This window comes from Aeromonas molluscorum (assembly GCF_051376105.1).
Taxonomy (GTDB): Bacteria; Pseudomonadota; Gammaproteobacteria; order Enterobacterales; family Aeromonadaceae; genus Aeromonas; species Aeromonas molluscorum.
The window spans coordinates 1,592,501-1,647,857 of sequence record NZ_JBPQCY010000001.1 but is presented as its reverse complement, the minus strand read 5'-3'; the positions used below and the strand labels follow the sequence as shown (position 1 = coordinate 1,647,857).

The following is a 55,357-nucleotide window of genomic DNA, read 5'->3' as shown; positions in this document are numbered from 1 at the left end:
AATTTTTAGTCGGACCGGAGAAGAATAGCGGGCCGTTTTTAGGCGGTCGGTGCGGCCGGAGCCCGCCGGAGTCAGTCATCATTACAGGACAATTATGAACAGCCTTCGCTTTACCCTGACCAGCCTGCTGCTTGGCCTGGCCGTGACCAGCCTGCCGGCCTTGGCCCTCGAGTATCCGCTGCCAGCGGCCAACAGCCGTCTTGTCGGTGAGAATGAGCAATATGTGGTGCCAGAAGGCAAGGGAACCCTGGAAGACATAGCGGCTAACTATCAGCTTGGCCTGACCAACTTGCTGGAAGCCAACCCCGGCGTGGATCCTTTCCTGCCGCTGCCGGGCAGCAGTCTGGTTATTCCCCACCAGCTGATCCTGCCCGATGCGCCTCGCGAGGGCATCGTCATCAACGTGGCCGAGATGCGCCTGTACTACTACCCCAAGGGCCAGAAAGTGGTGGAAGTGCTGCCGATCGGCATCGGCCAGCTCGGTACCGATACCCCGGAGAACTGGGTGACCAGCATACAGCGCAAGCGGGCCAATCCGACCTGGACTCCCACCGCCAAGGTGCACAAGGAGTATGCGGCGCGGGGTGAGACCCTGCCTGCGGTCTGGCCAGCTGGCCCGGACAACCCCATGGGGCTCTACGCCCTCTATATTGGCAACCTCTATGCCATTCATGGCACCAATGCCAACTTCGGCATCGGTCTGCGGGTCAGCCACGGCTGCGTGCGACTGCGCAACGACGATATAGAGTATCTGTTCAAGAAGATCCCGGTCGGCACGCGGGTCCAGTTTGTCAACCAGCCGGTCAAGGCCAGCGTCGAGCCCGATGGCACCCGCTACCTGGAAGTGCATCAGCCCCTGTCACGCACCGAGGAAGAGATGGCATCCAAGGCACCGGCACCGCTGCCGATGACCCCGGCTATCACCCGCTTCCTGGCCAATGCCGAGAGTGATTCCCAGCGCGTCAAGCAGGCTCTGGAACAGCGTACCGGCATGCCGCAGGCCATCAGCCTCTAAGGTAGTGGCAAGCAGGATCCCTGGTTGATCGCTCTGCCATCGATTCGTATCATCTCAGCCCCTGCCTATGCAGGGGCTTTTTGTTGTGACTGGCAGCACAATATCTGGCTTTCAGCGGGCTGATTAGCCAGTTAATTAGATGAAAAACGTTTTACAACTGTTTTTTATTTGTTAAAAACAGTTGAGAAGAGAGGATCGGCTGATTAAGCTAAGGCGTTTTTTAAAGGAGGGTTCGTCCATAGAACGCACCCCGGAGTCACACAAGGGAGTATTGCATGACAGCTAGCACACCTATGTTAATCACCTTTTTGGTGTACATATTGGGGATGGTGCTGATAGGTTTTATCGCCTATCGGGCCACCAAAAACTTCGATGATTACATCCTGGGTGGCCGTCGTATGGGGAGCTGGGTAACCGCCCTCTCCGCTGGCGCCTCCGACATGAGTGGCTGGCTTTTGATGGGACTGCCGGGTGCCGTCTACCTCGGCGGCATCTCCGAGGGCTGGATCGCCATCGGCCTTATCATAGGGGCTTACTTCAACTGGCGTCTGGTGGCGGGCCGTTTGCGAGTCCACACCGAGAAGAACAACAACGCCCTGACCCTGCCTGACTATTTCACCTACCGCTTCGAAGACAAGAGCCGGGTGCTGCGCATCCTCTCTGCCGTGGTGATCCTGCTGTTCTTCACCATCTACTGCGCCTCCGGTGTGGTCGCCGGTGCCCGCCTGTTCGAGAGCACCTTCGGCATCGATTACGATACCGCGCTCTGGATTGGTGCCGCTGCCACCATCACCTACACCTTCTTCGGTGGTTTCCTTGCCGTCAGCTGGACCGATACCGTCCAGGCGACGCTGATGATCTTCGCCCTGATCCTGACCCCGGTATTTGTCATTATCGCCGTCGGCGGTGTCGATAGCGCCATGGTGGAGATAGCAGCCAACAATGCCAGCCATCTCGACATGTTCAAGAACCTGGATGTGATCGCCATCGTCTCCCTGATGGCCTGGGGCCTGGGCTACTTCGGCCAGCCCCACATTCTGGCCCGCTTCATGGCAGCCGGTTCCCACCAGACCATGGTCAATGCCCGCCGCATCAGCATGACCTGGATGGTGCTCTGCCTCGGCGGCGCCGTCGGTGTCGGCTTCTTCGGTCTCTCCTACTTCGCCAGCTTCCCCGAGCAGGCGGCCGGAGTGAGTGCCAACCCGGAGCGGGTCTTCATCGAGCTCTCCAAGATACTGTTCAACCCCTGGATTGCCGGTATCCTGCTCTCCGCCATACTGGCGGCGGTCATGAGTACCTTGAGCTGTCAGCTGCTGGTCTGCTCCAGCGCCATCACCGAAGATCTCTACAAGCCCTTCCTGCGCAAGAATGCCACTCAGACCGAGCTGGTCTGGGTCGGTCGTTGCATGGTGCTGCTCATCGCCGTCATTGCCATCATGGTGGCCCGCAACCCGGACAACCGGGTGCTGGGTCTGGTCAGCTACGCCTGGGCAGGCTTTGGTGCCGCCTTCGGTCCGCTGGTGCTCTTCTCCGTGCTCTGGGCGCGCATGACCCGCAATGGCGCCCTGGCGGGCATGCTGGTGGGGGCCATCACCGTCATCGTCTGGAAACAGTTCGGTTGGCTGGGTCTGTACGAAATCATCCCGGGCTTCGTCTTTGCCAGCATCGCCATCGTGGTGTTCAGTCTGCTGGACAAGGCACCTTCCCGTGCCATCAGCCAGCGCTTCGATGAGGCCGAGCGGGAGTTTCAGGCTCCGGCCCAGGCCAGCTAAGAGATCATCTGCCATGAGAAAGCCCCGCGATGCGGGGCTTTTTTTATGCAGGCGACTGCTTCAGCCTGCGCACATCGGCATGTGCCGCCGCGCCGGCCTTGCTCAACCAGCGGGCCCGGATCTGGTCGTTGGCCGTGTAAACCGGGCCAAGGTGCTGGCTGTGACTGAGCCGAATGCCACAGAGCCCCAGCACGGGTTTGCCAAGGGCGCGGCCGATGGGATCCCCCAACCACCAGCGGTAGTACCAGGGCGGACTGTCCATGGTGAGCAGCAGCCGTGCAGTCTTGCCCGCCAGCAGGCGCTCCGGGTGCACCTTGCCTTTCTGGTAGCGGAAGGCAAACCCGGGGAGCAGGGTCCTGTCCAGCACTCCCTTGAGCCGGGCGGGCATGCTGCCCCACCAGACGGGGGAGATGATCACCAGATGCTGGGCCGCCGTCAGGCTCTGTTGCAACCTTTGCAGATCGGGTTCGAGGGGCGGCAGCCGGTCATAGCCATGGCGCAGGTCCGGCTCGAAGGCCAGCTCGCCGATATGGAGCAGGGTGACTTTTGCGCCGCAGGCCTCGGCGCTGCGGGCATACTCGCGGGCCAGGGCATGGCAGAGACTGTCGGGTTTGGGGTTGCCGTTGATGATGAGCAGGTGAGGGGGCATGGCTGATCTCCAGGTTGATGAGCCAGTATTAGACCCCTTGTCCCATGGGACAGAGTCAAGGGGGGTAGTTGCCCTCTTTCATGAGATCGCTGGTCAGTGCAACCGGCCTGCTATTGAAGGGCGTTTGCCAGGGCTTAGTCTTGCTGGGGGAGTGGCGTGCGGCAGGGATGCCGTTGCAGCAGCTCGGCGAACTGTTCCAGCTGCTGGTGCTGGTGTTGCAGGCGAGCCGTCTCGGCGGCGAGCTGGGCCAGCTTGCAGGCAATCAGACGTTCGGCTTCCTGCCAGGGAAACTGCGCCATGTCGGTCAGGCCGGCCAGCAGAGAGGTGAGTTCGCTGAGTTTGCAGCCAAACTGCTGGGCCTGACGAATGATCTGGACCCATTCCAGATCTTCCGCCCGGTAGACGCGATACTGGCCGCGCCGCCTGGGTTCGGGCAGCAGCCCGAGCTGTTCGTAGAGGCGGACAGCCTTTGGGGTGGTGCCCGCCAGCCGGGCAAATTCGCCGATATACATCTCGCTGCTCGCAAAGGTTGTTCGTGTAGGGGCTCACTATAGGCCAGTGGCAGGCGGGATTGAATACCCACGGGGGAGGACAGAGCTGGATTGGCAGGCGATGACTGACAGAGGACACCCACCTTGTCAGGCAAGTCTGCTATCTAGATGGTGGGTGTCCTAGTATTTTTATTATTTTTATTGCTCAAGCATTGGCAATTTGAGGTATAACGCCGCATTCAGCGGCTTGTCCGCTGCAATGCCTTGTTATAAGCCGCTTTGCAATTCATTTTTTAATGCCTTAAGCAACCCTGGAGCAGATTCTCTGACGAAAGCTATCTGAGCTTTTGAAAGGGGTTCCCCATGAACTGCATAGTTACAAACAGATATAACCTCCATTACGCCATGAAGAACATTCTTGGATATTGCCTCATAGTTTCGTAGGTCATTTAAGAGCTTACCTACTGAGTACCTACGGCGATATTTATCATCAATATCTGAATATTCGCGCAAAAGGTTTTCAAAAGACAACCGCACCTTAAACATTTCAACATGGATTGGGTCAACTCCGTAATCATAAGCGTCGTCTTGCGCTGCTGTTATACCCATCTTATCCAGCGTGCGTTGTATCTGCTCTGATAGATCTGGTATATCAGAATCTTTTGGAGGCACTGCACCAGATTGAAAATATATCTGGTTGCTGTTTGCATTTGATACTTCAATCGATGACTTGATTTCTGTTTTAAGTATGGAAAGTTGATGACTTACATCTTTCTTTAAATCATCGATTTGCTGTTTTAGTTTTACTCCAAACAAATCCATCTCTTGGAATATTGGCGCAAGACAGACGCCAATCCAGATTACAAACACAACAACGTCGAAATAAGAAGGGTTTCCCTCGATGAGCTTTGGATACCTTCCATACAAATAGAACCCTATTACAATAACGAGGATTCCCCACCAAACGGTTTTAAAGTTCTCAGAATTCTTCATATATACCTTGCCTTCCTTGAGGCTTATAACGATTAAGCTAAGGGGCGGGCTTTAGTCCGTCCCAGTGAGCGAAGCGAACGATTTGAGCGCATTGTTAGAAGCCTTTGTGAAGTTTTTTTAGTTCAAAAGAGTCCCATATACTGTTTGGGTCTTTAGTATCTTCGCGATGGTTGTGTGGGAGACGATAGCCATTTCCTTTGGCGGAGAATACGCCGAACTCAACTTCTGTTATGGATTCATCTTCTGTTTCTGCTTCTTTGTAAAATATATCAACCAGCGCAACGTCTCCTGGCTTGAGAATTACAGGGATTCCTGTGGCTTCTGAGTTTAAAATTCTACCGTCTATGAGCAATTCAACCTGTTTAATAGCAAGTTGAACGTCACCAGTGTTGCTTAATACATACTCCATTTTTCTATCAAAAACAGAGTCGTTTATTCCTGTTGAGAACATTGCGCCGGTAAGGTGCTCTCTCCGGCGGAACTGTTGAATGTATAAGTTGTAGAACGATACAGAAATGGCGATCAGTGAAAGCGCTAGTGTTATGTAGTCTTTTGTTTGCAAGACGGACTCCGTATGGCTTCTAACGATTAAGCTAAGGGGCGAGCTTTAGCCCGTCCCAGCGAACGAAGTGAGCGATTTGAGCGCATTGTTATACGCCAACTCTGAGATTAGGACTGCCTATGGGGTGTGTTTCAGAGTTAAAGAAATAAAGCTCTTTATCGGTGAGTTCTTGGTGTAGTCGGGACTTGAATGACAGAATGCTGGCTTGATTTTGATGTGGCCATACGCTGATTGCTATACGCTTAAGCGGACTTTGATTTATGGCATCGATAATATGTTGGTCATAGTCTTTGTGAAGTGAGTGCCCAACTACAACTAGATTATCGGTTGATTTGCATAGTTTTTCGTATGAGAAACGTAAGTAATCGTTCCTCTTGATTCTAGATAGCTTCCATTCTGAACTGCCTTCTGAGATAAAAAGTGGAAACTGTTCGGGATGTGCAAGATCGAAAAGATCGGCCAGTCGTGCAATGCCGTTGGTGGTTAATTTTTTTGTTTTACCATTTGATTTCTCTACTAAATGTACTGCGCCATGCAGATAGTGGATAGTGCACCTGTCCGCAACGACTGCCGTATCAGTGATATCAAAAGTGCTACCTTCACCCCAAAACATGTCTTTGAAGCGCCAGGTTTCTTCGCGCATTATTGACCAATACGGAATTAGATCATAATTGGTTGTAAATACATTCTTGAAGCTTCTTAAGGACTGATTTATAGCAGGTATACTGGCGAAGTCAGGTGGGGCGTGCGCGTAGTTTACAGCTGCTGCAAGGGAGTTTTTTGTATTTGTATAAAGCTGGTCGATTTGATCGTGTTGCGGATTTCCGAGCTGTTGGTCTACAAGCTTAGCGTGATAAAGGATTCTCAGAACATCCTCGAAGTTTGAACTACCTATATGGTCGAATAGCGCAATACTTTCTTGGCTTAAGGTTGTTTCGATATCGTTACTCTGAGCAACTTCGTAAAGGCTGTTGTAACCAAAACGCTCCCAAATATTTATACTGAAACCATTGCCAAGAAGTAAAGATTCCCAGCCATCACCTTCGATTTCTTGCCAATCTAATAAGTGATGATCAATTTGTGATTCCGGCACAGGTTCTCCTTGGGGTATAACAGTGATTAGATGGAAGGCGGTACTAACACATTAATACCGCCTTCTATCTAACTACGCTTCACCCTGATTCAGGGCTTTATAAATAACATTCTAAATAAATGAGTTATCTGCCTGCCTCTGAAGCTGATTGTATTCGCTTGACCTCTTCTTTTTGCGCAATCATTACGACTGTATAGAAAAGCAGTGTGACCTTGGCCATGGCAAATGTCGGCATAGCTACCGCCCCTGAATTTCAGCCTCCAGTGTGCAGCTCTTTACCTGAGAGAGGGCTGGCGTGGCTCATGGGTGACTCCGATGAGGCATGTGTTGCCAATCGGGAATGTTAGCGGGCGTGGTGAAGAGGGGAAGGACGAGATGGAAGATTTCTGGGCAGGATCAACAAATTAATGAGTAAGGCGGTGTGATCGATAGAGGGCGGGGAGCGGTGCAAGGCTTTTTCGAAAGGTAGCGATAGCGAGTGCGTGTCGGTGGGGTGGATTGCTGAGACCACTCTCTGGCATAGCGGGGTGCCATTGTGGTCGGCAAGGGGGGCCGCTTGTAGGTTGCAGGCGGCCCCCGTACTGCGGTCAGTTGCCCTTGGCCTCGGTACAGGCAAGTGTCGGCTGGCCGTAACGCTCCAGGCTGGCCTCGTCTCCCTTGGTGAAGAGGGCGAGGTTCTGGCCTTCATAACGGGCGCCGCTGGCGCTTGGGGTCTCATAGGCGAGCACCTGCTGCTGGTTGTCCCCTTCGCTCAGGTTGATCACGGCGGCGGGCAGCTTGGCGTCGTTATAGAAGTAGGTCGAGAGGCTGACGTCTTTGCCGCACTGGTAATCGACCGGCGTCGGCACCATCAACTGACCCCCCTTTATCTGCAACTCGGTGATCCGCTGCTGGTAGTTCTCCTCCACGCATTGGCGCAGATCCTTGGCCTTCCAGCAGTCGTTGCGACCCTTGATCCAGCCGCGCTGCATGGCCTTCTCCGTTTTGAGCTGTTCGGGGGAGAGGTTGGCGAGTGCCTTGGGATAGAGGGTGGCCAGCTCGTTATCCAGTGCCGCCAGCGCGGCGTCCTTACAGATCAGGGTTTCGGCGGCGCCCTTCGCCTTGGTGCAATCGAAGGAAGGGGTGGCAGCACTGGCCAGCAGAGGGGCAAAGAGAAGGGGGCCAAGCAGCAGCTTGTTCATCGGAAAGACTCCAGTAAAAAGAGTGGGATACCCGGCTACTACAGCACACTCTACAGCATAATGCAGCGGGGCCGCCGGGCGCTTTTTGCGCCGGGCGGCCCCGCTTGGCAGAACTTGCGCTCTTCTCTTATGCCAGCGCCAGTTGCTGGCGGGCACGCCACAGCCGCTCGTGGAAGAAGAAGACAACGGTGTTGATGGCAGGTTCGATCAAGGCCATCACGCCGCCGGTGAGCAGCTCGCCGCTCAGCAGGTAGGCGACGCCAAACGCCACCGAGAAGTGCACCAGGGCGAAGCTGCTGGTCTTGGCATTCAGGCTGTGACCCGGTTTGAATCTGTTCCAGGCCTGATCGTGGAAGTAGAAAGCGACGGTGTTGACGGCAGGCTCTATCAGGGCGATCAGACTGGCAGTCAGCAGCTCACCGGTCAGCAGGTAAGCCACGGTGAAGGCGACACTGAAGTGCAGAATGGCGAAGCTGATGGTCTTTTTCATGGTGGTGACTCCCTCTGGTGATGACAGCAGTATCCACCACAATCACTATGAATGAAAACTATTCTCATCTATCAACTAGATAGAAAAAGCCTATCGACCGAGGTCGAGACCACCAGATTGGGGACTTGCCTGGGGCCACTGCGGCGCTAGAGTGTGCCTTTTGCCATGAAAAAGGAGCTTTCATGACCATCAACTCCAACCTGTTTGTGCTGTTCATCCTGCTGCTGATGATCGTCGTCGGCGTCGTGGCCTGGCGACTGGCGCGGCGCAAGAACCGCCATCCTGTGCTTATCACCTTTCTGTGCGTGCTGCTCTGCTTGGCCCCGCCCTTGGCCCTGCTGGCGCTGCTCATTTTGGCGCTCTGGCGAGATATGCCCGTCCGGGCCTGAGTCGTCATCCCGGCAACGGCAGACAGAGAAAAGCCCCTTTCGGGGCTTTGTCATTCGGTCGATGAGGGCTCAGTCGGCTGCCTTGTTGAGCCACTCGACCCTGTACTGGGCGCCGGCGCCCTGGGCCAGTTTGGCGCAGAGGGGCTTGAGGAAGGCTTCGATCTGCTCATCCAGCAGCCAGGGGGGGCTGACGATCAGCATGCCGGAGCCGTTCATGCCCCAGTCGACGGTCTGACCGGCCACTTCCAGCTCCGCCACCAGGACGTTGCCGAAGTTTTCCCGCTTGATGGCCCTGAGCATGTCGCGGGACTTGTCCGCCTCCTGCCCGAGGATGGGATACCAGAGCGCATAGATGCCGGTCGCCCAGCGCTTTTGCGCCTTTTTCAGGGTATCGACCACGGCGAAGTAGTCTTCCTTCAGCTCGTACGGTGGGTCGATCAGCACCAGCCCCCGGCGCGGGGTCGGCGGCAGCAGGGCCGCGAGCCCCTCGAAGCCATCGCGATGGTGCACGGCGACACGGGGGTCATAACCCATGTTGGCGCGAAGGTCCTCGACCTCGTTGTTGTGCAGCTCCATCAGCGTCAGCTTGTCCTGCTCGCGGGCGAGGCGGCGGGACAGCTCCGGGGAGCCTGGATAGTAGTGCAGCTCCCCACCGTTTCCTTCTTGACCGGGGTTCATCTCTTCGATGACGCCGAGGTAGGGGGCCATGGTGGCCCAGTCGGCCCGCTCATCCCACAAGCGCCCAATGCCGTCGGCGTACTCCGCCTTCTTCTGGGACCAGTCGCCGCGCAGATCATACAGGCCGCCACCGGCATGGGTATCGAGCACGATGAAAGGCTTGTCCTTCTTCTTGAGGGACTCGATGATCAGGGCCTGGACGGTGTGTTTCAGCACGTCGGCGTGGTTACCGGCGTGGAAGGCGTGGCGATAGCTCAGCATATTAGATCTCTCAATGGCCCCTGTTCGGCGCCCAATAACGTCAGGTAGTTCATTAGATTGTGGCCCGGTTCCCGGCGTGGGGGAGAGGCGCGCAGGCACTGCAGCAGCACTCCCTGCTGCAGCTGTTCCAGCTCCAGTTCATGGGCCAGCATGGCTTGATACTCTTCTTCGTTGAGCCTGGGCTTGGCGCCTTTGCGCAGGGCACGCCAGGGGGCGAGCACGGCCTCGGTCTGCACCAGGGCCGGTTGCAGCTCGGTGAGATCCACGCTGAATCCGGCGAGATCCAGCCAGTGCAGCAGCAGGGCGAGGTTGACGTTGCCCCCTTGTTCCTGCACATCGAGCCAGTCCTGGCTACGGCTGCCATAGAGCTTGCCGCTCCAGTGCCAGAAGCGCAGCGGACTGGGCAGGCCGCTGCCGTCGCTCATCAGATCATTGCTCAAGGAAGGCTGACTCCATGGTTTCCAGCTCTTCACTGAGCGCCATCCATGCCATCTCCACCTCTTCCAGCTCCTCCTTGATGGGGCCCTGGGATTTGAGCAGCTCGGAGAGCCGTGCCTTGGCACTCTCTTCGTAGATGGCGGGATCGGCGAGTTGCTCCTCCACTGCGGCCAGCTTGTTCTGCAGTTTCTCCATGCTCGCCTCGAGCTTTTCCAGCTTCTGGCGCAGGGGGCGGGTCGCTTGCCGGAACTCCGCCTCACGCCGTTTCTGATCCTTGCGACCCAGGGCCGAGTTGGCGGTCACCACCCCATCGCCGGGCTTGGCATTGGCCTCTTTTTCCTGTTCGCCGAGCCACTTGTGGTAGTCGTCCAGATCGCCGTCGAACGCTTCGACCCGGCCGCCGTGCACCAGATAGAAGTCATCGGTGGTGGTACGCAGCAGGTGACGGTCGTGGGAGACCACCACCATGGCGCCTTCGAAGCCTTGCAGCGCCATGGTCAGGGCGTGGCGCATCTCCAAGTCCAGGTGGTTGGTCGGTTCATCGAGCAGCAGCAGGTTCGGCTTTTGCCAGGTGACCAGGGCCAGCACCAGTCGGGCCTTCTCGCCACCGGAGAAGGGGGCCACCTTGTCCAGGGCCTTGTCGCCATGGAAGCCGAAGCTGCCCAGATAGTTGCGCAGCTCCTGCTCTGTCTTGTCCGGGGCGAGGCGAACCAGGTGATCGAGGGGGGTGTCGTCCAGACGCAGGGTCTCGAGCTGATGCTGGGCGAAGTAGCCGATGCTGACCCCGGCGCTCACTTCGAGCTTGCCGGACAGCGGCGGATTGGAGCCCGACAGCATCTTGATGAAGGTCGATTTACCGGCGCCGTTGCGCCCCAGCAGGCCGATGCGCGAGCCGGGTACCAGGTTGAGTTTGATTTTCTCGAGGATCACCTTGTCGCCATAACCGGCGCTGAGGTTCTCCATGACGATGAGCGGAGTCGGCAGGGCCGAGGGCTCGCGAAATTCGAAGCTGAATTCGGAATCGGCGTGGGCAGGCAGGATCTTCTCCATCCGCTCCATGGCCTTGAGGCGACTCTGGGCCTGGCGGGCCTTGGAGGCCTTGTAGCGGAATCTGTCCACATACTCCTGCATGTGGGACATCTCCCGCTGCTGCTTCTCATACATGGACTGCTGCTGGGCCAGCTGCTCGGCGCGCTGCAACTCGAAGTCGGAGTAGCCGCCGGTGTATTCGTTCAGGCGACCATTCTCGATGTGGATGATGCGATTGATGACCGAATCGAGAAAATCCCGGTCGTGGGAAATGAGGACGAGTGTGCCCTGATAGCCCTTGAGCCACCTCTCCAGCCAGATGACGGCATCCAAGTCCAGGTGGTTGGTCGGTTCATCGAGCAAGAGCAGATCCGAGCGACAGAGCAGCGCCTGGGCCAGATTCAGGCGCATGCGCCAGCCACCGGAGAAGCTGCGCACCGGCGAACCTAGCTGCTCATCGCTAAAGCCAAGGCCGTGGAGCAACTCGGCCGCGCGGGCGCGGATGCTGTAGGCACCTATGGTGTCGAGCTTGCCGTGCAGCTCGGCTACCAGCAGGCCATTGTCATCCTGCTCGGCCCGGGCGAGCTGGGCTTCGAGGGCGCGAAACTCCTTGTCGCCGTCGATCACGTAGTCGAGGGCTGAGCAGTCCAAGGCCGGGGTCTCCTGGGCCACGCCGGCTATCTGCCAGCCGACGGGCAGGGAGAAGCTGCCGCTGTCTATGGAAAGCTCGCCACGGACCAGGGCGAAGAAGGTGGACTTGCCACAACCGTTCTTGCCGACCAGGCCCACCTTGTGGCCCGGATGTATGGTGGCGGAGGCGTTGTCCAGCAGCTTGCGGCCGCCGCGGATCAGTTCGATTTGACTGGCAACTATCATGGGTGGGATCTGCTTGCTCGAAAATGAAGAATAAAACCGGTGCAGATATTACCATGACAGGGATCTGCGCGTTCGGGAACCGGGGATGAAACTGACGGGATGTTACGTGAAATGACGCCGTTTTGCACTTGAGCCGACTGGTGCGGCGCCGATAAAGATGTCATAAAAGGGAAGTCTGGACGGTGTTGTCCCAGGCCCCGCCGCCGGGATAGGTATCCCGGCCCCTGGATAAGGAGTCTGCCATGCAGGTTGAAACCATCATGACTAGCCGCGTGGTGACCGTTGAGATGGACGATCGCCTGAGTGTCATCAAGGATATTTTCGAGCAGGCCAAGTTTCGCCATTTGCTGGTCATCGAAGAGGGGAAGCTGATTGGCATCATCTCCGATCGGGATCTGCTCCAGGCGCTGAGTCCCTATCTGGATTCTGCCGCCGAGCAGAGCCGCGATACCGAAACCCTCAATCGCCGCGCTCACCAGATCATGACTCGGGATCCTGTCACCATCTCCTCTCACCAGACCCTGGCCTATGCTGCCCGGCTGATGCTGGACAAGAAGGTATCTTGCCTGCCGGTGCTCGAGCAGGGGCAGCTGGTCGGGATATTGAGCTGGAAGGATCTGCTCAAGGCCGCGCTCGATGGCGGCAGTCTCTAGCGCTATCGCGAATCGCCGAGTGGATGCCAGCCAGCTGGCATCATGACAAAGGGCTCCGTGGAGCCCTTTTTATTGGCTTGTCATTTATCCCGGCGGTAAGGGCAGGGGATCGACCAGCAAGATGTGGGAGTCTGTGCCCACCACCTTGACCCGGCTACCGGCGGCCAGGTTGCTGGCACAGCGCACCGTCCAGACAGTGTCATCCAGATGAACCCGGCTCATCCCCTGGCTGACATCATCAAGCAGCGTCAGCTCCCGGCCCAGATAGCTGTGCATCCGTTCGTTGATGGGGGCCGCCGCATCACGGCTAGATCGGTCGCGAGCGTGTTGCCAACGCCACCAGGCCCAGGTGGTGATCAGGGATTGCAGGGCGAACAGCAGCAATTGCAACTGCCAGCCGAAGGGCCAGATCAGCAGCAGCAGACCCACCTCCAGCGCCGCAATGCCGGTCCAGAGCAGGAAGCCCACCGACCCCAGTACCTCGATGGCGAGCAGCACGAAGCCCAGTCCCAGCCAGTGCCAGTGGGTCAGGCTCACCAGCAGCGCTGTCATTTTTTATCGCCCTTGTTGAACAGCTCGGCCATGCCGGCCACGGAGCCAATCAGGCTGCCCGCTTCCAGCGGCATCATGATGATCTTGCTGTTGGGGCCTTCGCCGATCCGGGCCAGTGCTTCGGTGTATTTCTGGGCCACGAAGTAGTTGATGGCCTGCATGTCCCCCTCGGCGATGGCTTTGGAGACCATGTGAGTCGCCTTGGCTTCGGCCTCGGCGGCCCGCTCCCGTGCCTCTGCGGCGAGGAAGGCGGCCTGACGCTCACCCTCGGCCTTGAGGATCTGGGACTGTTTCTCCCCCTCGGCTTTGAGGATCTTGGATTGACGTACCCCTTCAGCCTCCAGCACCTCGGCCCGTTTCTGGCGCTCGGCCTTCATCTGGGCATTCATGGCTTCGACCAGTGCCAGGGGGGGGCGGACATCCTTGATCTCGATCCGGGTCACCTTGATGCCCCAGGGGGCGGTGGCGGCATCCATGGTGCGCAGCAGCTTCTCGTTGATGGTGTCGCGCTGGGAGAGCATCTCGTCGAGCTCCATGGCACCGAGCACGGTCCGCATGTTGGTCATGGTCAGATTGCGGATGGCGCTGATGAGGTCGTTGACCTCATAGGCTGCCTTGCGGGCGTCGACCACTTGCACGAAGCTGATGGCGTCTATGGTGACGTTGGCGTTATCCCGGGAGATGACCTCCTGGGCGGCGATGTCGAGTACCTGCTCCATCATGATGATCTTGTGCCCCACGCGGTCGACATAGGGGATCAGCAGGTTCAGACCGGGTGACAGGGTGCGGGTATAGCGTCCGAAGCGTTCAACTGTCCAGTTGTAGCCTTGAGGCACTATCTTGATGCCGGCTCCCAGGGTCGCTATCACCAAGAAGACGAAAATCCCTAGGACTATCAGTGACTCATTCATTATCAGCTCCTTATGAAACACAGGCACTAGCCTATGCCTTAGCCTGAAACACCACAAGCTTGGGTTTATTCTGGCTCGCTTAGCGGCAGTTTTTAATTACTAAAACGTCTTAAAAAGCATTTTTTATTATTTTGAGGGATAAGTAAGCCTGCCTATAGTCCCCTGAGTTAAGCAGTTTCAAGGGATGCGTCGAGATGGATTACTTACCTATGTTTGCCCGGTTGGAAGGCCGTCCCGTATTGCTGGTCGGCGGCGGTGAGGTGGCCCTGCGCAAGGCTCGCCTGCTGCTGGCGGCGGGTGCCAGACTGACGCTGGTTTCCCCTGTCCTGGCCTCTGAATTTGATGAACTGGCTGGCCGTTTCAACCATCTGCCAGTGCGGTTTGAGCCAGCCCATCTTGCGGGTCAACTGCTGGTGGTGGCCGCCACCGACGATAACGACGTCAATGCCCTTGTCTATGAGAGCGCGACCGAACTGGGTCTGTTCGTCAACCTGGTCGATGACCCTGCGCGCTCCAGCTTTATCTTCCCCTCCATCATAGACCGCTCCCCCATCATGGTGGCTGTCTCCAGCGGTGGCAAGGCTCCTGTACTGGTGCGCCTCTTGCGCGAGCGGCTCGAAAGCCTGCTGCCTAGGCATCTGGGCGGATTGGCCGAGCTTTCGGGGCGAGTGCGTCATCGCGCCAAAGAGTTGCTGAGTTCGATCTCCGACCGCCGCCGCTTCTGGGAGCGGGCCTTTGCCTCCAATGCCCTGGCTGGCCTCATCGAGAAGCAGGATTGGCAGCGTGCCGAAGCGTGGCTCAATGAGGGGCTGGACAAGGCGCAGCGCGAGCTGGGCGAGGTGGTGCTGGTGGGGGCGGGCCCCGGCGATCCTGGCTTGCTGACCCTCAAGGGGTTGCAGCAGATCCAGCAGGCCGAAGTGGTGCTTTATGACCAGCTGGTCTCCCCCGAAATCCTGGATCTGGTGCGCCGGGATGCCACCCTGATCTCGGTGGGCAAGAAGGCGGGCGATCACAGCGTGCCCCAGGACGAAACCAACCGCCTCTTGGTGCAATACGCCAAGGCGGGCAACCGGGTGGTGCGTCTCAAGGGGGGCGATCCCTTCATGTTTGGTCGCGGCGGTGAGGAGCTGGAGGTGCTGGCAGACGAGGGGATCCCCTTCTCGGTGGTGCCCGGCATCACGGCCGCCGCTGGCGCCACTGCCTATGCGGGCATACCGCTCACCCACCGCGACCATGCCCAGAGCGCCGTCTTCATTACTGGCCACTGCCAGAAAGCGGGCAAGGAGCCTGACTGGCAGCAGCTCGCGGCCACCAACCAGACCCTGGTTATCTACATGGGGCTGATGCGATCCGAACATATCCAGCAGCAGCTGATTGACCATGGCCGCCAGCCGCAGACGCCGATTGCCATCATAGAGCGCGGTACCCAGACCCGGCAGAAGGTATTGACCGGTACCCTGGGGGAGCTGGCCAGCTTGGCCCGGCATGCGGCAAGCCCCTCGCTCATCGTCATTGGCGAGGTGGTGTCACTGCGTGACCGACTCGCCTGGTTTGGCGAGAAAAGTGGCGAGAAAAGCGCAGAGATAAACGATGAGCAAAACGGCGAGCCACGTGGCTGCGACCTGAAGCTGGTCAGCCTGGCCTGACCCACCCGACTTGATTTGCCGGTGAGGCCTGAGCCTTATCGAACTGAACCCGAACCGCGCTCTGACCACGCGCGTTAGCCAGACCAGAGGACCCGACATGGACCGTGAAAGATTGACCCATTTGCAGCAGCTGGAAGCCGAGAGCATCCACATCATCCGCGAGGTGGCTGCCGAATTCGAGAACCCGGTGATGATGTACTCCATCGGCAAGGACTCCTCCGTCATGTTGCACCTGGCCCGCAAGGCCTTCTACCCGGGCAAGATCCCCTTCCCCCTGCTCCATGTGGACACCAACTGGAAGTTCAAGGAGATGATCAAGTTCCGGGACGAAACCGCCGAGAAATACGGGCTGGATCTCATTGTCCACAAGAACCCGGACGGTCTGGCCATGGACATCAACCCCTTCGTGCATGGCAGCGGCAAGCACACCGACATCATGAAGACCGAGGGGCTCAAGCAGGCGCTCAACAAATACGGCTTCGATGCCGCCTTCGGCGGGGCGCGCCGCGACGAGGAGAAGTCCCGGGCCAAGGAGCGGGTCTACTCCTTCCGTGACAAGTCTCACCGCTGGGACCCCAAGAACCAGCGGCCCGAGCTGTGGCGCGTCTACAACAGCCAGGTCAACAAGGGGGAGAGCATCCGGGTGTTCCCGCTCTCCAACTGGACCGAGCTCGACATCTGGCAATACATCTATCTGGAAAACATCGACATAGTGCCGCTCTACTTTGCCGCCATGCGTCCGGTGGTGGAGCGCAGTGGCATCAAGATCATGGTGGATGACGAGCGCATGCCAATCGGCCCGGATGACGAGGTGAAGCAGGAGCTGGTGCGTTTTCGCACCCTGGGTTGCTACCCGCTGACCGGCGCCATCGAATCCAATGCCACCACACTGCCGGAGATCATCGAGGAGATGCTGATCACCACCTCGAGCGAGCGGCAGGGACGGCTGATTGACCACGATCAGGCTGGCTCCATGGAGCAGAAGAAGCGTCAGGGCTATTTCTAAAAAAATGTTCTAAGGAATCGCATCATGAACAACCATATTCAGACCGCCATCAGCGAACAGGGCATTGAAGCCTACCTGCATGCCCAGCAGCACAAGAGCCTGCTGCGTTTTCTCACCTGCGGCAGCGTGGATGACGGCAAGAGCACCCTCATCGGTCGCCTGCTGCACGACTCCCAGCAGATCTATGAAGATCAGCTCAAAGCCTTGGAATCCGACAGCCAGAAGCTGGGCACCACCGGCGAGAAGCTGGATCTGGCGCTGCTGGTGGACGGCCTGCAGGCCGAGCGCGAGCAGGGCATCACTATAGACGTGGCCTACCGCTATTTCTCCACCGCCAAGCGCAAGTTCATCATCTCGGATACCCCGGGTCACGAGCAGTACACCCGCAACATGGCGACCGGTGCCTCCACCTGCGATCTGGCCATCATTCTGATCGATGCCCGCAAGGGTGTGCTGGATCAGACCCGTCGCCACAGCTTTATCGCCAGCCTGCTCGGCATCAAGCAGTTCGTGGTAGCGGTCAACAAGATGGATCTGGTGGAGTTCAGCCAGGAGGTGTTCGATCGCATCTCTGCTGAATACCGCGAATTTGCCAAGAAACTCGCTGTGGATTCTATTCAGCTAGTGCCTGTCTCCGCCCTGGACGGTGACAACGTGGTCAATGCGAGCGACAAGCTGGCCTGGTATCAGGGCGAGACCCTGCTCTCCTTGTTGGAAAATGTGGAGGTCGAGCGCGAGCTGGAGCGTCATCCGGTGCGTCTGCCGGTGCAGTACGTTAACCGCCCCAACCTCGATTTTCGCGGTTTCGCGGGCACCCTGGCCTCCGGCATTCTGCGGGTCGGCGACCGGCTTGCGGTGCTGCCGTCCGGCAAGGAGAGCACTGTGACCCGCATCGTCACCTTCGATGGGGACCTGGAATATGCCCTGCCGGGTCAGGCCATCACTGTGACTTTTGCCGATGAAATCGACATCAGCCGTGGCGACCTGCTGGTGGACGCCGCCCAGCGGCCGCAAGTGACCCAGAACGTGCTGGCGCACATCGTCTGGATGGGGGAGGAGTCCCTGCAACCGGGCCGGGTCTATGACATCAAGCTGGCCACCAAGAAGACCCGTGGTCAGGTGGAGGTCATCCGTCATCGCATCGAGATCAACAAGCTGGACGAGCTGGAGGCGAGCGAACTGCATCTCAACGAGATAGGTCTGTGCGAGCTGAGCCTGACCGACCCGGTGGCGTTCGATCCCTACACGGATATTCGCGACACTGGCAGCTTCATCCTCATTGACCGGCTGACCAACGTCACCGTCGGGGCTGGCATGATAGTGGAAGGGCTGGCCGGCAAGGCGGTCCAGGGCCAGTACAGCGAGTTTGAAGTTGAATTCAATGCACTGGTACGCAAGCACTTCCCGCATTGGCAGGCGCTGACCATCACCAACGGCAAGGAGTAAGTCCATGACCTGGCAACAATCCCTGGTGCTGGGTCTGCTGGCTGCCCTTATCATCCTGTTGATCCAGGGTAAACTCCGTCCGGCGCTGCTCTTCTCGGGCGCCGTGCTCATCACCTATCTGAGCGGGCTGGCGGACATCAACGCCGTGGTGGCGGGTTACACCAACAGCGCCCTGCTGACCCTGGTGCTGCTGCTGCTGGTGTCGCTGGCGGTGGAGAAGACCCGGGTCATGAGCTGGTTCGCCAATCTGGTGGGCACGGGGTCGTTCAACAAGGTGCTGGTAAAGCTGTGGTTTTCTACTGCCTTCCTGTCGGCCTTCGTCAACAACACCGCCGTGGTGGCCTCGATGCTGGGGGCGGTCAAACGCAATCCCAATCATGCCCCCTCCCGGCTGCTGCTGCCCATGTGCTTCGCCGCCACCTTCGGTGGCGTACTGACCCTGATCGGCACCTCCACCAACCTCATCGTCAACAGCTTCCTCATCAAGATGGGGGCCGAGCCCCTTGGCATGTTCGACTTCTTCATGGTGGGGGCGGGGACCCTGCTGACCGGTCTGGCGGCCGTGCTGCTGTTTGCCCGTTATCTGCCGGAGCAGGATACCGAGATGAGCCGGGAATCCGGCTATTTTCTCGAAGCCAAGGTGGGCGCAGGCTCGCCGCTGGCGGGGCGCAGCGTCAAGGAGAACGGGCTGCGCAGTCTCAAAAGCCTCTATCTGGCGGAGATCATTCGCGGCAGTCAGGTGATCTGCCCGGTGCAGCCGGAGCACGAGCTGCACGAGGGGGACATGCTGCTGTTTTGCGGCGACGTGGAGAGCGTCGGCGTGCTGCAAGAGCTCAAGGGACTGGAACTCTATGGCCAGCACCGGCTCAACGGTCAGCATCTGGTGGAGGTGATCGTCAGTCACAGCTCGCGACTGGTGGGGCAATCCATCAAGGATGCCGAGTTTCGCACCCACTTCGATGCGGTGGTGCTGGCGGTACGCCGGGGCGAGACCCAGCTCACCGGCGGCCTCGGCCAGATTGAGCTGCACGCCGGCGATACCCTGCTGCTGGCGCCGGGCCCCAAGTTTGCCAGCAACAAGTCACTCTCCCGGGAGTTTGTGGTGGTGAGCGGACTGGAAGCCTCGACCCGGCTTGATGGCAAGCGCAGCGCCGCCGTGGTGCTGGGCTTTCTCGGGGTGCTGGCGCTGTCGGTGCTGGATCTGGTGCCGCTGTTCAAGGGGCTGCTCATTATGCTGGTAACGCTATTGTTCACTCGCATCCTGACCCTGGACGAGATCCGCCGCCGCTTTCCCCTCGACATCTGGCTGGTGGTGGGCGGCGCACTCGCCATCGCCGATCAGCTGGAGAGCAGTGGTCTGGCCAAGTTGATTGCCGACGCCTTGATGGGGGAGTTCAATGGTGCCAGCCCCATCATCGCCTTTATCGGCATCTACTTCTTCACCCTGGTGCTGACCGAGTTGATGAGCAACAACGCCGCGGCCGCCCTGGCCTTCCCCATGGGTTACCAGCTGGCGCTCAGCATGGATGTCTCGACCATGCCGTTCATCCTGGCGGTGCTGTTTGGTGCCAGCTCCAGCTTTATATTGCCTTATGGCTATCAGACCAATCTGATGGTCTATGCGGCGGGCAACTACAAGATGCCGGACTACCTCAAGCTGGCCCTGCCTGTGTCTCTGGCCTACAGCATTGGGGTGATCATCATGGTGCCCCTGCTGTTTCCGTTTTGATGTGAGATGGCGGGTGATAAAGGCGGGAGCGATGCAAGAGGTTGAGATGCGCAGCAGTGGGCAGCGGCAAGCCCCGTCTATTGATGGGCAGAAGCTTGGTTGCGGAAGTCAGAAGAGTTTCAGCGTGGCAGCGTCAATGCCAAACAAGGAGTTTTAGATGAGCAATATCGTGTGGCACGACCATGCCGTCAGCAAACAGAGCCGTTCTGAATTGAAGGGGCAAAAGCCGCAGGTGATCTGGTTTACCGGGCTCTCCGGGGCGGGTAAGTCCACCCTGGCGGGGGCCCTGGAGCAGGCGCTGGCTGCGGAAGGCAAGCATACCTATCTGCTCGATGGCGACAATGTGCGCCACGGCCTCTGTGGCGATCTTGGCTTCGATGATGCCGCCAGACAGGAGAATATCCGCCGGGTCGGCGAGGTGGCAAAACTCATGGTGGATGCGGGCCTTATCGTGCTCACCGCCTTTATCTCGCCGTTCCGTGCCGAACGGGATCTGGTGCGTAGCCTCCTGGGGGCGGACGAGTTTGTCGAGGTGTTTGTGGATGCCCCCCTTAGCGTGTGCGAAGAGCGCGACCCCAAGGGGCTCTACAAAAAGGCGCGGGCAGGGGAGATCCGCAACTTCACCGGCATAGACTTTACCCGGCAAGCCGGTGGAAGCGCTGGTGGATGAGTTGCTTACTGCTCTAAGGCTACAACGTAGGCCGACAGTTATAACCGATATCTGCAGCAATTCCCGGGCTGCTTTCAAATCCATGTGGCTGTTTAAATCTTTGCGTGGCCTGAAGTTCAGCCGGCAAGCCGCTGTCACCACACTCAAATCACTGCCTTTGAAGCGCTGGTGGATGACTGTATGGATGCGCAAAGTACACCTGCGCTTCCAGCTCTGCTGCAACACGTTCATGTTCGAGGTCAGCTGTGATGGTATGGACATGTGCCTGGTAGGGTTTCAGCATGCTGATAATGGTGTCCGCCACCGCGCTGGCTGTTTTGCTGGGAACGTATTGAACCAGGTAGAGCCGGCTCTTACGCTCCAACAGACTCACTATTGCACCGCTGCCTTGCTTACCCAACACGGTATCGACTTCCCAATCTCCCACACGGCTCCGCTCATTGACTATCGCAGGGCGTTCATCAATCGATACCGGATTGGGAATGACACTGCGTTTGCTGTTCTTACCCTTGCGATAGCGTTTGTGACCCTGACGCAGATGCCGGTATAGCGTGCCACCGTTGGCCTTGTCGCGTGCCACATAGCGGTATATCCACTCGTGGCTAACCGGGCAGTTAATCATGTCTCCAACGCCACTGATTTGCTCGGGACTCCAGTCCGCGACCAGCGCCATGCAAACAAAGTCGATGGTATCAGACGGGACAGTACGCTTCTGACTCGTCAGCCGTCGTGCCGTGGCAAGTTGGTGAGCCTGCTGCGGCTGATAGGCCTGCCCAGCACAATTACGACGAAGCTCACGACTGATAGTCGATGGATGAACCCCGAGCTGTTTGGCAATGCGGGCCTGTGACAGGCCATGGTCACGGAGGCAGGCAATCTGGTATCGTAGCCCCTCGGTCAACTGCTGGTATTTCATGGTGTATCGCTTTGTTTCTTTGGCGAGAAGAAGCGTACCCTAACTGGTAGTTGACCGCCTCTCTCCTATGCACCATGGGCATTGCACTTATTATCTGAATTCACGACCCCTTTGTTTATATAGTCAACTATTTCTATTAATTTTCGCTATTTCCTACTAAAAGAGGGGGCGTTAAGTTGTGCTCTGAAAGTTTGGCTTGTTCAATTAGGTTGTCATATATAAAAATCAATTACTTTCAAATCGGTTACTAAAGGGGGTGACTGTTGGCTATTTTTAGCTACCTTAAAACGCGGATTTCAGGCGCTATGCATAATTGAAACATGCAGGATAAATCATTCTCATATAATTCGTCATTTTCCATATTCCGTCCAACCAAACTAATTGGCTCATTAGTATATAGAATCCAATAGAACTGAGGTTTATCACCATCATCTATTGAACTGTAATTTGGTGGGCCTGGATAAACCTCCTCCCGTACCTTCCCGTATAGAGTTACAAATTGTCCATCTAATAACTCTTTAGGAGAGCTTTCATTTTTATCAAACATAGAGTTTTTTGATCTAAATACCCGCTGCCTGATATTATGAGATAAAAGAATACCAAAGATAGAAATAAGAGTTGAGATTATAACTCCGATCCCTTGCCAAGTGGCGCTAGATAAAAAATCTACCAAAATTACTCCTAAGCTTAGCCCACCATTTATTAACGTGTGAGTAACATATCACCATACCTAACTATGATACTATCAGTAAAATATATAGTTATATCACCAAGCATCAGGGTTTTCACAGCGAGGACAGACGTTAACTAAATTTTCGTCCCAGTAAGACATATCTTCGTTAGCCCAAGGTAAGCCGCAAATATCACAATTAACTTCAATTTTACCTGACTCTTCATTACCACAAAAAGTACATTTATATCCAGTTGGTGATTCAGCATTAGGTATAATTGTTTCATTATTACACTGTTCACGATAATATTCATTCCATTCAATGAAATATTGATGCTTAGGCCTTGTTCCTCTAAAGAGTGCCTCTTTAGCTTCACGAATTTCAATGTGAGCCTCTGCGAGTGAATGGTCGTATTCATCTGCTAATGTTTTGAAGGTTTCATAGCAATGTTTGCCAACTTCTTTTTCTAAATCGAATAGTGAAAATATGTCAGAAAATTCATTTACCCCACGAACTAAGCGACCAATGCATAAGCGGACCTCTTTAACCGTGAATTCAAAGTGAAAATGTTCAATAGCATTTCTAATTTCTTTCATCCAATCGATGTCATCAATAAAGCCTTGATCTACAAACTTATTGCCTGTTATTCCACAAACTTCATTTTTTGCTATGGCTAAAACATCACTAACGTTAACAGTAAACGGATTGTAATGTCCCGCCACAACAGCCTTAAAGTCAAATCCTTCATCTTTTAGCTCATGGTATGCAGCCAGAAGGTCAATTTTCTTTTCAGATGCTCTTTGCTTAACTTTTTTATAGCACTTAGAGAAAACCAAGCTCTCATCAAGGCTTTGAAGATACATTTTTAGCACAAGCTCGATGGCATGTGACAAATGTAATATTGCGAATTTATACGCCTTTTGATCACCCTCTTGTGCTGTTTCTAACTTAGCCAAGGCTTCATTAAAGCTATCAATAGCATTCGACTTTATGTCTAGGTTTATTTTCATTGTTTAACCTTAGCAAAATAAATTAAATGGTAATATTTTTAGGGGCTGAACTAAGTGACCAATATGGCAAGTTAAATAAATGGTTATCTCGTATGTTAGGCTAAATATGGTAGGTTGGTGCTGAGCTAAGTGAAGTCCAACCTTTACCGCGAAACGTATCTGAAAATTTGTGCTGCCGATTAGACAAAATCCATATTTGTCCCGCTCTGGTTGACATGATAATGCTCGTCTGTATGGGCTTCGCTAAATAAATATGGGGCAGTCACTATTTGGGTATCACCATTTTTGTTCTATGGACCACTACGCGGCGCTCAGAATGGTGAGTGCCCCTAATTTTATTAAAGCTCAATATTATCTACGTGTAATAATCTGATTTTAAATTTGGAATCACCAAGAATTATATTCCATCGGTGTTCCATAAATCTAAGTAGCTCTAATCCTCGCTCTAAGATTTTATTCGGTGTCCAGTCTGTATTTTGAGCAACCTCATTCTCGGAAACAGATCCGTTGTAATAACCAACACCTGTTCCGTTATTAACCTTTTGAGGAAAACTATCATTTTGTAATGCCGAGTTTTTGGAGCGAGAAAGAGGTAACAGATTGCCTAAAGAGTGGGTTAAATAGCGCCGTTTCTGCTCATTAAGGTGATCGAAACGCTCACGCCAATAGGCATCGTCAGGAGTTTGTGGAAAGATATGCTCCAAAGTCACATGATCTTTTTTACTGGTTTTAAGTGCATCCCAAGTGAGTTTACTGGCTGCCTGTTTACCTTTCTCCTTGAGCCAGTACTCATATTCATATAGAAAGTAACGAATACCATCCCAGTGGTAAAATCCGTTCCTGTCCAACTCGTACTTCTCCTCAATGTGAGCTAGAAATTTCTCTGAATCATAGTAGCGATTAATCCAAGAATTTATGGACTCAACTACCTCTTTAATCGATCTAACTCCAGTTAATAAATCCCGCGACATACTAAAGAACTCTGTGTCACCGGTATTAGCACGGCGCTGGCTTAGATTGAATAATGTAAAATTATAGCGTTCAGCCGCGGCCAGCAGCTTACTAATCATTTCGGGATCTTGCTTGGAGACAAATGCCGACAAGATTAGAGGCTTAAAACATCTAAAGCTCAAACGCTCCAAGCGATCTAGCCACAGTTTCTGAGAGTCGTTAAGCTGGTTGCCTTGCGTATAATATGGATTATGCATAAAGAACCAGTAGACAACAGACTGCTGAAGACTTTTCACATAGTCAGAGATCTCTTCAATCTTAAGTTCATCTTCTACTTTTTTGGAATGAGTAATGTTTCGTGCATTAAACTTCTCATCCAGTAGAAAATTGATGTAGTCATCCCCTTTTTTGCGAGTATATTTGAAAAATATTGTCCAATGGTTACGTAAAAAGAGGTTGTCACTGAGGGGAATGTCGGGGTTTTGCCCTAGGTACTCATACATGGTTCTCCATGCATCATTAATATTAGTTCTTAGTTGCTCCCGTCCCTCATTGTCTTTAAACAATGTAGAAAGATAGATTAATCTATTCTTAAGCAACTCCAAACTGGTCAGTGGCTTACCTCGATTATTCATTGTTTCGAAAGTCACAAAAACATCAATCTCTTCATCAATTTCGTACAGATTAAATTTAAGTTTCTGCGTTAATTTCTTATAAATTATGGCTATCTCATCAATTGGCATTACAGCTAACCGCTCCATAAAGTAGCTTTTAGCAAAGCTGAGATTGCGCGTATAAAGTGTTTCCACAAACTGATTTGAGCTGGAATACTCACCAAAGATCTTGGTTTTCATGTATTCATCGCTGGGATTATCTTTCTCATACCCAAAAATGAAACTCTGCTGCAATTTATTGTCCGCTTCAAAAAATATGAACTGCTTACGAATAGAAGCAATAGATTGATAGTTCAGCTCCTCACCATTATCGACTGATTCTAAGATCGCTTGCAAAAGGATCATTGACGTGGTTAAACGCTGCTGACCATCCACTACATAAAATGGGCGAAACCCAACACCTTCGATTAGCCATAGATCTTTTTCCCAGCGCTGATATAAATGGGACTTCACTGGTTCAAGAGTGATTACACCAGTATAGTGAATCCGATCAGCTTCTAGCTGAAGTATATCTTCCCAAAAATATTCAACTTGGTGCGCCTTCCATGCATATCCACGCTGATAATCAGGAATACGCAATAACCGCCGCTCTAAAATATCGCTAAGGCTATTCAATTTCATACTTAAATTTCCATTTGTCTCGTATGCTGGGCTAAAAATAGTAGGTTGGTGCTGAACGTAGTGAAGCCCAACGTTTACCGAGAAACGTATCTGAAATTTTTTACCGATCGACCCAATCCATGTTTATCCCGCTCTGGTTGACGTAATAATGCTCAACTGTTGGGCTTCGCTACGCTCTGCGCCAACCTAAAAAAACCACGCTACCGCCCCTGAATTCCAGCCTCCAGTCTGCTGCTTTTACCAATGGCTTTGCTCTGGTCTGGCTCATGGCTGACTCCGACGAGAGGGGGTTCTGATGGTCATGTTACCGAACGGAGCTGGTTAGGGAAGCAGGAGGTGATAGCTTTCTGAGCAAGATCAAGAAAGTAATCCATAACGGGGTGGTGATGGGGCATCTCAACACTGAACGTGCATCAGAGCAGGGGGGAGATCAAAAGGTGACATCGGGGTCGTCGCCATGTTGAGCACAGCCACAGCAAGCGGCGAGGCGCTGGTCGAGATCTTAAGAAGGGGCCATCAGACCCCTTCGTTTTCCTGGGCCGGGGCTGTGGTGACGCTCACCTCCATGGTGAGCCCCTGACCGAGCACGGTTTTCAGATCCTGCAGGTACTCCTCCAGTGGTGACTCCTGTAACAGCTGGGCGAGTTCATTGCCCACAGGCGTGAGGCGGTAGTAGAGCAGGGTGATGTTGGCCTGCTTGCGTTGCAGGCGCCACTGCTGGTTGCCAAACGCCAGTTCCACCCCGTCGGCGGGCAGGGGGCCGGATTCCAGTTCGCCCCTGTGCAGCAAACCCAGCTCGAACAGCTGCAAAAGGGCGCCATATGGGAGCCGGTATTTGCCAAGGCCAAGGCGGGTCACCTTGGCGCGGGTGAGCAGGCTGGCGCCCTTGTGCAGGCCCAGCAGCAGACGCTGCTCATCGCTGCCCGCATAGTGGCAGGAGAGCGCGCAGACTCGCTGAAACAGCATGGCTTCGCGCTGGGTCATCTCCTTGAGGGTGGCCAGGGCACGTATTGAAAAGCGGCCGGGAGTGGCGACCTCGATGGCGAAGATGCGGCCCCACAACTGCTGCATGGGCACCATGCTGATGTCCTCGGCCAGTTGCAGGAAACGGGTCAGCCAGTCGCTGTCCATCTCGCCGCCAGCGGCGGTCTCTTCGCAGTGGCGTGACGCCATCACCATGATGGCTTCCAGATTGCGCTGGCGCGCCGCCTGATCCGCGAGTTGGCGAAAACTGGCCCTCTGCTCGAAGGTGCTGTCTGTGTTGCGGGTCAGCATGCCGTCTATGCCCCGGCTGCGGGCCAGGCGCAGGGTCTGCTCCTGGCTGCTGAGGATGGCACTCTCTTTCTTGGGTGGGGGCAGATCGGCCATGGCGGCTCCATGCACTAGGGGACTGGGGTCAGATGTTACTCTAGTTGGCCCGACCGGTAATACCCCCGTGCGACAGGTTGGGACTCAGTTAGCAAAACGGCCCCGGAGGGGCCGCGTTGGTGACTATTGGTTGATGGTGATGGTCGAGGGTTCACGTCTCGACAGCATATCCCCGGGATTACTCTTCGTAGACGGCGACCTCGACCGCCTCCATGCTGTAGCCGGTGTTAGCCATATCCTGGCTGGTGCTCACCGTCTTGATCTTGCCCTTGACCCAGATGGCATCCCAGAGGTCATCCACGGGGGCGCCTTTGGGGTAGCTGACATAGACCACCTGGTTGGTGGGCGGGGGGGGCACATGAATACAGGCGCCAAAATAGGGCACCAGCAGGAAGGCGGTGACCTTCTTGGCATCCCCTTCCAGTGGCACCACGAAGCCGGGCAGGCGGATCTCCTGGCCGTCCAGTGCCTGGTTGACCTCCCCGACGGGCTGCGGCACCGAGCTCATGTCGCCATCATGAGGCACCGGAGGCGGTGGCAACACGCTTTGGCCCGGCGGCAGCAGGGCATCCCAATCCAGGGTCTTGAATGGTTCGGCGGCCTGGGCTGGCAACACCAGCAGGCTTGCCAACATGACCATGAGTCTCAACATCATCTTCTGTCCTTCTCGATTCTTCACACGCGAATGCTCATGCCGTCGCTCAGGCTGTAGCGATAGGCACGGGCGGCAGGCAGCAGGCCTATGACCACCCCCGCCAGCCAGACCAGCCCCAGCAGTTGCCATTCGTAGGCGCTCGGCAGTGCCAGGCCAAGTTGCAGGCCATAGTGGCTGAGCAGCCAGGGCGAGGCAAGCCCCTGGCCCAGATAGAGGGCGGCGACGCCAAGCACTATGCCCAGGCTGGTCAGGGCCATGGCCTCCATGGTCAGCAGGGTGAACAGGTGCCCCGGGCCTGCGCCAAGGGACCTCAGTATGGCGAGCTCGCGGCGCCGTTCGTTGAGCCCGGCCAGCAAGGTAGTGAGCATGCCGATGAGACCGGCAACCACCACGAAGGCGGCGATGACGGAGAGCGCCGTCTCGGCCACGCTCATCATGGCCCACAACTCCTGCAGGGCGGCCCCGGGCAGGATTGCCATCAGCGGCTCGCCCGGGTAGGTGTTGATGGCACGCTGCAGCTGGAATGCCAGGATGCGGTTGCTCAACCCCACCATGAAGGCGGTGATGGTCTTGGGGGTGAGATCCCGCTCCAGCGCCTGATCGGCGGTGACATTCTTGCTGTGGCGACCTGTGTCCCAGCCCTGATGGATCGCCTCTATGCCCGCCAGCGGCACATGCACGGTGCGATCGATGGGGGTGCCCGTCGGCGCCAGTATACCCACGACGGTGAAGGGCAGGTTGTCATGCTGGCTGAACGAGGTATTGCCGGCGCCATGGGCGATGACGATGGACTGGCCTATGTGGTAGCCGAGCTTGGCCGCCACCTGGGCGCCGAGCACTGCCTCGAACGGTGTCTGGAAGGGACGCCCCTCCCGCATCGCCAGGGCTTGTTGGCGACCGTATTTGAGGTGCGTGAAGTAGTCGCCATTGGTGCCCAATACTCGGAAACCCTTGTGTGAGTCGCCGAGGGAGAGGGGGATGGTCCAGGCGATGCCGGGCTTATCCTTGATGGATTGGTAGGAATCCCAGCCGACATTATTGGTGGGATTGCCGATACGAAACACGGAGTAGAGCAGCAGGTTCACCTGACCGGAGCGGGCGCCGACGATGAGATCCGTACCCGAAACGGTATTGGCGAAGCTGTCGCGTGCCTGCATCCGCACCCGTTCTACTCCAAGCAGCAAGGTGACGCTGATGGCGACTGCCAGCAGGGTGAGGCCGGCGGTGAGACGGCGGGCCCAGAGACTTTGCAGGGCAAGTTTCAGCATGTGGACCTCAGGTTCAGTGTTTGCAGGTTTTCAACCCGGGGGAACAGGGGCTCGAGATGGGGATCATGGCTGACGAAGATGAGGGTACTGCCCTGCTTGTCGCACTCCTCGAATAACAGGCGGATGAAGGCGGCCCTGTTGTCGGTATCGAGCGCCGAGGTGGGTTCGTCGGCGATCACCAGCTGGGGTGAGCCGATGAGGGCGCGGGCGGCGGCAACCCGTTGCTGCTGGCCGATGCTCAGGGCATGGACAGGCCGCATCAGGGCATCGCCGGGCAGTTGCAGTTCACCGAGCAGGCGACGAGCCTCTTGTTCGGGCGAACCCTGGAGTCTGGCGCGCTTTTGTGGCGCGAAAGTGAGTGCTGTGGTGACATTGTCCAGCACGCTCAAAAATGGCAACAAGTTGAATTGTTGGAAGATATAACCCAAATGGTCGGCGCGGAAGCGATCCCGCGCCCGACCTGAGAGCTGGGCCAATGGCTGGCCCAGCACCTCGAGTTTGCCCCGGTTGGCTATCTGGATCCCCGCCAGCAGGCCAAGCAGGGTCGATTTTCCCGAACCTGAGGGGCCCTTGATGAAGACACGTTCCCCCTGTTCTATCCGCAGAGAGGGCAGTTCGAGTACGGCATCCTGACCAGGCCAGGCGAATGCGAGATCCTGGATCTCAACCACGGCAGTCGTCATGGGATCACCAGTTCACTGTGTTGGCGGTGGGGGTCAGCTCGGCGGCGGTCTGGCCGCTGGGCAATATGCCCTGTACCGTCAGCTTGCTGAGGCTGGGATATACCGAGAACAGCTTGGCGGTCAGGCCGCTGAGTTGATCCGGGGCTGTGCAGTTGTAGGTATACATGGCGCCGAGATCGGCATGTTCATGCTGTTCATGGGCAGCGTCATGGTCGTGACCCTCATGCTCTTCGTGGGCTGCATCATGGTCGTGACCCTCATGCTCTTCGTGGGCGGCATCATGATCATGACCTTCATGGGCCTCTTCCGGCTGGGGGGCCTTGATCTCCTGATGTGCCAGCTGGCACGCGGCTGCCGGGGCTATCCCAAACAGGGTCTCCGGCTGCTTGAGCTGGGCGAGGGCCTTGGCATATTGCGCCTTCTCCTCGGCCGTCGTGGCGGCGTGCTCAAAACCGATCAGATCGGCGGCCGGGGCCTGCAGCTCAATCATCAGCTGATTGCCATCGACGACAAAGTTGAGCAGGCCGTGGCCATGTTCATGAGCGCCATGGCTATGGCTCTCGCCATGTTCATGATTGGCTTGAACGCCAAAGGTGGCCGCAGCCAGTAACAGGGTGACAGCTTTCATCATTCATCCTTTAAAACAATAAAATAAGAGGGTTATGGCTCAAGAGAAAAAGGATGAGGGCGGGCCGCGAATGGGCTGGGTTGTCGCCGAGGGCAGGCAGGGGTTGATAATGGCGGGGGGAGCGTTCTCGGGGATGGAGCGCGATGGGATGGCGGCGAGCGGGCTGGCGGGTATGGCCAGCTTGCCATCCAGATGCAGGGCGCAGATCAGGCAGTGATGACTGTGACTCGGCAGCTCGGCTTCCAGCTGATGCTGGGCAAGGGCGGGTTGTAGCCACAACCAGCCAAGCAGCAGTATCCAGACTCTAACGGTGACGCGACCCATATACCCTTGATAAGGGGCCCGCGGGGCCCCGTCTGATTTAGAGATGGGACTTGATAAGCTCCATCACTTTGGTGATCTCATTGGCAGCGAGCTGGCCATCTTTGGCAAACAGCACCTTGCCCTCTTTATCCAGCAGCACGATGGCCGAGCTCTCCGGTGTCAGCTCCCAGGCATTGCGAGCCATGCCCTTGCTATCTAACACCATGGCTGACCAGGGGAACTCTTTCTTGCTGTCCTCGGCACTGCTCTTCACAAAGCCGGAGGTGCCCCAGATGGCATCATTGCTATTGATGATGGTCACCGTCTGGTAGCTGCCATGGGGCAGCTTGGCCTTTTTGATCGCCTCTATCATGGGGGCGTTCAGCTCCTTGGCGCTGGAACGACCCGCGATATGCTGGATCAGGAACACCTTGCCTGCCAGCTGCTTGCTCTGCCAGGGCCGATAGGCGATATCCTGGCCGTTGATCATCAGTTCACCCTGGTCGGCGATCTGCACCAAGGGAACCGGGGCCGCCTCTTTGAGGTTATGAGCCAGGGCAAGGGTCGGCAGCAGCGCCAGAGTAAGCACGAGATGTTTCATCCGAATGACACTCCTTTGTTATGTTATAACGATTTGATGGCTGAGGAAATGGGTACTCCTCATCCTAAACTGATCGGATCTGTTTAAAAAGTGTTAAATAATCGAAGGGTTAGCGCTGAGACCCCTTGGAATGCACCGGCACCATGATAGCGGCGGGATCCGTCCAGACTGGTTGGATCTCTTGTTCAGTAGAGGGGTTCGCTGATGAGAGGAATGTGCGCCATCGCCATCTGCTGCACCATCAGGGGGGAGCCGGTGAGCAGCACATGCTTCTGGTTGTCTATGACCACAACGTCCCCTGGCAGGCCGCTATCTGCCGTGATGGCGAGCCACGCGGGGGAGACACTGCCGATGCTGGTGTCTGGATAGATGATGCTGAGCATGAACTGGGGGGCCAGCTCGGTGAGCAGAGTGGCCATCAACAGTGCCTTCTCATCGCTGTCGGCCTTGTTGTCCTTGAGTGCCTGCAGGGGGGGATTGAAGTGATCCATCTGTTCTGATGGGCTGGGGATGACGTTGAGCCACTCCTGAATGAGTTTGACCGAGGCGGCAAGATCCGGTGCGGAAAACTGGCTGGCAAGGGGTTTGAGCGAATCCTTGAAGTGGTAAAACAATTGGGAGTAGTTGGGCCTCACGCAGGGCAGTTTGACGTTGGCGGGATGAACGCAGGGCAACACCATCATCTTCTCGAAAGCGTCTTCCTGATACTGTTCATAGGCTTGCCAGAACTCCCGTGATTCCGGGCTGTTATCCCTGGTGGTAAAGGCTTGTTCCAGGCTGAGAAACTTGGTGGCCGTGCTGGGGCTATTCTGGTTGATTTGACTGAGGCTGTTGTAGAGCCTGGGGCTGATATAGGCGTACAGGGTTTCTATGGGGTGATTGAGAGAGGCATCGAGCAGCACCCTCTCATGCTGGCTTTTTGCCAGGGTCTTGTCATCGGTTTGCAGCTGGAAATGTTGCTGCTTGCCGTCGGCGGATTGCCACTGCCAGTCGAGTTTGACCTCTCCCGCTTGCAGCGAGCCGGCCAACATCATGCACGGTACCAGCTTTGATATGGATTTCATCATGATGTGCCCCGTCGGTTGACCCTGATTAACAACTAGGTGACTTGATACGTTTTTGAGGTATGTTCGGGGAAGTTTTAGGATGAGATTTTGCTAACAGATTGATTGGGTTTTAAATTTAATTGCGAAAATAAGTCACAAGGGAAACAGTCATGAACCGATTATGGGGATTGTTATGGTTGTGCAGCCTGCCGCTCTGGGCCGGTCAGATAATCATCACCAAGGGCGATCAGAAGATAGATGCGTTTGCCTTGCGCGATCAGCTGGCTCGGGAGCACGAGTGGCAGGAGTGGTTGCGCTATCAGGAGGCCTTGAAGTGGCTGGAAGTATTGCCGGTCAATTGCGAGCTATCTCGTCAGCACGGCGGCGCTTATCGTTGTGGAGATGACTACTATCGCGCTTATCGTCAGAACGGACGTGACCTCTATATCAAGGGCGATCCGCAAGATGGGGGGTCGGGGGCCCCCAGGGGGAGCAAGGCGCCTTGAGTCGATGAATCGCAGCGGTGGGTCACTCGTCAGAGACGGCCATCAACACAGTGAAGACGAATGGTTCGCGTGCTGGGAAATAGTGCAAAATAAAAAGGCGCCCGGTAGGCGCCTTTTTCGTCGTTCAGCGGCGTTATACGCGGCTTATTTGGCAGCGTAACGCTCGGCAGAGGTCATGATCTCTACTTCGGCGGCAGCCTTGTCGCCCCAACCTTCAACCTTGACCCATTTACCGGCTTCCAGCTCTTTGTAGCGCTCGAAGAAGTGCTGGATCTGGGCTTTCAGCAGCTCGGGCAGGTCGTTCACATCTTTGATGTGATCGTACTGCTTGGTCAGCTTGGAGTGCGGAACGGCGACAATTTTGGCATCTTCGCCAGATTCGTCGGTCATCTTCAGCACGCCAACCGGGCGGCAGCGGATCACGGAGCCAGCCAGCAGCGGGTAAGGGGTCGGAACCAGCACGTCGACCGGATCCCCATCCAGGGACAAGGTGGCGTTCACGTAGCCGTAGTTGCACGGGTAGAACATGGGGGTGGACATGAAGCGGTCAACGAAGATGGCACCGCTGTCCTTGTCGACTTCGTATTTGATCGGATCGGCGTTCTGGGGGATCTCGATGACAACATAGATATCTTCGGGCAGGCTCTTGCCGGCCGGTACCAGGTTCAGGCTCATGAGGGTTCCTTCAATGATATTCGAGTCAAGTTTTCAGGCCGATATTATAGCGATGTCCCGTCAAATGACCATATATGCGCGCCATTGCGGCCAGTTTGAGCGTATTCCTCGGCCATAACCCCCTGACAGGGAGTTGCTAAGCGCGAATTTTGCCGCCAGCATCGCCGTTTTTCCACCTGGGGGGCCGGGCTTGTCGCACTATCTGCGCCTGCCTCTGCCAAATTGGCGCCATCTTGCTAGAATGCTCGCTCTCTCTACAGGAACGGGAAGCGGTATGCACATTCACATCCTCGGTATCTGCGGCACCTTCATGGGTGGCGTGGCTGTACTGGCCAAGCAGCTGGGTTATAGGGTCACGGGTTCCGATGCGAACGTCTATCCCCCCATGAGCACCCAGCTCGAGCAGCAGGGCATAGAGCTGACCGAAGGCTATGATCCATCCCAGCTCGATCCGGCACCGGATCTGGTAGTGATAGGCAACGCCATGAGCCGCGGCAATCCTTGTGTGGAATATGTGCTCAACCGCAACCTGCCCTATATCTCAGGTCCCCAGTGGCTGCTGGAGCATGTGTTGCAAGATCGCTGGGTACTGGCCGTCGCCGGTACCCATGGCAAGACCACCACCGCCAGCATGCTGGCCTGGGTGCTGGAATACGCCAAGCTCGAACCCGGTTTTCTCATCGGCGGCGTACCTGGCAATTTCCCAGTCTCGGCCCGTCTGGGCGCGGCGCCCTTTTTCGTGATCGAGGCCGATGAGTACGACAGCGCCTTCTTCGACAAGCGATCCAAGTTTGTTCACTACCGGCCGCGCACCTTGGTGATGAACAACCTGGAGTTCGACCACGCCGATATCTTCCCGGATCTCGCCGCCATTCAGCGCCAGTTCCATCACTTGATGCGCATGGTGCCCGGCAATGGCCGCGTCCTCTTCCCCCAGGCCGATGCCAACTTGGCGGCGGTGCGCGACATGGGCTGCTGGAGTGAGGTGGAGCTGGTGGGCCAGGACGATGCCAAGTGGCGGGCGGTCAAGCTGGCGGCCGATGGTTCTGTGTTCGAGGTATGGCTCGATGGCGTCAAGCAGGGCGAGGTGCACTGGGAGTGCATCGGCGAGCACAACGTCAACAACGGCCTGATGGCGATCGCCGCCGCCCGCCATGCGGGAGTCGTGGTCGAACACGGGATTGCCGCGCTCTGCCAGTTCAAGTCACCCAAAAGGCGGATGGAGCTGAAGGGTATCGTGGCGGGTATCAGTGTCTATGATGACTTCGCCCATCACCCGACCGCGATCGCCACCACTCTGGGGGGGCTGCGCGCCAAAGTTGGCAAGGCCCGGATCCTGGCGGTGCTGGAGCCGCGTTCCAACACCATGAAGCTCGGGGTTCACAAGGAAGAACTGGCTGCCTGCTTCGAGGGGGCGGATGAAGTGCTCTTCTTCCAGCCAGCCAACATTGGCTGGGATCTGAGCGAGGTGACTGCGCATATGCAGGTGCCTGCCCAGGTGTATGGCCAGCTCGATACGCTGCTCGATGCCCTCCTGGCGACGAGCCGCAGCGGTGACCATGTTCTCATCATGAGCAACGGCGGATTTGGCGGTATTCACGACAAGTTGCTGGCGGGTCTCCAAGCGCGGCAGATTCAAGCATGAAGCGGGTCACCTTGGCCTTGACCGGCGCCTCCGGTGCCCCTTACGCCCTGCGTCTGCTCGAGTGTCTGGTGCGAGCCGACTATCAGGTGTATGTGCTGGCCTCCTCGGCTGCGCGGGTGGTGCTCAAGACGGAGCAGGGCAGCGACTGGCCCGCTTCTCCCCAGGCGCTCTCCCTCAAGCTGTGCAGCGAGTTCGGTGCCAAAGAGGGGCAGATCGTCGCGTGTGGCAAGGATGAGTGGTTCTCTCCAGTGGCGTCGGGTTCGGCGGCCCCCAAGCAGATGGTGGTCTGCCCCTGCTCCATGGGCACCGTCTCGGCCATCGCCCATGGCGCTTCCGACAGCCTGCTGGAGCGGGCGGCGGACGTGGTGATCAAGGAACGTGGCCAGTTGATACTGGTGCCTCGCGAGAGCCCTTTCTCCGCCATCCATCTGGAAAACATGCTGAGCCTGGCCCGGCTCGGGGTGACCATCATGCCAGCGGCTCCCGGCTTCTATCATGAGCCCAAGTGCATCGAGGATCTGGTGGACTTTATGGTGGCGCGCATTTTGGACCATCTGGGGATTGAACATACCCTCACTGCCCGTTGGGGCTACGGCCATCAGTGAGCATCTGATTATCAGGGACTCGATATTCTGACAGTTCACCACAACAAAACGGCGCCCTGGGCGCCGTTTTTTCGTAGTGAGTCGTGCTTAGGGCTGAAGAGGAGCCGTCACGTATTTGAACAGAAACTCAGTCACCTCAACGCGCGCCGGGCGCTGGGGGGAGTTGATCATCTGCATCATGACGTAACCAAAACCGGTCAGGGAGCGGGCCAGATCCTGAGCGCTCAGTACGCTCTGGATTTCTCCCTTGTCCATGGCACCCTGCAGCACAGGGGTGATACGCTCCAGCGCCTTGTCGAGCAGCAGGGCGTAACGGGGCCAGACTTCTTCCCGTACCGAGGAGCTCCACTCCAGCCAGATGTTGGCGTGATCCGGCCTGTCATAGGCTGCATCAACGAACAGTTGCACATGACTGTGAATGCAGTCACGTACCGGGCGATTGCCCGCATAAGCCTGTTCCAGCATCTGGTGCACGAACTGCTCTATCTCGGTGAGCACCTCATCCACGAGTTCTTCACGGGTATTGAAATAGTTGAAAACGGTGGCAACTGACACCTTGGCTTGTTCTGCTATCTCGGCATGACCCGCACGGCCAATGCCGCGACGGGAGAATACCTCAATGGCACATTCCATGAGTTGAGTGCGACGGGCCTCCGGTGAAAGCCGGGTTCTCCGTCTGATTTCTGCGCGTGGTTCCATGATTTTTTCATCTAATAGTTATTGATTATGGTGTTTATAGTATGGTCACCGATAATGCCCGAAGGCCTGCTAACTCTAACAATTAAAATAAGCCGATAAAAGCATCACGTATGCCTGACGCCTCCCGGCTTGGGTGGTAGAATCAAGGGTTTTGAAATCAATGAATGGTCATTTATTGCTGACCACTATGGAGTATGTGATGAAACACAACGTCGAGGTGATGATTTCCGAGGCAGAAGTGGCCGCCCGGATTGCCAAGCTGGGTGAAGAGATCACCGCCCGTTATCAGGGTTCGGATGAGGTGGTCATGATTGGCCTGCTGCGTGGTTCCTGCGTCTTCTTGGCGGATCTCTGCCGTCAGTGCGAACTGCCCATCACCCTGGATTTCATGACCGCATCCAGCTATGGCTCCGGCATGCACAGCACCCGTGACGTGCGTATCCTCAAAGACCTGGATGACGACATCAAGGGCAAGGACATCGTCATCGTCGAAGACATCATTGATACCGGCTACACCCTGAACAAGGTGCGCGAGATCCTCTCGCTGCGTGAACCCAAGTCCCTGGCCATCTGCACCCTGCTGGACAAACCGTCCCGCCGCGAGGTGCACGTGCCGGTAGACTGGATCGGCTTCTCTATTCCTGACGAATTCGTGGTAGGCTGCGGCATCGATTACGCCCAGAAGTATCGTAACTTGCCTTTCATCGGCAAGGTGGTACCGCAGGAGTGATGGTGACACATCATTCATGCCAGCAGGCGGCCTCGGCCGCCTTTTCTGTCTCATAGATTCGAGGTGGCGATGAGCCATCAGAGGTTGTCATGAACGCACTGGAAATCAGCGGACTGAAAAAGACCTATCAGGGGGGGGTAGAAGCCCTCAAAGGCATAGATTTGACCGTCAAGCAGGGGGATTTCTTCGCACTGCTTGGTCCGAACGGGGCCGGAAAATCCACCACCATCGGAGTGATCAGCTCGCTGGTCAACAAGAGCGCCGGCAAGGTCAAGGTGTTTGGCCACGACATAGATACCAATCTGGAGATGGCCAAGGCCCAGCTCGGCCTGGTGCCCCAGGAGTTCAACTTCAGCCAGTTTGAGAAGGTGAGCCAGATAGTTACCCATCAGGCCGGTTTTTACGGCGTGCCCAGGGCAGAGGCCAAGGTGCGTGCCGAAAAATACCTGCGCCAGCTCGACTTGTGGGACAAGCGTGACATGGCCGCTCGCACCCTATCAGGCGGCATGAAGCGCCGGCTGATGATAGCCCGGGCCTTGATGCATGAGCCCAAGCTGTTGATCCTGGATGAGCCGACCGCCGGGGTGGATATCGAGATCCGCCGCTCCATGTGGCAGTTCCTCAAGCTGCTCAACGAGCAGGGCGTCACCATCATTCTCACGACTCATTACCTGGAAGAGGCCGAGATGCTGTGCCGCAATATCGGCATCATCGACAAGGGGCGCCTCATCGAAAATACCAGCATGAAGAGCCTGCTCGGCAAGCTGGGGCGCGAAACCTTCCTGCTGGATCTGGTGCCTGGCAGCCAGATACCGAACTTGCCCGAGTTCAACGGTCGCATGCAGGACGAACACACCCTGGAGGTGGAGCTGGAGAAGAGCCAGTCTCTCAACAGCCTGTTCGATCAGCTCTCCACCCAGGGGGTGCAGGTACTGAGCATGCGCAACAAGGCAAACCGGCTGGAAGAGCTGTTCGTCAATCTGGTAGAAGAGGGCCGCAAAGCATGAGTTTCAATAACGGTCACATCAGCTTGCTAGAAGAGGGTTGTCAGAGCATGAATTCCAAGAACGATTGCATCATCTTGCTGGAAGAGGGTCGTAGAGCATGAACCCCATGACCTATTACATCGCTTTCAAGAGCATCCTGGCCAAGGAAGTGAGCCGTTTCACCCGGATCTGGATCCAGACCCTGGTACCGCCGGCCATCACCATGAGCCTCTATTTTGTCATCTTCGGCAACCTGATTGGCTCGCGCATCGGCGACATGGGCGGCTTCAGCTACATGGAGTTCATCGTGCCCGGCCTCATCATGATGTCGGTCATCACCAACTCCTACTCCAACGTGGCCTCCTCTTTCTACAGCGCCAAGTTCCAGCGCAACGTGGAAGAGTTGCTGGTGGCCCCGGTGCCGAACTACATCATCATCGCCGGTTACGTGGGCGGCGGCGTGGCCCGGGGTCTGTGTGTTGGCTTCATCGTCACCCTGGTGTCGCTCTTCTTCGTGCCACTGCAGGTGCATCACCTGTTCAGCGTCTGTCTCACCGTGCTGCTCACCTCCATACTCTTCTCCCTTGGGGGGCTCATCAACGCCGTGTTCGCGAAGTCGTTTGATGACATCAGCATCATTCCGACCTTCATTCTGACGCCATTGACCTATCTGGGCGGGGTCTTCTACTCCATCAGTCTGTTGCCGCCTTTCTGGCAGGGTGTCTCCCAGGTGAACCCCATCATCTACATGGTGAACGCCTTCCGTTACGGCTTCCTCGGCATCTCCGACGTGCCGCTCGGTACCGCCTACCTTATTATCATCGGCTTCATCGTCGCGCTGTACGGGCTGGCCTGGTGGCTCATCTCCCGCGGTACGGGGCTGCGCCACTGAGGCGTGGATCCCAACCAGCAAAAAGGCGCCCTCGGGCGCCTTTTTCATATCATGGTCGTCATGCCAGCTGAGGCGCGTCATAACCCTCAGGCTCGTCGCTGTAGATGCAGACATTCCACTTGGCCGCCAGGCCGTCCTCGGCGAGGCAGTAACGCTCGAAGAAGTCCTTTATTTCGGCCCGCTGGCAGTGAGCTTCGAAGCTGGCGTTGTCGCGCCAGATCTCGTTGAAGGCGATGGGAAAGCTTTCCCCCTCGGCGAAGGGGCTGGCCAGCCGGCGGGTGACTATGTATTGCAGGCAGCCATCTTCGCGCAGGGTATTGGGTTCGAGCCCCTGCAGCACCGCAAACAGAGCCTGCTCCTGGCCGGGCTTGGGCAGGAACTGGGCGATGCAATAAACCTTCTTGGACATGGGGTTCTCCTGATCAGGGGTGAATGAGGGGGACGACGCAGTTGTCGATAAGACGAGCCTTGCCGAGATAGGCCGCCATCAGGATCACCAGCTGCTGGCTGGTGTCGGTCGCAGGCTCGAGGGTATCGGCATCGACGATGTCGATGGCATCGGTACGAAAACCGGCTGCGTCGAGGCGGGCGCTGGCGGTGACGATGAGGGCGGCCAGTTCCCGGTTGCCCCCTGCAATTTGCGCGGCAATCCAGTGCATGGTGCATGCAAGCTCGGGGGCCAGGGCGCGTTGCTCGGAATTGAGGTAACCGTTACGTGACGAGAGTGCCAGGCCGTCTTCGGCCCTTACCGTCGGCACCCCGATTATTTCGATGGGCATGGCCATGTCGTTCACCATCTTGCGAATGAGCGCCAGCTGTTGGTAATCCTTCTGGCCGAAGCAGGCCAGATCGGGCTGTACCAGATTGAACAGCTTGGTCACCACAGTGCTGACCCCGCGAAAATGCCCCGGGCGCAGCGCCCCTTCCAGCAGGGTAGAGATGCCGGGCACCTCGACGAAGGTCTGGCTGGCGAGCCCCTGGGGATACATGATCTCCGGCGTCGGCGTGAACACCATGTCGACGCCGGCCGCTTCCAGCGCGGCGCAGTCCTGCTCCAGGGTGCGGGGATAGTTGGCGAGATCCTCGGCCTTGTCGAACTGCATTGGGTTGACGAAGATACTGACCACGACTCTCTCGCCATGGCGCTGGGCCCGTTCAACCAGGGTCAGATGGCCCTGGTGCAGGTTGCCCATGGTGGGGACGAATGCAATGACAAGCCCTTCACGGCGCCACTGGCTTATCTGGTCACGCACAATGGCGGGATTGTTAACAACCAACATCGACGGTTTACCCTCAGATGAATCAAAGAGATAGCTGCTAAATCAGCTTGGCATGGATGTGGAAACGGAGGCCAGGGCCTCCGCTGTCATCCCTTGGACTGGCTCAGTTGAAGCAGTGTTCCGGGCCGGGGAAGCTGCCGTCGCTGACCTGCTGGATATAGAGGCGCACGGCGGCGTGCAACTCACCTGTCTCGGCCAGGAAGTTCTTGGTGAACTTGGGCACATAGCCAGAAGTGATGCCAAAGGCATCGTGCATCACCAGGATCTGGCCATCGGTAGCGGGGCCAGCCCCTATGCCGATCACCGGGATGCGCAACGCCTTGGTGATACGCTCGGCCAGGGCGACCGGCACGCACTCGAGCACCAGCAACTGGATGCCCGCTTCCTGCAGGCAGAGTGCCTGTCGATAGATCTCCTGGGCATGAAATTCGTCCCGACCCTGCACCTTGAAACCACCGAACACATGCACAGATTGCGGGGTGAGGCCGAGGTGGCCACAGACTGGCACGCCATTGCGGGTCAGGTGGCGGATGCTGTCACACAACCAGTCGCCCCCTTCCATCTTCACCATGCGCGCACCGGCTGCCATCAGGCGAGCGGCATTGACATAGGTCTGCTCCGGGGTGGCATAGCTCATGAATGGCATGTCGGCCACCACCAGCGCCTGGCTGGCGCCACGCACCACGCAGCGGGTGTGATAGACCATCTCATCCATGGTGACGCCGAGGGTGTCTGTGCCCCCTTGCAGTACCATCCCTAAGGAGTCGCCGATGAGCAGCACATGGGCACCCTCGTCGTCGAACAACTTGGCGAAGCTGGCATCATAGGCGGTGATGGCGGTGATTTTCTGGCCGTCCTGCTTCATCTTCAGCAGGCTGGCGGTGGTGATATTGCTCACTTGGATGGCTCCTACAGGCTCGCAGCCGACGCTATGATGGCGAGATCATTGCGGGGGCAGCGGGCAACCAGATCGTTGAGCGGGGTGCCGCAAGGCAGCACCAGAGCGGGCGCAATCTCGGCCAGGGGCAGCAGCACAAACTCCCGCTCCTTCATGCCGTAGTGGGGGACTGTCAGGCGCTCGCTCTGCAGGCTCTCTGTCCCATAGAGCAGCAGATCCAGATCCAGGCTTCTGGGCCCCCATCTCTCGTCTTTGCGCACACGTCCTTGTTCCAACTCGATTTTTTGCAACTGATCCAGCAAGGCCAAGGGCGCAAGCCGGGTCGTCAGTCTGACCACGGCATTGACGTAGTCAGGCTGATCCGCAGGGCCCATGGGGCGACTGCTGTAAAAAGAGGAAGCTTGTTGCAGCATCGACTCAGGCAAGGCCGCCAGCGCCACGACGGCGCGACGAGCCTGGCCCAGGGGATCGCTCAGGTTGGATCCGATGGCAACGAAGACCTCCTGGATCATCATTCGGCCGCTTTGGGCTTGCGACGACGGGGACGACGACGGTTGCGGCTGTTGCTGCTGCGCTTCTCGCCGTCGGCCTGAGGCTTGTCGGCTTGAGGTCTGTCGCCGCCACGGGTGGCTTCCCGCTGCAATTGCGGGCGCACATCCGGGTTGGACTCCACGTAGCGCTCCCACCAGCCGGCAAGCTCGCCCAGGCCACGTTCAACCCGGTTGCGCAGCAACAGGAAGTCGAAGGCGGCGCGGAACTTGGGATGCTCCATGGCACGCTCGGGGTGGCGGCCCTGACGGCGGGTCAGGCGCTGTTGCAGGGCCCAGATGTCGCGCACGTCCGTGGTGAAGCGACGGGGCACGGCAATGATGCGCACTTGGGCGTCGAGCACCTCGTTGATGGCCAGCATGAAGGCGTCATGCCAGGGCAAGCCGCTCTCGTTTTCCAGCACACGGGCGCGGGCCTCGACACTGCCCCACAGCAGGGCGGCGTACAGGAAGGCGGGAGTGACCCGTTTATCTTCGCGCACCCGGGTGTCGGTGTCGGTCAGGGCATGCTCGATAAACTGCTCGAACGGCGAGTTGCCGTGCGGGGTGAACAGGGTGGCGACCTGGGGGAACAGCTGCTGGAACAGGCCATATTCACGGAGCAACTTGTAGGTAGCGAGGCCATCGCCAGCCAGGAACAGCTTGAGGGTCTCCTCAAACAGCCGGGCGGCGGGGATGTCTTGCAGCAGCGATGCCAGCTCTTTGATCGGTGCGGCACTGCGCGGGCTGATCTGCATATCCAGCTTGGCGGCGAAACGCACGGCGCGCAGCATGCGCACCGGATCTTCCCGGTAGCGGGTCTCGGGGTCGCCGATCAGCTCCAGCTTGCGCTCGGCGAGATCATCGATACCGCCCTCGAAGTCGTGCAGGGTGAAATCCTTGGCACTGTAATAGAGGGCGTTGACGGTGAAGTCGCGACGTTCGGCATCTTCTTCAATGGTGCCGTAGACATTGTCGCGCAGCAGCATGCCTTCATCGCTCTGGGCGGAGACATGGCGGCTGTTGTTGACCTGATGGTGATGGCCACGGAAGGTGGCGACCTCGATCACGTCGCGACCGAAGACGATGTGGGCCAGACGGAAACGGCGACCGATCAGGCGGCAGTTGCTGAACAGTGCCTTGATCTGTTCCGGGGTCGCGTTGGTGGCGATGTCGAAATCCTTTGGCGTCTTCCCGAGCAGAATATCCCGGACACCCCCGCCGACCAGATAGGCGTCATAGCCGCCCTTGTTCAGGCGATAGAGAACCTTGAGGGCATTCTCACTGATCTCTTTGCGCGAGATGGGGTGCTGGTCACGGCTCAGCGTGCGTCTTGGTCCGGCACTCCGCTGGGTGGCAGTGTGGACAGGCTCTTGAGTCGTCACCGACTCGTCGCCTTCTTCCTTGCCGAGCACCTTGCGGCAAAAGTTTGCGATCTGGGAAAAAATGGTACACCTCTTCATGACTTCAAATTGACGGGAGGCCAAAAAATAGCGGCCTATCATAGCTCAGCCTTGACCAAATGAAAAACCATGTGGTCGGGGGCTAGCAGCCCGGTGCCGGTTGCGGCTGTTTGGGCACCCTGTCCAGCCGCCAGTGAGCGATGGCCCACTGGATTATCTCAGTGATGGAACAGGCTGCCAGCTCGGTCGGTGGTTGCTGGCCGAGAAAGTGCAACGCCTGCAACAGGGTGGGGCGCACCTCGGTCAGGCTCAGGGCCGGAGCATGGTTCTGTTTGGAGAGCTTGCTACCATCGGCCAACACCGCCAGGGGCAGATGCACCCAGGCGGGAGGTTCATTGCCCAGCGCCCTGTGGAGCGCCACCTGGCGTACCGTCGGCTCGAGCAAGTCGGCACCACGTACTATCTCGGTAATACCCGCATCCATGTCATCGACCACTACCGCCAGGTTGTAGGCATAGAGGCCATCGCGGCGGTGGATTATGAAATCCTCCTCAGCCAGGGCCGGGGGCACTGTGATGGCACCGAGCAAGCCATCCTCAAAACCATATACCGGATGGCGCTGGCGGATCCGGGCGGCGCAGCCAGCAGGTGTCAGCCCCAATGTGCGGCAGTGACCATCGTAGAGTCCGCCCCTCGCGGCTATCTCGCGTCGGGTACAGCTGCACCAGTAGAGATCTCCCGTTCGGTAGAGCGCGGCCATGACCTCATCATAACGAGCGTGACGCAGGCTCTGGTACACCACCTCGCCATCCCAATGCAGGCCATAGGTCTCCAGGGTTTGCAGGATCAGGCCCGTTGCCCCGGCCATCTCCCGTGGCGGATCGATGTCTTCGATGCGCAGCAACCAGCGGCCACCCAGGGAACGAGCCTGCAGCAAGCTGCCCAGCGCCGCAATCAGGGAGCCAAAGTGCAGCGGACCGGACGGGGAGGGGGCAAAACGTCCCACATAAGGGGAAGGCGTAGGGCTGTTCAGGGGCATGACGGCAGAGACGAGATGGACATGGAAGCGCCATTCTCGCCCTGGGCCCGCCAAAGCTCAATAAAAAAGGGAGCTAAGTGCTCCCTTTTCTACCAATTCGGGGGAATGGCCCCAAGTGGTTCAAACGGCGGATTAACCGGCCATCTGTTTCTCTTTGATCTCGGCCAGCGTCTTGCAGTCCACACAAAGATCGGCGGTGGGACGTGCTTCGAGGCGGCGGATGCCGATCTCGATGCCGCAATGTTCGCAATAACCGAAGTCGTCATCGTCCAGCAGCAGCAAGGTCTTCTCGATCTTCTTGATCAACTTGCGCTCACGATCACGGGTACGCAGTTCGAGGGCAAATTCCTCTTCCTGCGCGGCGCGGTCCACGGGGTCCGGGAAGTTGGCTGCCTCGTCCTTCATATGATCAACTGTGCGGTCTACTTCCTGCATCAATTGATTGCGCCAGGCTCCCAGGATTTTGCGGAAATGAGCCTTTTGTTGGTCATTCATGTACTCCTCACCCGGTTTTTCCTGGTAAGGCGCAACTCCCGCAACGGCCAGGGGGCCCAGAGATTTCCTGATTTCGCCTGTTGGCATGCCCTGTCTCCTAATTCAGCACGTAATAGTGCCATCCATAAATTGAGGGCGACATCTATAGCAGAAGGGTAACGGCTAGGCAAACAAGCAGTGCCAAATATGTTATCCAATCCCACTTTTATCAGCCGCAGTCGGGTCGCATGAGTTGGATTCAAACGGGATAAACCCTTCTGGCTCTATGCGCTGCACCCCAAGATGGGGGCGATAGCATAATATTTCAACCCCTGCCAACCGCGCCTGTTCAATAAGCTGACTATAGTGCGGATCTATGTGGGCTGCTGCTGCAACTCTGGCAATACCGGAGTGCAACACCATAAACAAGAGTACGGCCCTGTGCCCCGCCGTTTTCATGGCTATTAATTCACGCAAGTGCTTGGCGCCGCGGGCCGTCACCGCATCGGGGAAATATCCCATGCCGGCGCCAGTCCGTTCATCGAGCAGGGTGACCGACTTTACCTCTACGTAACAATCTGCCCTGGCGGCATCTTGCAGCAGGAAATCGATCCGGCTGTTCTCTTCACCGTATTTGACCTCCGGTCTGAGGGTGTCATAGCCCGAGAGGGTGGGAATAGCCCCCCCTTCGATCAGCTTCCTGGCTATCTGGTTAGCCCGCGCCGTGTTGACGCAGATGAAGTGACCTGCCGGGCTTTGGGCGATTTCCCAACTTTGGGGCAACTTGCGCTTGGGGTTGCTTGATGTGGAGTACCAGACTCGGGTACCGGGATCGGCGCAACCGGTCATGGCGCCGGTATTGGCACAGTGAATGGTGAGCTCCTGGCCATCATCGAGCTGGATGTCGGTGAGAAAGCGCTTGTAGCGGCGCAGCAGCAGTCCCGATTGCAGGGGGGGGTTAAATTCCATCGGTGGTTTTCACTCTCGGCGTCAGGGGCCAGCAGGCCAGGGGCTGGTAGCTGACCCCGTGCTCTGTGCTGACCGATTGATAGAGGCAGAACCGGGTGGCCTGCAAGAGGAGGTCGGGGGCCGGGACGGCGGCAGGTGCCGCACTTGCCTTGCGTGACACTGTGATATGCGGGGTATATCCCTGCTCACCATTGCCCAGACCGATGCGTTCGCCATGGCGACGCAGCGCCAGTGCCAGCACGGTCAGCTCGTTGGGCCACTCCCGGGGGCCGACCCAGGCGGCCTTGGCGCGCCCAAACCAGCCGGTACGATCCAGAGGGATGCTCAGGGGCGGACAGTGTTGACGTTCGGCCATGGCCAGCAATTTAGCGCACTGTTGTGCGTCGGCCTCGCCGAGGAAGGCCAGGGTCAAGTGCAGATTGGCCTGTGGGACGGCCTGGCCTGGCCAGGGCTGCTCGTCACGCCAGGTCGCAAGTTGTGGCGCCAGTTCATCCAGAGGCAGGGCAAAGAAGAGTCGGGACATGCATTTGGGTTTCACGATGATGCCAAGGCCCCATTCTATGGCAGAATAGGCGGCGTTTTTAAGCCAGTTACAGAAGGTTTTCGCCGCTTTGTCTCAACTCCCCATCGTTTCAGTGCTGCCCGCGCTCTTTGCCGCCCTTGGCGAGCACAACAGCGTCATATTGCAAGCTCCCCCCGGTGCAGGCAAGTCGACCCTGCTGCCCCTGGAGCTGGTACGCCAGGATCTGCTGCCCGGCCGCATCATCATGCTCGAACCCCGGCGCCTGGCGGCACGTAACATTGCCAGCTTCCTTGCCGCCCAACTCGGCGAGAACGTGGGGGCGCGCATCGGTCTGCGGGTGCGGGGAGAAAGTAGGGTCAGCAAGCAGACCCGGCTGGAAATAGTGACCGAAGGGGTACTGACTCGCATGTTGCAGCAGGATCCCGAGTTGACTGGCATCTCGCTGGTCATCTTCGACGAGTTCCATGAACGCAGTCTGCATGCAGATACCGCGCTGGCTTTTGCCATCGAGAGCCAGCAGGGGCTCCGGGAAGATCTCAAGTTGTTGCTGATGTCGGCAACCCTGGATGGCATGGCGCTGGAGCGGCTGCTGCCGGACGCCCCCGTCATTCGCTCAGAGGGGCGGGGTTTTCCCATCGACTATCACTACAGACCCATCAACCGCCAGCAGTGGCTTGAACCCCAGGCCGGTGCCGTGGTACTCGAAGCCCTGGCCGCGCATCCGGGCAGCGCCCTGGTGTTCCTGCCGGGGCAAGGGGAGATAGAGCGGCTGGCGATCTGGCTCGCCGAACGGCTGCCCGAGGGGGTGCGCCTTGCCCCCCTTTATGGTCGGCTCGACATGGGAGCGCAGCAGGCGGCGATAGCCCCGGCCACGGCCGGGCAGCGCAAGCTGGTGCTCACCACCAATGTGGCCGAGACCTCGCTGACCATAGAGGGGATTCACATTGTCATCGACTGTGGCCTGGAGCGGCGTGCCAGTGTCGATCTCAAGAGCGGGGTTACCCGGCTCGAGACCCGTCAGATAGCCAGGGCATCGGCGACCCAGCGGGCAGGCCGGGCCGGTCGCCTCGGCCCCGGCGTCTGCTACCGACTGTGGAGCAGCGAAGGGCAGGAGCGCCTCGCCGAGCAGAGCCCGCCGGACATCCTGACCCAGGAGCTGACGGGGTTGCTGCTGGATGCGGCCCAGTGGGGGGCCAGGGTCGAGTCGCTTCCGCTGCTGGATATGCCGCCGGCCCCGGCATTGGCCGCCGCCCAGCGGTTGCTGGAGACCCTGGGGGCCCTCAAGCCGGGCGAGCAGCAACTCACCCCGGCAGGGCGTGCCATGGCCGCTTTGGGCTGCCATCCTCGTCTGGCTCGGATGCTGCTCGCTGCCAAGGCACTGGCGGCGGATGGTCTGTCAGGGATTGTCGCCGATGCCGTTTATCTGGTGGCGCTGCTGGAGGAAGATCTGCGAGGATCCGAACGCCTGTCCGTGCTGTTTGCCCGGCGCCAGGGGGCGCTGAGATCCCAGGCCGAACGCTGGTTCAAGCGACTCGAACAACGACCCTCCAGCCCGCAAGGGCAATGGCTGGGTCTGCTCTGTGCCCTGGCCTGGCCTGATCGTATCGGCAAGCTGAGATCCGGTAGCCGCTATCAATTAAGCGGTGGCCTGAGCTGCGATCTGGTCGAGGGGCACAGCTGCCAGGGGCAAGCGGCGCTGGTTGCCGTCGAGCTGGGTCAGAACGAGCGGGGCAGCCGCATCTTCATTGCCGAGCCGGTCAATCTGGATGAACTGGCGCGTCAACTGCCCGAGCTGGTCTCGACCCGGGACTGGTTTGACTGGGACGAGCGTGAGGAGCGGGTGCGGGCCGAGCGGCAGCAGGTGATCGGCGAGCTGGTGCTCGGCCAGCGGCCGCTGACCGAGTTGTCCGATGAGCAGAAAGGACGCTGCTTGCTGCAAGGCATCCGGCGCAAGGGGCTGCATGTATTGCCCTGGAATGAGGCGAGCGAAGGGTTGCTGGCCCGGCTGCGTTGTGCCGCCGACTGGCTGCCGGAGGCGGGTTGGCCGCCGATGGATGATGTCAGCCTGCTGGCTGGGCTGGAGCTGTGGCTGCTGCCTGCGCTGGGCGGCATGACTCGGCTTGAGCAACTCAAGAAATTGGATTTGAACGATATTTTACGTCAGGCTTTGCCCTGGCCCCTGCCCAAACGGCTGGATGAGGCGCTACCTAGCCACTTCACCGCCCCGACCGGCAGCAGGGTACGCATTCGCTATGAGCCAGGTCAGGCGCCCGTCATCCCGGTGCGGATCCAGGAGATGTTTGGTCAGGCCAGCACGCCCCGGGTCGCCGAGGGGCGGGTGGCCCTGGTGGTGGAGCTGCTCTCCCCGGCGCGTCGCCCGCTGCAGATCACCGCCGATCTGGCGGCATTCTGGGTGGGTTCCTATGGCGAGGTAAAGAAAGAGATGAAGGGCCGTTACCCCCGTCACTACTGGCCGGACAACCCGCTGGAGGCAATGCCGACCAGCGTGACCAAGAAGCGAATGCAGCAGTAGCTAGCCTGATGAGATCAGGGCATGGCAGACAAGACAGGCATAACCATCTCAACGCGGCCCGCCAAGCGGGCCTGTGACAGGCAGGCGGATGCCCCCGGATGCAGGGGCTGGTGACAAGAAGAATGAGGATTCATGGCAACCCAAAAACGCAAGCGTAGCCCGAAGAAGGCCGCGCCCAAAAGCACCCTGTGGCGCACTCTGTTCTGGCTGGGGGTCAAACTCTCGCTGGTGGCTGCCGCCTTCCTGGTGGTGTTTGGCATCTACCTGGACACCAAGGTGCGCGATCGCTTCGATGGCGAGAAGTGGCAACTGCCGGTCATGGTGTATAGCCGTCCGTTGGAACTCTATCCGGGGCAGCGACTGTCCCGTGACCAGATGATGCGCGAGCTCAAGATGCTGAGCTATAAACCGGTGCGTCAACCTCACTCTCCTGGCGAATATAGGGTGGATGGCAGCAGCATAGAGCTGGTACGTCGTCCGTTCGATTTTTATGACGGTGCCGACAAGGCCCGTGCCATGCGCCTCACCTTCAACGGGCCGCGTCTGGACAAGATCCAGTCCATGGAGAATCAGCGTCAGCTGGGTTATGCCCAGATGGACCCGGTGTTGCTGGACAGACTCAATCCGGAGGGGCGAGAAGATCGCCTGCTGGTACGCATTGCCGAGGTACCGGATAGCCTGCTGGTGACCCTGCTGACCACGGAGGACCGCGACTTCTATCAGCATGGCGGTGTCAGCCCGGTCGCCATCATGCGCGCCATGGCGGCGAACGTGCTGGCCGGGCGCACAGTGCAGGGGGGGAGTACCCTTACCCAGCAGCTCGCCAAGAACTTCTTCCTGACCCGGGAGCGCAGTCTGTGGCGCAAGCTGCAGGAAGCCTACATGGCGGTGCTCATTGACTATCGCTACAGCAAGGACGAGATCCTGGAGGCCTATCTCAACGAGGTCTATCTCGGTCAGAACTTCTCGCAAGGTGTCTATGGCTTCGGGCTCGCCTCCTATTTCTACTTCGGCGTGCCGGTCAACGAGCTGGAGATAGATCAGGTTGCCCTGCTGGTCGGCCTAGTCAAAGGGCCCTCCTATTATGATCCCTGGCGTTACCCGGAGCGGGCCAAGGCGCGCCGCGACCTGGTGCTCAAACTGCTCAGCGAGCACGGCAGCCTGACCCAGGCGGAATACGAGCTTGCCAGCAAGCAGCCGCTGGGCATCATCCCCCGCGGCAAGATGAGCTATGGCCGCACCCCGGCCTTCATGAATCTGCTCAAGCGCGAAGTGCAGACCCGCTTCGGTGCCGACTTACTGAGCCAGTCAGGTCTCAAGATCTTCACCAGCCTGGATCCTATTGCCCAACATGCCGCCGAGCAGTCGGTGGAGTCGGGGTTGACCCAGATAGAGAAGCAGCGTGGCAAGAAGCGGCTGGAGGCGGCCATGGTGGTTTCCGACTGGCACAAGGGTGAAGTGGTCGCCCTGGTGGGTGGACGGGATCCCCGTTATGCCGGATTCAACCGGGCGATTGATGCCCGTCGCCAGATAGGCTCCCTCGTCAAGCCTGCCGTCTATCTTACCGGTCTCTCCAATGGCTTGACCCTGGGCACGCCGCTCAAGGATCAGCCGATCCGCATTCGTGGCCAGGATGGTCAGTTGTGGACACCGCAGAACTATGACCGCAAGTTCCGCCAGAGCGTGCCCTTGATGGAGGCGCTTGCCCACTCCCTCAACGTACCGACCGTCAATCTGGGGTTGCAGGTGGGCTTGGACAAGGTGGTCGACACCTTGCACAAGCTCGGCGTCGAGCAGGAGATCCAGCCCTATCCCTCTTTGGTGCTGGGGGCAGTGGCGCTCTCCCCTCTGGAGGTGAACCAGATGTACCTGCCCATCGCCAACCAGGGCATGACCCAGCCGTTATCGGCCATTCGGGCCGTGGTGGGGGGCGATGGCAAGCTGATTTATCAGCATGGCCAGAGTGCCAAGCGGGTTGCGGATCAGGATGCCAGCTGGCTGACGCTGTTCGCCATGACCAAGACGGTCAGCGAGGGCACGGCACGCTCCCTGAGCGCGCGTTTCCCGGGCATCGTCATGGCGGGCAAGACGGGAACCACCAACGAATTGCGTGACTCCTGGTTTGCCGGCATGGATAACAGCGAACTGGTCAGCATCTGGGTTGGTCGCGATGACAACACCTCGGCGGGCTTGACCGGTTCGAGCGGCGCGCTTCAGCTGTTCAGCGGCTACCTGAACCAGCGGGGAGTCAACAGCCTGACCCTCAACATGCCGCAAGGCGTCACTTGGGCTAGCTTCGCTCGCACCAGCGGCACCCGGGTATCAGCCAACTGCCCTGGTAGCATGCAGGTACCAGCCAAGGTGGCAGACCTGCCGCCTCCTGCCAGCTGCGGCGGCGGCAACCCGACCAATGCTCTGGACCAGTGGTTCGGCGGTTTCTTCAACTAACCTGTGATGGGCTGCAATGGCAGCCCATCTTTTTGGGAGCTTTCATGACATCAGCCCTGCTTGGCGGTATCCATCATCTGGCCATCATTGCCAGCGACTATCCGGTTTCCCGGCGTTTCTATCATGAGATCCTGGGCTTGCCGATCCTGGCCGAGACCCTGCGTGAGGCGCGCCAATCATGGAAGCTGGACCTCGGATTGCCGGACGGCAGCCAGATTGAGCTGTTCAGTTTCCCGGCGCCGCCAGCCAGAGCAGACCGCCCGGAGGCGTGCGGTCTGCGCCATCTGGCGTTCAAGGTCGCGGCACTGGAACCCGTGCTGGCCCATCTTGCCGCCTATGATATCGAGGTGGAGCCTATCCGGGTGGATGAGCTGACCGGTTGCCGCTTCACCTTCTTTGCCGATCCCGATGGCTTGCCCCTCGAGCTGGTCGAACAGCGCTGACAATCCATCGAGCCTTGAGCCGCACAGTCGACTCACTCCCTCAACGCAGCAAAACAATGCCACAGGTCAGGAGGACCCCATGATGAGATGGACGCAAAGAGGCGTAGCCAGTGTCCTGTTGCTGCTATTGGGCGGGCCTGTCTGCGCCGAGCCCGGCTGGACGCTGCAGCGGGAGCAGGGGGGCGTCACGCTCTGGAGCAGACCCAACCCACCGGGGCCCTTTCAGGCACTCAAGCTGGAAATGCAGGTCCAGGCCAGGCCGGCGGCACTGTTGGCGGTGCTGCGAGACACCAATCGTCACAAATTGTGGTTGCCGGGTAGCCGGGAGGTACGACTGCTGTCTCACCCGGGGCCGGACGAGGATCTGGTCTACACCCGATTGGCGGCGCCCTGGCCGGCCAAGGACAGGGAGCTCATCACCCATTCCCGACTGAGCTGGTTGTCCGGGTGCGGGTTTACCCTGCGGGTGTGGGCCGAACCTGATGCCTTGCCTCCCACCAAGGGATTGGTGCGGATCCGCGCCAGTCATGGGGTATGGCAGGCCGATCCCCTGGGAAAAGGGGGGAGCCTGATCCGGCTTGAGACTTATACCCATCCTGGTGGACGCCTGCCCGGCTGGTTGGTGAACCAGGTCGCGTCGACATCGGCCTTCGACAGCTTCACTGCGATTAAAGCCATGATGGAGGCAGGCAGATCCCCTGTCCCCAATGACATTGAGCATTGTTTGGACTAATGAGGTATCACCTTCTGGCCAGTCCTAAATTGAAAAGCGAGTCGGCATAGGTCGACTCGCTTTGGGTTTAGGCTCATCGACGACATTGGTCGTCGCGAAATGACCAGGGTTAAGTCGATGAGACGAGGGACGGGCCCCCGACAACAAGTAATAGCAGAGCCGTTCGGCTTCTTCCTTCCCATTGTTGCACCGATTGCCAAGGCGCCACTCAGCTGCCGCGCTGCGCCTCATTTCGCCGGAGAAAACGTCGGCTCCCGGCGGGCGCTACTGAGGACGAGGGCCGCTGGCTGGCCTGGACCAGGGCGGCTTCGGCACGAGCACCGAGAAAGACATACAAGCCAAGGCCAACCAGTAGCCCAACGGCGCAGACCATCACCCCCACGGCAGGCCAGAGCAGCTCGGTCTGGCCGAGGGATCCCTTGAACAGCAGCAAGAGTCCCTCGATGGAGACGGCGATCAAGATGGCGGCAATGAAACGGGTGATGGTGCGGCGAATGGCGCTGTGGCGAAAGATGTCCTTATGGAGCAGCACCTCCTCCTCCAATATGGTTTTACCCAGATCGAATACCGCCAGAGCCAGGGTCAGGAAGATGATGGCGCTGAAGGCCCCAAGCCGGTTGCTGCTCTCGCCGCAGGCGAGCAGGTAGAGTTCATGCAATCCATGCCAGATCAGACTGGCAACAATGAGAAACAGCGCCAGGCTGAGCAATACATAGACCCCTTTGAACCAGGGCGTGAGTTTGCGGCGTTGTTTATCCCCCATCAACCAGGCGATCAGCTCCTGCAGGCTGAGGGTGATGAGGATACCTTCGCCCCGTACTTGCAGGTGCAGCTCCCCCTGGCTCGTGGGGTAGGGGGGCAAGATAGCGGTGGGGCCGTTTTGCGATCGAGTGTTCAGCACGAAGGGGTAGCGTGCCAGATCCTTGCCCGAGTGCTGGACTAAGCCCAGCAACAGCAGACGCAGCTCGGGCTCGTACTCCTGATAGCGACGGATGAGATCGATAGGGCTCATGTTAGCCATGGGGACCTCCAGAGTAATGCCATGTGGATGACGTATGTTGCAAGCTAGGGTTGCAAGTTACGGGCCCAGCCTGACGAACAGAAATGACCCTCTGGTGGCAGTTTGATGATGAAATCGTGAGGCAAGTTGGGGCTTTGGCACCAGCTTGGTGCAAAGGAGGCCTGCGCGAGGGCCGGCTGGCGTGCGGCTCGGGTTTCAGGCTGCATGACGATACCCAGAAAAAGGGGCCCGTGGGCCCCTTGCATCATGTGGCCGGATTTATGCTTGGGCCAGCTTGGCGAAGCTGCGGTCCGCCGCCGCCAGGGTGTGGGCTATCTCCCGCTCGCCATGGGCCAGGGAGAGGAAGCCGGCTTCATAGGCGCTGGGTGCCAGGTAGATACCCTCTTCCAGCATGAGGTGATAGAAGCGCTTGAAGCGTTCCATGTCGCAGCGGGTCACCTGTTCAAAACGACTGATCTCGGTCTCCTCGGTGAAGAAGAAGCCGAACATACCGCCCACATAGGTGATAGCGAGGGGAATGCCATGTCTGGCGGCTGCGGCCTTGAGGCCCTCGGCCACGGCGGCCGTCTTCTCGGCCAGCTGCTGATGCAGGCCAGGGGCTTGCAGCAGATCCAGCATGGCGAGACCGGCGGCCATGGCGACCGGGTTGCCGGACAGAGTGCCGGCCTGGTAGACAGGACCGGTCGGTGCTATGTGCTGCATCACCTTCTTCTTGCCACCGAAGGCGCCCACCGGCATGCCCGCGCCGATGATCTTGCCAAGGGTGGTCAAGTCCGGGTCTATGCCGTAGTGGGCCTGGGCCCCGCCGAGGGCGACCCGAAAGCCTGTCATCACCTCATCCAGGATCAGCAGGGCGCCAAATTCGTCGCAGATGGCGCGCAGCCCTTGCAAGAAGCCGGGCAGGGGCGGGATGCAGTTCATGTTGCCCGCCACTGGCTCCACTATGATGCAGGCGATTTCGCTGCCGTACTGGTTGAAGGCTTCGCGAACCGAGTCCAGATCATTGAACACGCAGGTGAGGGTGTGCTTGGCAAAATCGGCAGGGACGCCGGGGCTGTTGGGTTGGCCAAGGGTGAGGGCGCCGGAGCCAGCTTTGACCAGCAGGGAGTCGGCATGCCCGTGGTAGCACCCTTCAAACTTCACAATCTTGTCGCGGCCGGTGTAGCCACGAGCCAGACGGATGGCGCTCATGGTCGCCTCAGTGCCGGAGTTGACCATGCGTACCTGTTCCATGGAGGGCACGAGTTCGCGTACCTTCTGGGCCATCAGCACTTCAATCTCGGTGGGCGCCCCGTAGCTGAGTCCTTTCTCGACGGCGGCTATGACCGCGGCCTTGATGGTCGGGTGGTTGTGGCCGAGCAGCATGGGGCCCCAGGAGCCTATGTAGTCGACATAGGATTGGCCATCCACATCATAGAGATAGGCACCGTCGGCGCGTTCGATGAAGCGGGGTGTGCCGCCAACGCCGTTGAAGGCGCGCACCGGTGAATTGACGCCGCCAGGAATGGTCTGGCAGGCCTGTTCAAACAGCTGATCTGATTTTGACATGGATCATCCTTAATGGGATTTTGACCGTCACTGGGGGGAGAGAGGCGGATCCAGACTCGGCAGTCGGCCCTTGGCAGGGTATGCTCATGACTCTCGTACCCGGCGCACTTGGCGGCCCAGTGACATTTAAACGGGCCGACTATAGCAGAAAGCCCCATTGGTGGGCAGCAGGCCCGGGTTTCATCTAACGGCTGGCGATGGTTTCTCTCATGGCGCAAGACACTCACTCTATGGCGAATTCGACAAGGGCATCCTCCCATAGCTGGATGGTGCGGCGACTCATTCAACAAGACAAGATGCCCCTCTGGGTGCTCTTGCTGGCGGCAGTCGTCGGCATATTGGCAGGATTGGTGTGCGGCCTGTTCGAAACCGGTGTGAGTTGGGTGGTGGCGCAACGCGGCAGCTTGCTGGCAGATCGTCCCTGGTGGCAACTGCTGTTCATGGGATTTGGCATCAGTGCCCTGCTTGGCATGGCGGGTTACTTTCTGACTCATGCCTTAGCCCCCGAAGCTGGCGGATCCGGCATTCCCGAGATAGAAGGGGCCATGGACGATCTGCGCCCCGTGCGCTGGTGGCGAGTGCTGCCGGTCAAGTTCTTCGGGGGTATCTGCACCTTGAGTTCCGGCATGGTGCTTGGCCGCGAAGGGCCCTCGGTCCAGATCGGAGGCAACCTCGGCAAGATGGTGGCCGATATTTTCCGTCTCCCCAAGGAGCATGGTCACGCCCTGTTGGCGGCGGGCGCTGCTGGTGGGTTGGCGGCCGCCTTCAATGCCCCGCTTGCGGGCATACTCTTTGTCATGGAAGAGATGCGTCCCCAGTTTCGCTACTCCTTTCTCGCCATCAAGGCGGTCAGCA

55 protein-coding genes and 2 pseudogenes (1 of these 57 only partly in view) are annotated in these 55,357 nt (G+C 58.0%); 20 read left to right on the top strand and 37 right to left on the bottom strand.

All coding sequences use genetic code 11. From position 1 onward, the window contains the following. Positions 1 to 94: 94 nt before the first annotated feature. Positions 95 to 1,015: a L,D-transpeptidase family protein gene (locus ACSMDR_RS07965; RefSeq protein WP_436467862.1), complete on the top strand. Its 921-nt coding sequence runs from the start codon at positions 95 to 97 to the stop codon at positions 1,013 to 1,015. Between the two features lie 275 nt (positions 1,016 to 1,290). Continuing rightward, positions 1,291 to 2,787 (top strand): sodium/proline symporter PutP, encoded by a 1,497-nt coding sequence (gene putP, locus ACSMDR_RS07960; RefSeq protein ID WP_436467861.1) that lies wholly within the window; start codon positions 1,291 to 1,293, stop codon positions 2,785 to 2,787. A gap of 43 nt (positions 2,788 to 2,830) precedes the next feature. Here the strand turns inward: putP and ACSMDR_RS07955 are convergent, their stop codons facing one another. The 7 genes from ACSMDR_RS07955 to ACSMDR_RS07925 all read right to left on the bottom strand — a co-directional run bounded on the left by ACSMDR_RS07955 (position 2,831) and on the right by ACSMDR_RS07925 (position 8,246). After that, positions 2,831 to 3,436 carry an NAD(P)H-dependent oxidoreductase gene (locus ACSMDR_RS07955; RefSeq protein WP_436467860.1) on the bottom strand — a complete coding sequence of 202 codons (606 nt, stop codon included), beginning with the start codon at positions 3,434 to 3,436 and terminating at the stop codon, positions 2,831 to 2,833. A 134-nt stretch (positions 3,437 to 3,570) separates the two neighbouring features. After that, positions 3,571 to 3,948, bottom strand: coding sequence for a MerR family transcriptional regulator (locus ACSMDR_RS07950; protein ID WP_436467859.1), 378 nt, complete (start codon positions 3,946 to 3,948; stop codon positions 3,571 to 3,573). A gap of 246 nt (positions 3,949 to 4,194) precedes the next feature. Continuing rightward, positions 4,195 to 4,920 (bottom strand): hypothetical protein, encoded by a 726-nt coding sequence (locus tag ACSMDR_RS07945; protein WP_436467858.1) that lies wholly within the window; start codon positions 4,918 to 4,920, stop codon positions 4,195 to 4,197. 94 nt (positions 4,921 to 5,014) lie between these two features. Then, on the bottom strand, positions 5,015 to 5,482 hold the full coding sequence (locus ACSMDR_RS07940) for a hypothetical protein (RefSeq protein ID WP_436467857.1): 468 nt from the start codon (positions 5,480 to 5,482) through the stop codon (positions 5,015 to 5,017). A gap of 88 nt (positions 5,483 to 5,570) precedes the next feature. Next, positions 5,571 to 6,575 carry a DUF4917 family protein gene (locus ACSMDR_RS07935; protein ID WP_436467856.1) on the bottom strand — a complete coding sequence of 335 codons (1,005 nt, stop codon included), beginning with the start codon at positions 6,573 to 6,575 and terminating at the stop codon, positions 5,571 to 5,573. Between the two features lie 587 nt (positions 6,576 to 7,162). Further along, positions 7,163 to 7,756, bottom strand: a complete 594-nt coding sequence (locus ACSMDR_RS07930) for an MliC family protein (RefSeq protein WP_436467855.1) — start codon at positions 7,754 to 7,756, stop codon at positions 7,163 to 7,165. Positions 7,757 to 7,883: 127 nt separating this feature from the next. Then, the gene (locus ACSMDR_RS07925) at positions 7,884 to 8,246 is read right to left on the bottom strand and encodes a DUF2061 domain-containing protein (protein WP_436467854.1); all 363 of its coding nucleotides are present in this window, start codon (positions 8,244 to 8,246) and stop codon (positions 7,884 to 7,886) included. 182 nt (positions 8,247 to 8,428) lie between these two features. On the opposite strand from ACSMDR_RS07925, the gene ACSMDR_RS07920 reads away from it, so the two are divergent. Then, entirely contained in the window at positions 8,429 to 8,635 is a 207-nt protein-coding gene (locus ACSMDR_RS07920) for a hypothetical protein (RefSeq protein WP_436467853.1), read from the top strand. A 69-nt stretch (positions 8,636 to 8,704) separates the two neighbouring features. Here ACSMDR_RS07920 and ACSMDR_RS07915 read toward each other — a convergent pair whose 3' ends face one another. The 3 genes from ACSMDR_RS07915 to ACSMDR_RS07905 are packed head-to-tail and all read right to left on the bottom strand — an operon-like array spanning position 8,705 to position 11,917. After that, positions 8,705 to 9,574, bottom strand: a complete 870-nt coding sequence (locus ACSMDR_RS07915; protein WP_436467852.1) for a 23S rRNA (adenine(2030)-N(6))-methyltransferase RlmJ — start codon at positions 9,572 to 9,574, stop codon at positions 8,705 to 8,707. Then, positions 9,568 to 9,999, bottom strand: a complete 432-nt coding sequence (locus ACSMDR_RS07910) for a DUF2390 domain-containing protein (protein ID WP_436468226.1) — start codon at positions 9,997 to 9,999, stop codon at positions 9,568 to 9,570. The genes ACSMDR_RS07915 and ACSMDR_RS07910 overlap by 7 nt, the downstream gene beginning before the upstream one ends. 4 nt (positions 10,000 to 10,003) lie before the next feature. Next, complete coding sequence (locus ACSMDR_RS07905) at positions 10,004 to 11,917, bottom strand: ABC transporter ATP-binding protein (RefSeq protein WP_436467851.1); 1,914 nt, start codon at positions 11,915 to 11,917, stop codon at positions 10,004 to 10,006. A gap of 242 nt (positions 11,918 to 12,159) precedes the next feature. Here ACSMDR_RS07905 and ACSMDR_RS07900 point away from each other — a divergent pair, with 242 nt between their 5' ends. Further along, positions 12,160 to 12,570, top strand: a complete 411-nt coding sequence (locus ACSMDR_RS07900) for a CBS domain-containing protein (protein WP_005901290.1) — start codon at positions 12,160 to 12,162, stop codon at positions 12,568 to 12,570. Between the two features lie 84 nt (positions 12,571 to 12,654). Here ACSMDR_RS07900 and ACSMDR_RS07895 read toward each other — a convergent pair whose 3' ends face one another. Together ACSMDR_RS07895 and ACSMDR_RS07890 are read right to left on the bottom strand one after the other, a co-directional pair. After that, positions 12,655 to 13,122, bottom strand: coding sequence for an NfeD family protein (locus ACSMDR_RS07895; protein ID WP_436467850.1), 468 nt, complete (start codon positions 13,120 to 13,122; stop codon positions 12,655 to 12,657). Then, the gene (locus ACSMDR_RS07890) at positions 13,119 to 14,033 is read right to left on the bottom strand and encodes an SPFH domain-containing protein (RefSeq protein ID WP_005901292.1); all 915 of its coding nucleotides are present in this window, start codon (positions 14,031 to 14,033) and stop codon (positions 13,119 to 13,121) included. Before ACSMDR_RS07890 ends, ACSMDR_RS07895 begins: the two co-directional genes overlap by 4 nt. Positions 14,034 to 14,227: 194 nt before the next feature. Between ACSMDR_RS07890 and cysG the strand changes: the two genes are divergently transcribed. From cysG to cysC, 5 genes and pseudogenes are all read left to right on the top strand, one after another. Beyond that, positions 14,228 to 15,679, top strand: coding sequence for a siroheme synthase CysG (gene cysG, locus ACSMDR_RS07885; RefSeq protein ID WP_436467849.1), 1,452 nt, complete (start codon positions 14,228 to 14,230; stop codon positions 15,677 to 15,679). Positions 15,680 to 15,740: 61 nt separating this feature from the next. Further along, on the top strand, positions 15,741 to 16,685 hold the full coding sequence (gene cysD / locus ACSMDR_RS07880; RefSeq protein ID WP_269077635.1) for a sulfate adenylyltransferase subunit CysD: 945 nt from the start codon (positions 15,741 to 15,743) through the stop codon (positions 16,683 to 16,685). A 24-nt stretch (positions 16,686 to 16,709) separates the two neighbouring features. Then, positions 16,710 to 18,131: a sulfate adenylyltransferase subunit CysN gene (gene cysN / locus ACSMDR_RS07875; RefSeq protein WP_436467848.1), complete on the top strand. Its 1,422-nt coding sequence runs from the start codon at positions 16,710 to 16,712 to the stop codon at positions 18,129 to 18,131. Between the two features lie 4 nt (positions 18,132 to 18,135). Continuing rightward, positions 18,136 to 19,860, top strand: coding sequence for an SLC13 family permease (locus ACSMDR_RS07870; RefSeq protein WP_436467847.1), 1,725 nt, complete (start codon positions 18,136 to 18,138; stop codon positions 19,858 to 19,860). Between the two features lie 157 nt (positions 19,861 to 20,017). Beyond that, positions 20,018 to 20,549: pseudogene (gene cysC, locus ACSMDR_RS07865) on the top strand (adenylyl-sulfate kinase); the annotation flags it as partial. Positions 20,550 to 20,575: 26 nt separating this feature from the next. Here the strand turns inward: cysC and ACSMDR_RS07860 are convergent. From ACSMDR_RS07860 to ACSMDR_RS07805, 12 genes and pseudogenes are all read right to left on the bottom strand, one after another. After that, a pseudogene (locus ACSMDR_RS07860) lies at positions 20,576 to 21,446 on the bottom strand (IS30 family transposase); the annotation flags it as partial. A 277-nt stretch (positions 21,447 to 21,723) separates the two neighbouring features. Further along, the gene (locus tag ACSMDR_RS07855; protein ID WP_436467846.1) at positions 21,724 to 22,119 is read right to left on the bottom strand and encodes a hypothetical protein; all 396 of its coding nucleotides are present in this window, start codon (positions 22,117 to 22,119) and stop codon (positions 21,724 to 21,726) included. 93 nt (positions 22,120 to 22,212) lie between these two features. Further along, the gene (locus ACSMDR_RS07850) at positions 22,213 to 23,127 is read right to left on the bottom strand and encodes a hypothetical protein (protein WP_436467845.1); all 915 of its coding nucleotides are present in this window, start codon (positions 23,125 to 23,127) and stop codon (positions 22,213 to 22,215) included. A 338-nt stretch (positions 23,128 to 23,465) separates the two neighbouring features. After that, positions 23,466 to 25,373 (bottom strand): DUF262 domain-containing protein, encoded by a 1,908-nt coding sequence (locus ACSMDR_RS07845; RefSeq protein ID WP_436467844.1) that lies wholly within the window; start codon positions 25,371 to 25,373, stop codon positions 23,466 to 23,468. A 516-nt stretch (positions 25,374 to 25,889) separates the two neighbouring features. Further along, positions 25,890 to 26,741, bottom strand: a complete 852-nt coding sequence (locus ACSMDR_RS07840) for a TIGR03899 family protein (RefSeq protein WP_005901307.1) — start codon at positions 26,739 to 26,741, stop codon at positions 25,890 to 25,892. A gap of 178 nt (positions 26,742 to 26,919) precedes the next feature. Next, positions 26,920 to 27,393 carry a DUF3299 domain-containing protein gene (locus tag ACSMDR_RS07835; RefSeq protein WP_005901309.1) on the bottom strand — a complete coding sequence of 158 codons (474 nt, stop codon included), beginning with the start codon at positions 27,391 to 27,393 and terminating at the stop codon, positions 26,920 to 26,922. A gap of 23 nt (positions 27,394 to 27,416) precedes the next feature. Next, entirely contained in the window at positions 27,417 to 28,664 is a 1,248-nt protein-coding gene (locus ACSMDR_RS07830; protein ID WP_436467843.1) for an ABC transporter permease, read from the bottom strand. Further along, the gene (locus ACSMDR_RS07825) at positions 28,658 to 29,347 is read right to left on the bottom strand and encodes an ABC transporter ATP-binding protein (RefSeq protein WP_436467842.1); all 690 of its coding nucleotides are present in this window, start codon (positions 29,345 to 29,347) and stop codon (positions 28,658 to 28,660) included. Before ACSMDR_RS07825 ends, ACSMDR_RS07830 begins: the two co-directional genes overlap by 7 nt. A 4-nt stretch (positions 29,348 to 29,351) precedes the next feature. Then, positions 29,352 to 29,975: a DUF2796 domain-containing protein gene (locus ACSMDR_RS07820; RefSeq protein WP_436467841.1), complete on the bottom strand. Its 624-nt coding sequence runs from the start codon at positions 29,973 to 29,975 to the stop codon at positions 29,352 to 29,354. A 39-nt stretch (positions 29,976 to 30,014) separates the two neighbouring features. Further along, complete coding sequence (locus ACSMDR_RS07815; protein ID WP_005897820.1) at positions 30,015 to 30,299, bottom strand: hypothetical protein; 285 nt, start codon at positions 30,297 to 30,299, stop codon at positions 30,015 to 30,017. Between the two features lie 37 nt (positions 30,300 to 30,336). Continuing rightward, on the bottom strand, positions 30,337 to 30,879 hold the full coding sequence (locus ACSMDR_RS07810; RefSeq protein ID WP_005897822.1) for a YtfJ family protein: 543 nt from the start codon (positions 30,877 to 30,879) through the stop codon (positions 30,337 to 30,339). Between the two features lie 185 nt (positions 30,880 to 31,064). Next, complete coding sequence (locus ACSMDR_RS07805) at positions 31,065 to 31,943, bottom strand: hypothetical protein (protein WP_436468225.1); 879 nt, start codon at positions 31,941 to 31,943, stop codon at positions 31,065 to 31,067. Positions 31,944 to 32,095: 152 nt separating this feature from the next. Between ACSMDR_RS07805 and ACSMDR_RS07800 the strand changes: the two genes are divergently transcribed. Continuing rightward, complete coding sequence (locus tag ACSMDR_RS07800; protein ID WP_040319001.1) at positions 32,096 to 32,431, top strand: hypothetical protein; 336 nt, start codon at positions 32,096 to 32,098, stop codon at positions 32,429 to 32,431. Between the two features lie 144 nt (positions 32,432 to 32,575). Here ACSMDR_RS07800 and ppa read toward each other — a convergent pair whose 3' ends face one another. Next, positions 32,576 to 33,106 (bottom strand): inorganic diphosphatase, encoded by a 531-nt coding sequence (ppa, locus tag ACSMDR_RS07795; protein ID WP_436467840.1) that lies wholly within the window; start codon positions 33,104 to 33,106, stop codon positions 32,576 to 32,578. 274 nt (positions 33,107 to 33,380) lie between these two features. On the opposite strand from ppa, the gene mpl reads away from it, so the two are divergent. Next, the gene (gene mpl / locus ACSMDR_RS07790) at positions 33,381 to 34,751 is read left to right on the top strand and encodes a UDP-N-acetylmuramate:L-alanyl-gamma-D-glutamyl-meso-diaminopimelate ligase (RefSeq protein WP_436467839.1); all 1,371 of its coding nucleotides are present in this window, start codon (positions 33,381 to 33,383) and stop codon (positions 34,749 to 34,751) included. Further along, positions 34,748 to 35,356 (top strand): flavin prenyltransferase UbiX, encoded by a 609-nt coding sequence (locus ACSMDR_RS07785; protein WP_436467838.1) that lies wholly within the window; start codon positions 34,748 to 34,750, stop codon positions 35,354 to 35,356. The genes mpl and ACSMDR_RS07785 overlap by 4 nt, the downstream gene beginning before the upstream one ends. Before the next feature lie 87 nt (positions 35,357 to 35,443). On the opposite strand, the gene ACSMDR_RS07780 is transcribed toward ACSMDR_RS07785, so the two are convergent. Then, the gene (locus tag ACSMDR_RS07780; protein ID WP_040319002.1) at positions 35,444 to 36,055 is read right to left on the bottom strand and encodes a TetR/AcrR family transcriptional regulator; all 612 of its coding nucleotides are present in this window, start codon (positions 36,053 to 36,055) and stop codon (positions 35,444 to 35,446) included. 199 nt (positions 36,056 to 36,254) lie between these two features. Between ACSMDR_RS07780 and hpt the strand changes: the two genes are divergently transcribed. From hpt to ACSMDR_RS07765, 3 genes are all read left to right on the top strand, one after another. Beyond that, positions 36,255 to 36,785, top strand: coding sequence for a hypoxanthine phosphoribosyltransferase (gene hpt / locus ACSMDR_RS07775; protein WP_005897830.1), 531 nt, complete (start codon positions 36,255 to 36,257; stop codon positions 36,783 to 36,785). Positions 36,786 to 36,874: 89 nt separating this feature from the next. Further along, on the top strand, positions 36,875 to 37,792 hold the full coding sequence (locus ACSMDR_RS07770) for an ABC transporter ATP-binding protein (RefSeq protein ID WP_436467837.1): 918 nt from the start codon (positions 36,875 to 36,877) through the stop codon (positions 37,790 to 37,792). Positions 37,793 to 37,889: 97 nt separating this feature from the next. Beyond that, entirely contained in the window at positions 37,890 to 38,663 is a 774-nt protein-coding gene (locus ACSMDR_RS07765) for an ABC transporter permease (RefSeq protein WP_005897834.1), read from the top strand. A 58-nt stretch (positions 38,664 to 38,721) separates the two neighbouring features. Here the strand turns inward: ACSMDR_RS07765 and ACSMDR_RS07760 are convergent, their stop codons facing one another. The 9 genes from ACSMDR_RS07760 to thpR form a co-directional block, all read right to left on the bottom strand. After that, the gene (locus ACSMDR_RS07760; protein ID WP_436467836.1) at positions 38,722 to 39,072 is read right to left on the bottom strand and encodes a putative quinol monooxygenase; all 351 of its coding nucleotides are present in this window, start codon (positions 39,070 to 39,072) and stop codon (positions 38,722 to 38,724) included. Positions 39,073 to 39,085: 13 nt separating this feature from the next. Then, positions 39,086 to 39,943 (bottom strand): pantoate--beta-alanine ligase, encoded by an 858-nt coding sequence (gene panC, locus ACSMDR_RS07755; protein WP_436467835.1) that lies wholly within the window; start codon positions 39,941 to 39,943, stop codon positions 39,086 to 39,088. A gap of 103 nt (positions 39,944 to 40,046) precedes the next feature. Then, positions 40,047 to 40,841, bottom strand: a complete 795-nt coding sequence (gene panB / locus ACSMDR_RS07750) for a 3-methyl-2-oxobutanoate hydroxymethyltransferase (protein ID WP_436467834.1) — start codon at positions 40,839 to 40,841, stop codon at positions 40,047 to 40,049. An 11-nt stretch (positions 40,842 to 40,852) separates the two neighbouring features. Then, positions 40,853 to 41,350, bottom strand: a complete 498-nt coding sequence (folK, locus tag ACSMDR_RS07745) for a 2-amino-4-hydroxy-6-hydroxymethyldihydropteridine diphosphokinase (RefSeq protein ID WP_436468224.1) — start codon at positions 41,348 to 41,350, stop codon at positions 40,853 to 40,855. 2 nt (positions 41,351 to 41,352) lie between these two features. After that, entirely contained in the window at positions 41,353 to 42,831 is a 1,479-nt protein-coding gene (pcnB, locus tag ACSMDR_RS07740; RefSeq protein ID WP_436467833.1) for a polynucleotide adenylyltransferase PcnB, read from the bottom strand. Between the two features lie 82 nt (positions 42,832 to 42,913). Beyond that, entirely contained in the window at positions 42,914 to 43,810 is an 897-nt protein-coding gene (gene gluQRS, locus ACSMDR_RS07735; protein ID WP_436467832.1) for a tRNA glutamyl-Q(34) synthetase GluQRS, read from the bottom strand. 132 nt (positions 43,811 to 43,942) lie between these two features. Further along, positions 43,943 to 44,392 carry an RNA polymerase-binding protein DksA gene (dksA, locus tag ACSMDR_RS07730; RefSeq protein WP_005897845.1) on the bottom strand — a complete coding sequence of 150 codons (450 nt, stop codon included), beginning with the start codon at positions 44,390 to 44,392 and terminating at the stop codon, positions 43,943 to 43,945. Between the two features lie 102 nt (positions 44,393 to 44,494). Further along, positions 44,495 to 45,253, bottom strand: a complete 759-nt coding sequence (sfsA, locus tag ACSMDR_RS07725; RefSeq protein ID WP_436467831.1) for a DNA/RNA nuclease SfsA — start codon at positions 45,251 to 45,253, stop codon at positions 44,495 to 44,497. Continuing rightward, complete coding sequence (gene thpR, locus ACSMDR_RS07720; protein ID WP_436467830.1) at positions 45,243 to 45,776, bottom strand: RNA 2',3'-cyclic phosphodiesterase; 534 nt, start codon at positions 45,774 to 45,776, stop codon at positions 45,243 to 45,245. The genes sfsA and thpR overlap by 11 nt, the downstream gene beginning before the upstream one ends. Positions 45,777 to 45,864: 88 nt before the next feature. Here thpR and hrpB point away from each other — a divergent pair, with 88 nt between their 5' ends. The 4 genes from hrpB (at position 45,865) to ACSMDR_RS07700 (ending at position 51,933) form a co-directional block, all read left to right on the top strand. Continuing rightward, positions 45,865 to 48,309 (top strand): ATP-dependent helicase HrpB, encoded by a 2,445-nt coding sequence (gene hrpB / locus ACSMDR_RS07715; protein ID WP_436467829.1) that lies wholly within the window; start codon positions 45,865 to 45,867, stop codon positions 48,307 to 48,309. Between the two features lie 132 nt (positions 48,310 to 48,441). Then, positions 48,442 to 50,757 carry a penicillin-binding protein 1B gene (gene mrcB / locus ACSMDR_RS07710; protein ID WP_436467828.1) on the top strand — a complete coding sequence of 772 codons (2,316 nt, stop codon included), beginning with the start codon at positions 48,442 to 48,444 and terminating at the stop codon, positions 50,755 to 50,757. 44 nt (positions 50,758 to 50,801) lie between these two features. Next, the gene (gene gloA2 / locus ACSMDR_RS07705; protein ID WP_436467827.1) at positions 50,802 to 51,200 is read left to right on the top strand and encodes an SMU1112c/YaeR family gloxylase I-like metalloprotein; all 399 of its coding nucleotides are present in this window, start codon (positions 50,802 to 50,804) and stop codon (positions 51,198 to 51,200) included. 79 nt (positions 51,201 to 51,279) lie between these two features. After that, positions 51,280 to 51,933: an START domain-containing protein gene (locus tag ACSMDR_RS07700; RefSeq protein ID WP_436467826.1), complete on the top strand. Its 654-nt coding sequence runs from the start codon at positions 51,280 to 51,282 to the stop codon at positions 51,931 to 51,933. A 208-nt stretch (positions 51,934 to 52,141) separates the two neighbouring features. Here the strand turns inward: ACSMDR_RS07700 and ACSMDR_RS07695 are convergent, their stop codons facing one another. Together ACSMDR_RS07695 and hemL are read right to left on the bottom strand one after the other, a co-directional pair. Continuing rightward, positions 52,142 to 52,954 carry a hypothetical protein gene (locus ACSMDR_RS07695; RefSeq protein ID WP_005897860.1) on the bottom strand — a complete coding sequence of 271 codons (813 nt, stop codon included), beginning with the start codon at positions 52,952 to 52,954 and terminating at the stop codon, positions 52,142 to 52,144. A gap of 258 nt (positions 52,955 to 53,212) precedes the next feature. Beyond that, complete coding sequence (hemL, locus tag ACSMDR_RS07690; protein WP_436467825.1) at positions 53,213 to 54,502, bottom strand: glutamate-1-semialdehyde 2,1-aminomutase; 1,290 nt, start codon at positions 54,500 to 54,502, stop codon at positions 53,213 to 53,215. 209 nt (positions 54,503 to 54,711) lie between these two features. Between hemL and clcA the strand changes: the two genes are divergently transcribed. After that, a protein-coding gene (gene clcA / locus ACSMDR_RS07685; RefSeq protein WP_436467824.1) for a H(+)/Cl(-) exchange transporter ClcA crosses the window boundary here: on the top strand, positions 54,712 to 55,357 show its 5' end (the start). 749 nt of this gene lie beyond the right edge of the window; only the first 646 of its 1,395 coding nucleotides appear in the window; it begins with the start codon at positions 54,712 to 54,714; the stop codon falls past the right edge of the window.

What these genes read in the sequence shown, in the direction of transcription:
- gloA2 (WP_436467827.1), top strand. Translation starts at nt 50,802, where the DNA reads ATGACATCAGCCCTGCTTGGCGGTATCCATCATCTGGCCATCATTGCC.
- ACSMDR_RS07700 (WP_436467826.1), top strand. Translation starts at nt 51,280, where the DNA reads ATGATGAGATGGACGCAAAGAGGCGTAGCCAGTGTCCTGTTGCTGCTA.
- ACSMDR_RS07760 (WP_436467836.1), bottom strand. Translation starts at nt 39,072, where the DNA reads ATGTCCAAGAAGGTTTATTGCATCGCCCAGTTCCTGCCCAAGCCCGGC.
- ACSMDR_RS07840 (WP_005901307.1), bottom strand. Translation starts at nt 26,741, where the DNA reads ATGGCCGATCTGCCCCCACCCAAGAAAGAGAGTGCCATCCTCAGCAGC.
- ACSMDR_RS07765 (WP_005897834.1), top strand. Translation starts at nt 37,890, where the DNA reads ATGAACCCCATGACCTATTACATCGCTTTCAAGAGCATCCTGGCCAAG.
- ACSMDR_RS07810 (WP_005897822.1), bottom strand. Translation starts at nt 30,879, where the DNA reads ATGAAACATCTCGTGCTTACTCTGGCGCTGCTGCCGACCCTTGCCCTG.
- ACSMDR_RS07950 (WP_436467859.1), bottom strand. Translation starts at nt 3,948, where the DNA reads ATGTATATCGGCGAATTTGCCCGGCTGGCGGGCACCACCCCAAAGGCT.
- cysN (WP_436467848.1), top strand. Translation starts at nt 16,710, where the DNA reads ATGAACAACCATATTCAGACCGCCATCAGCGAACAGGGCATTGAAGCC.
- ACSMDR_RS07820 (WP_436467841.1), bottom strand. Translation starts at nt 29,975, where the DNA reads ATGAAAGCTGTCACCCTGTTACTGGCTGCGGCCACCTTTGGCGTTCAA.
- thpR (WP_436467830.1), bottom strand. Translation starts at nt 45,776, where the DNA reads ATGTCCCGACTCTTCTTTGCCCTGCCTCTGGATGAACTGGCGCCACAA.
- dksA (WP_005897845.1), bottom strand. Translation starts at nt 44,392, where the DNA reads ATGCCAACAGGCGAAATCAGGAAATCTCTGGGCCCCCTGGCCGTTGCG.
- ACSMDR_RS07895 (WP_436467850.1), bottom strand. Translation starts at nt 13,122, where the DNA reads ATGACAGCGCTGCTGGTGAGCCTGACCCACTGGCACTGGCTGGGACTG.
- hemL (WP_436467825.1), bottom strand. Translation starts at nt 54,502, where the DNA reads ATGTCAAAATCAGATCAGCTGTTTGAACAGGCCTGCCAGACCATTCCT.
- ACSMDR_RS07695 (WP_005897860.1), bottom strand. Translation starts at nt 52,954, where the DNA reads ATGGCTAACATGAGCCCTATCGATCTCATCCGTCGCTATCAGGAGTAC.
- cysG (WP_436467849.1), top strand. Translation starts at nt 14,228, where the DNA reads ATGGATTACTTACCTATGTTTGCCCGGTTGGAAGGCCGTCCCGTATTG.
- sfsA (WP_436467831.1), bottom strand. Translation starts at nt 45,253, where the DNA reads ATGGAATTTAACCCCCCCCTGCAATCGGGACTGCTGCTGCGCCGCTAC.
- ACSMDR_RS07805 (WP_436468225.1), bottom strand. Translation starts at nt 31,943, where the DNA reads ATGAAATCCATATCAAAGCTGGTACCGTGCATGATGTTGGCCGGCTCG.
- ACSMDR_RS07900 (WP_005901290.1), top strand. Translation starts at nt 12,160, where the DNA reads ATGCAGGTTGAAACCATCATGACTAGCCGCGTGGTGACCGTTGAGATG.
- ACSMDR_RS07925 (WP_436467854.1), bottom strand. Translation starts at nt 8,246, where the DNA reads ATGAAAAAGACCATCAGCTTCGCCATTCTGCACTTCAGTGTCGCCTTC.
- ACSMDR_RS07920 (WP_436467853.1), top strand. Translation starts at nt 8,429, where the DNA reads ATGACCATCAACTCCAACCTGTTTGTGCTGTTCATCCTGCTGCTGATG.
- ACSMDR_RS07930 (WP_436467855.1), bottom strand. Translation starts at nt 7,756, where the DNA reads ATGAACAAGCTGCTGCTTGGCCCCCTTCTCTTTGCCCCTCTGCTGGCC.
- ACSMDR_RS07770 (WP_436467837.1), top strand. Translation starts at nt 36,875, where the DNA reads ATGAACGCACTGGAAATCAGCGGACTGAAAAAGACCTATCAGGGGGGG.
- ACSMDR_RS07785 (WP_436467838.1), top strand. Translation starts at nt 34,748, where the DNA reads ATGAAGCGGGTCACCTTGGCCTTGACCGGCGCCTCCGGTGCCCCTTAC.
- ACSMDR_RS07845 (WP_436467844.1), bottom strand. Translation starts at nt 25,373, where the DNA reads ATGAAATTGAATAGCCTTAGCGATATTTTAGAGCGGCGGTTATTGCGT.
- ACSMDR_RS07870 (WP_436467847.1), top strand. Translation starts at nt 18,136, where the DNA reads ATGACCTGGCAACAATCCCTGGTGCTGGGTCTGCTGGCTGCCCTTATC.
- panC (WP_436467835.1), bottom strand. Translation starts at nt 39,943, where the DNA reads ATGTTGGTTGTTAACAATCCCGCCATTGTGCGTGACCAGATAAGCCAG.
- ppa (WP_436467840.1), bottom strand. Translation starts at nt 33,106, where the DNA reads ATGAGCCTGAACCTGGTACCGGCCGGCAAGAGCCTGCCCGAAGATATC.
- ACSMDR_RS07780 (WP_040319002.1), bottom strand. Translation starts at nt 36,055, where the DNA reads ATGGAACCACGCGCAGAAATCAGACGGAGAACCCGGCTTTCACCGGAG.
- ACSMDR_RS07835 (WP_005901309.1), bottom strand. Translation starts at nt 27,393, where the DNA reads ATGTTGAGACTCATGGTCATGTTGGCAAGCCTGCTGGTGTTGCCAGCC.
- ACSMDR_RS07815 (WP_005897820.1), bottom strand. Translation starts at nt 30,299, where the DNA reads ATGGGTCGCGTCACCGTTAGAGTCTGGATACTGCTGCTTGGCTGGTTG.
- pcnB (WP_436467833.1), bottom strand. Translation starts at nt 42,831, where the DNA reads ATGAAGAGGTGTACCATTTTTTCCCAGATCGCAAACTTTTGCCGCAAG.
- ACSMDR_RS07945 (WP_436467858.1), bottom strand. Translation starts at nt 4,920, where the DNA reads ATGAAGAATTCTGAGAACTTTAAAACCGTTTGGTGGGGAATCCTCGTT.
- mpl (WP_436467839.1), top strand. Translation starts at nt 33,381, where the DNA reads ATGCACATTCACATCCTCGGTATCTGCGGCACCTTCATGGGTGGCGTG.
- putP (WP_436467861.1), top strand. Translation starts at nt 1,291, where the DNA reads ATGACAGCTAGCACACCTATGTTAATCACCTTTTTGGTGTACATATTG.
- gluQRS (WP_436467832.1), bottom strand. Translation starts at nt 43,810, where the DNA reads ATGCCCCTGAACAGCCCTACGCCTTCCCCTTATGTGGGACGTTTTGCC.
- ACSMDR_RS07915 (WP_436467852.1), bottom strand. Translation starts at nt 9,574, where the DNA reads ATGCTGAGCTATCGCCACGCCTTCCACGCCGGTAACCACGCCGACGTG.
- ACSMDR_RS07905 (WP_436467851.1), bottom strand. Translation starts at nt 11,917, where the DNA reads ATGATAGTTGCCAGTCAAATCGAACTGATCCGCGGCGGCCGCAAGCTG.
- ACSMDR_RS07965 (WP_436467862.1), top strand. Translation starts at nt 95, where the DNA reads ATGAACAGCCTTCGCTTTACCCTGACCAGCCTGCTGCTTGGCCTGGCC.
- ACSMDR_RS07955 (WP_436467860.1), bottom strand. Translation starts at nt 3,436, where the DNA reads ATGCCCCCTCACCTGCTCATCATCAACGGCAACCCCAAACCCGACAGT.
- ACSMDR_RS07800 (WP_040319001.1), top strand. Translation starts at nt 32,096, where the DNA reads ATGAACCGATTATGGGGATTGTTATGGTTGTGCAGCCTGCCGCTCTGG.
- ACSMDR_RS07910 (WP_436468226.1), bottom strand. Translation starts at nt 9,999, where the DNA reads ATGAGCGACGGCAGCGGCCTGCCCAGTCCGCTGCGCTTCTGGCACTGG.
- hpt (WP_005897830.1), top strand. Translation starts at nt 36,255, where the DNA reads ATGAAACACAACGTCGAGGTGATGATTTCCGAGGCAGAAGTGGCCGCC.
- mrcB (WP_436467828.1), top strand. Translation starts at nt 48,442, where the DNA reads ATGGCAACCCAAAAACGCAAGCGTAGCCCGAAGAAGGCCGCGCCCAAA.
- ACSMDR_RS07825 (WP_436467842.1), bottom strand. Translation starts at nt 29,347, where the DNA reads ATGACGACTGCCGTGGTTGAGATCCAGGATCTCGCATTCGCCTGGCCT.
- ACSMDR_RS07830 (WP_436467843.1), bottom strand. Translation starts at nt 28,664, where the DNA reads ATGCTGAAACTTGCCCTGCAAAGTCTCTGGGCCCGCCGTCTCACCGCC.
- ACSMDR_RS07890 (WP_005901292.1), bottom strand. Translation starts at nt 14,033, where the DNA reads ATGAATGAGTCACTGATAGTCCTAGGGATTTTCGTCTTCTTGGTGATA.
- ACSMDR_RS07850 (WP_436467845.1), bottom strand. Translation starts at nt 23,127, where the DNA reads ATGAAAATAAACCTAGACATAAAGTCGAATGCTATTGATAGCTTTAAT.